The organism is Mesobacillus subterraneus, assembly GCF_000934845.1.
Taxonomy (GTDB): domain Bacteria; phylum Bacillota; class Bacilli; order Bacillales; family Cytobacillaceae; genus Mesobacillus; species Mesobacillus stamsii.
In genome coordinates this window covers 1-44,256 of the sequence record NZ_JXIQ01000192.1, presented here as the reverse complement: position 1 = coordinate 44,256, position 44,256 = coordinate 1, and the positions used below count along the sequence as shown (strand labels likewise).

38 protein-coding genes are annotated in these 44,256 nt (G+C 39.7%); 28 read left to right on the top strand and 10 right to left on the bottom strand.

The features are described 5' to 3' along the window. Positions 1–351: 351 nt before the first annotated feature. Positions 352–1,908, bottom strand: a complete 1,557-nt coding sequence (locus tag UB32_RS18155; protein ID WP_044396477.1) for an ABC-F family ATP-binding cassette domain-containing protein — start codon at positions 1,906–1,908, stop codon at positions 352–354. A gap of 212 nt (positions 1,909–2,120) precedes the next feature. On the opposite strand from UB32_RS18155, the gene UB32_RS18150 reads away from it, so the two are divergent. The 3 genes from UB32_RS18150 (at position 2,121) to UB32_RS18140 (ending at position 4,960) form a co-directional block, all read left to right on the top strand. Next, positions 2,121–2,402 carry an AbrB/MazE/SpoVT family DNA-binding domain-containing protein gene (locus UB32_RS18150; protein WP_044396475.1) on the top strand — a complete coding sequence of 94 codons (282 nt, stop codon included), beginning with the start codon at positions 2,121–2,123 and terminating at the stop codon, positions 2,400–2,402. A gap of 233 nt (positions 2,403–2,635) precedes the next feature. After that, positions 2,636–3,826, top strand: a complete 1,191-nt coding sequence (locus tag UB32_RS18145) for a glycine C-acetyltransferase (RefSeq protein WP_044396472.1) — start codon at positions 2,636–2,638, stop codon at positions 3,824–3,826. A 186-nt stretch (positions 3,827–4,012) separates the two neighbouring features. Beyond that, positions 4,013–4,960 carry an L-threonine 3-dehydrogenase gene (locus UB32_RS18140; RefSeq protein WP_044396470.1) on the top strand — a complete coding sequence of 316 codons (948 nt, stop codon included), beginning with the start codon at positions 4,013–4,015 and terminating at the stop codon, positions 4,958–4,960. Between the two features lie 55 nt (positions 4,961–5,015). Here the strand turns inward: UB32_RS18140 and UB32_RS18135 are convergent, their stop codons facing one another. Then, entirely contained in the window at positions 5,016–5,945 is a 930-nt protein-coding gene (locus UB32_RS18135) for an LCP family protein (RefSeq protein ID WP_044396467.1), read from the bottom strand. 164 nt (positions 5,946–6,109) lie between these two features. Further along, positions 6,110–7,210: a selenide, water dikinase SelD gene (gene selD, locus UB32_RS18130; RefSeq protein ID WP_431305985.1), complete on the bottom strand. Its 1,101-nt coding sequence runs from the start codon at positions 7,208–7,210 to the stop codon at positions 6,110–6,112. A gap of 158 nt (positions 7,211–7,368) precedes the next feature. Here selD and selA point away from each other — a divergent pair, with 158 nt between their 5' ends. Next, a complete protein-coding gene (gene selA, locus UB32_RS18120) occupies positions 7,369–8,775 on the top strand; it encodes an L-seryl-tRNA(Sec) selenium transferase (RefSeq protein WP_044396465.1) in 1,407 nt (468 codons plus the stop codon). Between the two features lie 76 nt (positions 8,776–8,851). Here the strand turns inward: selA and UB32_RS19685 are convergent, their stop codons facing one another. Continuing rightward, positions 8,852–8,995 carry a small acid-soluble spore protein P gene (locus UB32_RS19685; protein WP_084221906.1) on the bottom strand — a complete coding sequence of 48 codons (144 nt, stop codon included), beginning with the start codon at positions 8,993–8,995 and terminating at the stop codon, positions 8,852–8,854. Positions 8,996–9,109: 114 nt separating this feature from the next. Here UB32_RS19685 and UB32_RS18115 point away from each other — a divergent pair, with 114 nt between their 5' ends. The 8 genes from UB32_RS18115 to UB32_RS18080 all read left to right on the top strand — a co-directional run bounded on the left by UB32_RS18115 (position 9,110) and on the right by UB32_RS18080 (position 16,544). After that, positions 9,110–9,367: a hypothetical protein gene (locus tag UB32_RS18115; RefSeq protein WP_044396463.1), complete on the top strand. Its 258-nt coding sequence runs from the start codon at positions 9,110–9,112 to the stop codon at positions 9,365–9,367. A 357-nt stretch (positions 9,368–9,724) separates the two neighbouring features. After that, positions 9,725–12,433 (top strand): aconitate hydratase AcnA, encoded by a 2,709-nt coding sequence (acnA, locus tag UB32_RS18110; RefSeq protein ID WP_044396462.1) that lies wholly within the window; start codon positions 9,725–9,727, stop codon positions 12,431–12,433. A 181-nt stretch (positions 12,434–12,614) separates the two neighbouring features. Continuing rightward, positions 12,615–12,746, top strand: a complete 132-nt coding sequence (locus tag UB32_RS18105) for an FbpB family small basic protein (protein WP_044396461.1) — start codon at positions 12,615–12,617, stop codon at positions 12,744–12,746. A gap of 61 nt (positions 12,747–12,807) precedes the next feature. After that, the gene (locus tag UB32_RS18100; protein WP_044396460.1) at positions 12,808–12,951 is read left to right on the top strand and encodes an acid-soluble spore protein N; all 144 of its coding nucleotides are present in this window, start codon (positions 12,808–12,810) and stop codon (positions 12,949–12,951) included. A gap of 162 nt (positions 12,952–13,113) precedes the next feature. Further along, positions 13,114–13,335, top strand: a complete 222-nt coding sequence (tlp, locus tag UB32_RS18095) for a small acid-soluble spore protein Tlp (RefSeq protein ID WP_044396457.1) — start codon at positions 13,114–13,116, stop codon at positions 13,333–13,335. A gap of 109 nt (positions 13,336–13,444) precedes the next feature. Then, positions 13,445–15,763: an AAA family ATPase gene (locus tag UB32_RS18090; protein WP_044396456.1), complete on the top strand. Its 2,319-nt coding sequence runs from the start codon at positions 13,445–13,447 to the stop codon at positions 15,761–15,763. A 40-nt stretch (positions 15,764–15,803) separates the two neighbouring features. After that, the gene (locus UB32_RS18085; protein ID WP_044396455.1) at positions 15,804–16,241 is read left to right on the top strand and encodes an acyl-CoA thioesterase; all 438 of its coding nucleotides are present in this window, start codon (positions 15,804–15,806) and stop codon (positions 16,239–16,241) included. 6 nt (positions 16,242–16,247) lie between these two features. Beyond that, positions 16,248–16,544, top strand: a complete 297-nt coding sequence (locus UB32_RS18080; RefSeq protein WP_044396454.1) for a hypothetical protein — start codon at positions 16,248–16,250, stop codon at positions 16,542–16,544. 22 nt (positions 16,545–16,566) lie between these two features. On the opposite strand, the gene UB32_RS18075 is transcribed toward UB32_RS18080, so the two are convergent. Beyond that, positions 16,567–16,860, bottom strand: coding sequence for a HesB/YadR/YfhF family protein (locus UB32_RS18075; RefSeq protein ID WP_044396453.1), 294 nt, complete (start codon positions 16,858–16,860; stop codon positions 16,567–16,569). A gap of 96 nt (positions 16,861–16,956) precedes the next feature. Here UB32_RS18075 and UB32_RS19680 point away from each other — a divergent pair, with 96 nt between their 5' ends. The 7 genes from UB32_RS19680 to UB32_RS18040 all read left to right on the top strand — a co-directional run bounded on the left by UB32_RS19680 (position 16,957) and on the right by UB32_RS18040 (position 21,869). Next, the gene (locus UB32_RS19680) at positions 16,957–17,184 is read left to right on the top strand and encodes a recombinase family protein (protein ID WP_431305986.1); all 228 of its coding nucleotides are present in this window, start codon (positions 16,957–16,959) and stop codon (positions 17,182–17,184) included. A 35-nt stretch (positions 17,185–17,219) separates the two neighbouring features. Beyond that, complete coding sequence (locus tag UB32_RS18070) at positions 17,220–17,660, top strand: MarR family winged helix-turn-helix transcriptional regulator (RefSeq protein ID WP_044396452.1); 441 nt, start codon at positions 17,220–17,222, stop codon at positions 17,658–17,660. A gap of 48 nt (positions 17,661–17,708) precedes the next feature. Then, on the top strand, positions 17,709–18,767 hold the full coding sequence (locus UB32_RS18065; protein ID WP_044396451.1) for an LLM class flavin-dependent oxidoreductase: 1,059 nt from the start codon (positions 17,709–17,711) through the stop codon (positions 18,765–18,767). A 49-nt stretch (positions 18,768–18,816) separates the two neighbouring features. After that, positions 18,817–19,113: a HesB/YadR/YfhF family protein gene (locus tag UB32_RS18060; protein WP_044396450.1), complete on the top strand. Its 297-nt coding sequence runs from the start codon at positions 18,817–18,819 to the stop codon at positions 19,111–19,113. A gap of 139 nt (positions 19,114–19,252) precedes the next feature. After that, entirely contained in the window at positions 19,253–19,819 is a 567-nt protein-coding gene (locus UB32_RS18055; RefSeq protein WP_044396449.1) for an NADPH-dependent FMN reductase, read from the top strand. 890 nt (positions 19,820–20,709) lie between these two features. Next, positions 20,710–20,898 carry an Atu1372/SO_1960 family protein gene (locus tag UB32_RS18045; RefSeq protein ID WP_241768546.1) on the top strand — a complete coding sequence of 63 codons (189 nt, stop codon included), beginning with the start codon at positions 20,710–20,712 and terminating at the stop codon, positions 20,896–20,898. A gap of 11 nt (positions 20,899–20,909) precedes the next feature. Continuing rightward, on the top strand, positions 20,910–21,869 hold the full coding sequence (locus tag UB32_RS18040) for a threonine ammonia-lyase (RefSeq protein WP_044396448.1): 960 nt from the start codon (positions 20,910–20,912) through the stop codon (positions 21,867–21,869). Positions 21,870–22,085: 216 nt separating this feature from the next. Here the strand turns inward: UB32_RS18040 and UB32_RS18035 are convergent, their stop codons facing one another. Next, complete coding sequence (locus UB32_RS18035) at positions 22,086–22,436, bottom strand: DUF2200 domain-containing protein (RefSeq protein ID WP_044396447.1); 351 nt, start codon at positions 22,434–22,436, stop codon at positions 22,086–22,088. A 141-nt stretch (positions 22,437–22,577) separates the two neighbouring features. On the opposite strand from UB32_RS18035, the gene UB32_RS18030 reads away from it, so the two are divergent. Further along, positions 22,578–22,850, top strand: a complete 273-nt coding sequence (locus UB32_RS18030; protein WP_044396445.1) for a hypothetical protein — start codon at positions 22,578–22,580, stop codon at positions 22,848–22,850. A 281-nt stretch (positions 22,851–23,131) separates the two neighbouring features. Continuing rightward, a complete protein-coding gene (gene ggt / locus UB32_RS18025) occupies positions 23,132–24,901 on the top strand; it encodes a gamma-glutamyltransferase (protein WP_044396442.1) in 1,770 nt (589 codons plus the stop codon). Between the two features lie 317 nt (positions 24,902–25,218). On the opposite strand, the gene UB32_RS18020 is transcribed toward ggt, so the two are convergent. Next, positions 25,219–26,430 carry a Bcr/CflA family multidrug efflux MFS transporter gene (locus UB32_RS18020; RefSeq protein WP_044396440.1) on the bottom strand — a complete coding sequence of 404 codons (1,212 nt, stop codon included), beginning with the start codon at positions 26,428–26,430 and terminating at the stop codon, positions 25,219–25,221. 475 nt (positions 26,431–26,905) lie between these two features. On the opposite strand from UB32_RS18020, the gene UB32_RS18015 reads away from it, so the two are divergent. The 4 genes from UB32_RS18015 to UB32_RS18000 all read left to right on the top strand — a co-directional run bounded on the left by UB32_RS18015 (position 26,906) and on the right by UB32_RS18000 (position 36,973). Then, positions 26,906–31,015: a phosphodiester glycosidase family protein gene (locus tag UB32_RS18015; RefSeq protein WP_044396437.1), complete on the top strand. Its 4,110-nt coding sequence runs from the start codon at positions 26,906–26,908 to the stop codon at positions 31,013–31,015. Between the two features lie 278 nt (positions 31,016–31,293). Beyond that, entirely contained in the window at positions 31,294–31,620 is a 327-nt protein-coding gene (locus UB32_RS18010; RefSeq protein WP_044396435.1) for a nucleoside triphosphate pyrophosphohydrolase, read from the top strand. Next, on the top strand, positions 31,613–34,045 hold the full coding sequence (locus UB32_RS18005) for a DEAD/DEAH box helicase family protein (protein ID WP_044396432.1): 2,433 nt from the start codon (positions 31,613–31,615) through the stop codon (positions 34,043–34,045). The genes UB32_RS18010 and UB32_RS18005 overlap by 8 nt, the downstream gene beginning before the upstream one ends. Positions 34,046–34,159: 114 nt before the next feature. Beyond that, positions 34,160–36,973 carry a DEAD/DEAH box helicase gene (locus tag UB32_RS18000; protein WP_044396430.1) on the top strand — a complete coding sequence of 938 codons (2,814 nt, stop codon included), beginning with the start codon at positions 34,160–34,162 and terminating at the stop codon, positions 36,971–36,973. A gap of 5 nt (positions 36,974–36,978) precedes the next feature. Here UB32_RS18000 and UB32_RS17995 read toward each other — a convergent pair whose 3' ends face one another. The 3 genes from UB32_RS17995 to UB32_RS17990 form a co-directional block, all read right to left on the bottom strand. Then, on the bottom strand, positions 36,979–37,392 hold the full coding sequence (locus UB32_RS17995; RefSeq protein ID WP_044396427.1) for a (deoxy)nucleoside triphosphate pyrophosphohydrolase: 414 nt from the start codon (positions 37,390–37,392) through the stop codon (positions 36,979–36,981). A 92-nt stretch (positions 37,393–37,484) separates the two neighbouring features. Further along, positions 37,485–37,736: a hypothetical protein gene (locus UB32_RS20590; RefSeq protein WP_241768545.1), complete on the bottom strand. Its 252-nt coding sequence runs from the start codon at positions 37,734–37,736 to the stop codon at positions 37,485–37,487. 5 nt (positions 37,737–37,741) lie between these two features. Continuing rightward, positions 37,742–38,467 (bottom strand): hypothetical protein, encoded by a 726-nt coding sequence (locus UB32_RS17990; protein ID WP_241768544.1) that lies wholly within the window; start codon positions 38,465–38,467, stop codon positions 37,742–37,744. A gap of 165 nt (positions 38,468–38,632) precedes the next feature. Between UB32_RS17990 and UB32_RS19135 the strand changes: the two genes are divergently transcribed. The 3 genes from UB32_RS19135 to UB32_RS17975 are packed head-to-tail and all read left to right on the top strand — an operon-like array spanning position 38,633 to position 44,154. Continuing rightward, positions 38,633–40,861 carry an McrB family protein gene (locus UB32_RS19135; RefSeq protein WP_052807103.1) on the top strand — a complete coding sequence of 743 codons (2,229 nt, stop codon included), beginning with the start codon at positions 38,633–38,635 and terminating at the stop codon, positions 40,859–40,861. After that, complete coding sequence (locus UB32_RS17980; protein ID WP_044396425.1) at positions 40,836–42,308, top strand: DUF2357 domain-containing protein; 1,473 nt, start codon at positions 40,836–40,838, stop codon at positions 42,306–42,308. Before UB32_RS19135 ends, UB32_RS17980 begins: the two co-directional genes overlap by 26 nt. Positions 42,309–42,324: 16 nt before the next feature. Continuing rightward, a complete protein-coding gene (locus UB32_RS17975; RefSeq protein WP_044396423.1) occupies positions 42,325–44,154 on the top strand; it encodes a PD-(D/E)XK nuclease family protein in 1,830 nt (609 codons plus the stop codon). Positions 44,155–44,256 lie beyond the last annotated feature (102 nt).

The following is a 44,256-nucleotide window of genomic DNA, read 5'->3' as shown; positions in this document are numbered from 1 at the left end:
CGCCAGCCACAGGACGTGGCGCTCTAGGCGGGCGATGCACAGGACGTGCTAGACCCGCCAGCCACAGGACGTGACGCTCTAGGTGGGCGATGCCAGGACATGCTAGACCCGCCATGTTATTGGCAATCGACTTTCCTTTGCGTTTGCCTATGTACTGGTGCTGGACAAGAAACCGAGTTATTTATTTTGACAGGTTTGAGTGTGTAGAGCAGAAAGTTGTCAAGAAACCCTCGTTATTTTGACAGGTTTGGAGGTATAGAGCGGAAAGAGAGTGTCATACGTTCCAATCAACAGCGCTGAATATCAGCCAAACCAAAAAAGGACCGGGCTAGTTTACCCGGTTTTTCTTCCTTAGTTAGTTGTATTTTCAGCCCATTCTTCCACGTTCCAAACTTTCGTAACCCAATCTTCATAGAAATCAGGTTCATGGCTGACTAAAACGATGGTTCCTTTATAGGCTTTTAACGCCCGTTTTAATTCTTCTTTTGCGGTGATATCCAAGTGGTTTGTCGGCTCGTCAAATAACAGCCAGTTGCTTTCATTCATAAGCAGTTTGGTCAGGCGCACCTTGGCCTGTTCGCCACCGCTTAGTTGATTGAGGGGACGTGAAATATGTTCGTTCTTCAGCCCGCTTCTTGCCAACGCAGCCCTTACTTGATGCTGGTCCATTCCAGGGAATTCACTCCATAGATCATCAATGGGGGTGATGTTCCCCACTTTAACTTCCTGTTCAAAATAAGAAGGGAAGAGGAAGTCCCCTCGCTCGATTTTGCCGCTCAATGGCGGTATTTTTCCAAGCATGGTTTTAAGCAATGTTGATTTCCCGACTCCATTCATACCGACGAGCGCAATCTTTTCCCCACGTTCGATTGTCACAGACAGTTTTGGAAGCAGGGCGTGGGTGTAGCCAATTTCGAAATCAATGCCTTCGAATACATATCTGCTACTTGCTCGTGATTCCTTGAACTCAAATGAAGGCTTTAAAGCGGTCTCAGGTCTATCGATCCGTTCTATGCGATCCAATTGTTTTTGACGGCTTTTCGCACGGCCGGTTGTTGAATAGCGTGCTTTATTTTTTGCGATGAAATCTTCTTGTTTCTTAATGAATTCTTGTTGTTTCTCATATGCATTTAGATGCTGATTTTTATTGATTTCAGCTAATTCCAGAAACTTTTCATACGTAGCAGTGTATCGAGTTAGCTTTGAAAATTCCAACTGAAAAATGACATTGGAAACCTGGTTCATGAACTCAGTGTCATGCGAAATTAAAATGAAAGCGTAAGGATACTCTTTCAAATATCTGGTCAACCACTGAATATGCTCCACATCAAGATAATTTGTTGGCTCATCAAGCAGAAGCACCTTTGGTTTTTCGAGCAATAGTTTTGCTAGTAATACCTTCGTGCGCTGTCCGCCGCTTAAGGCAGATACATCGCGGTCTATGCCAATTGCATCAAGGCCAAGCCCCCTTGCTGACTCCTCCACTTCTATATCTAGAGAGTAAAAACCGCCAGCATCAAGCGCATCCTGGATTTCCGCCATTTCTTCGAGCAGTTTTTCAAGTTCTTCCGGTGTAGCTTCCGCCATTTTACTAGTGACTTCGTTAAGCATTTCTTCCTTTTTAAAGAGCGGAAGGAAGGCATCGCGTAATACATCGCGAATCGTTTTTCCAGGAGTTAAAACCGTATGTTGGTCCAAATATCCGTATTCCAATCCAGGAGTCCATTCTACTTTTCCAGAATCGTGGATCAGCTGCCCGGTAATGATGTTCATGATGGTAGACTTCCCGACACCGTTTGCGCCAACCAGGCCGACATGGTCTTCTGCTAGCAAGCGGAATGATACATCTTTAAAAAGTGTCCGACCCCCAAATGTATGGCTCAAGTTTTCTACATTTAATAAACTCATGTTAAAATCCTCGCTTTAAGCAATTTTAAGACAATAAATTAACAATCACATTCCCTAATCATACTAAAATCTATTGGTTTCCACCAGAGTTTTTTCTTTAAAAGAATTATTATACTATGTAAAATTATGCCTTGTTTTGCTATAATTGTATTGGGTAGAATTATTTCACAGTACAGTCATCCAAAATCCCACAAAGAAAGGGAGGATGCATTATGAAGGCTACGGGAATTGTAAGGAAGACAGATCAGCTGGGCAGGGTGGTCATTCCGATGGAGATTAGAAAGAAGATGAGCATTGGAGAAAATGATCCGCTGGAGATCTTTGTCGATGAAGATAAGATCATCCTAAAACAATATCAGCCGGACATGACATGCGTTGTAACGGGCATCATCAGCAATGACAATATGTTGCTTGCTGGCGGGAAGATTATCTTAAGTAAAGAAGGAGCCGAACAATTGGTGAAAGAATTGCAAGACTACCTTGCTACCTCCTAAAATTGTCTTGTAAAAGCAGTCCTAAAATCAAGGACTGCTTCCTTTTTCTCGGCTAAAAGAAATAGGGAGCTTTTTCTGTCCTTCATAGATGTACATCTAAAAGAAATGTGATAAAGTATATTGTATAAATACGGATATAATCTGGTATGATGGACCGAAATACTGTCCTCTCCAAAAATACAATTGTTTTCGTAATAATGACATGCTGACTGTTCAGCAGAAAGGAGATTTTGATGTCTAGCAAAACATTGGATCAATTTTTGAATGTGAATCTGGAGGAATTAAAGGGGAAGGGCCTATACAATATAATTGACCCGTTAGAAAGCGCTAATGGACCAGTTATCAAAATCAATGGAAAAGAATTGATCAATCTTTCTTCTAATAACTATTTAGGACTTGCTACAGATGACAGATTGAAAAAGGCTGCCGAAGAAGCAATTTCTCAATTTGGAGTGGGGGCAGGTGCTGTCAGGACCATTAATGGCACACTGAAACTTCATGTTGAACTGGAAGAAAAGTTAGCTGAGTTTAAGCAGACAGAAGCTGCAATTGCTTATCAATCGGGTTTCATGTGCAATATGGCAGCAATTTCAGCAGTCATGGATAACAAGGATGCTATTCTTTCTGACGAATTGAACCACGCTTCGATTATTGACGGCTGCCGTCTGTCTCGGGCAAAAATCATCCGTTTCAACCATTCGGACATGGAAGATCTGCGGGCAAAAGCTAAAAAAGCGAAGGAATCCGGACAATTCAATAAAATCATGGTTATTACGGATGGTGTATTCTCCATGGATGGGGATATTGCAAAATTGCCGGAAATCGTTAAAATTGCCGAAGAATTTGACTTATTTACTTATGTGGATGATGCTCACGGTTCTGGAGTTCTTGGGGGAGGTGCTGGCACTGTCAAGCATTTCGGACTTTCAGATAAAATCGATTTCCAAATCGGTACTTTATCGAAGGCTATTGGGGTTGTCGGAGGTTATGTCGCTGGAAAGCAAAACCTGATTGATTGGCTGAAAGTGAGAAGCCGTCCATTTCTGTTCTCAACATCCCTCCCTCCTGCTGACGTTGCTGCCAGCACAAAAGCGATTGAAATCCTGATGGATAGCACCGAATTGAATGAGCGACTGTGGGAAAATGCAAATTATCTGAAGGCTGGACTGGAAAGGCTTGGTTTTGACATTGGCCATTCTGAGACGCCGATTACTCCATGCATCATTGGAGATGAAGTGAAAACTCAGGAATTCAGCAAGCGTTTGTATGAAGAAGGGGTATACGCAAAATCAATCGTATTCCCAACAGTCCCACAGGGAACAGGACGGGTAAGGAATATGCCTTCTGCTGCGCATACGAAGGAAATGCTTGATCAGGCATTATCCATTTATGAAAAAGCCGGAAAAGAACTAGGGATTATTTAATGGTGGATGCCGGTTCCTTAGTGAGCCGGCTCACTTTTTAGAAAAGACTCACTTCGCATAAAATGTTGCTGTTTGAATCATTTATTTATTTGGTTTTTAAGATGCTATGGAATGAAAAACCAAAATGGGTTTAAATGGGGCAATTTTTACGAAAAGAGCATAGGATATCCAGGAGGAATACATAGGATGAAAAAAATGTTAATTACTGGTGCACTTGGCCAGATTGGTTCAGAATTGACAAATAAATTGCGAGACATTTATGGCAATGCCAATGTCATTGCAACGGACATCAGACAAACGAATACAGAGGTTGCGGTCAACGGCCCGTTCGAGATTCTTGATGTCGTGGATGCCCAAAGAATGTTCGAATTGGCCAAGAAATACAAGGTAGATACCATTATACATATGGCAGCTCTGCTTTCGGCAACAGCGGAGACGAAGCCGGTTTTTGCATGGAACTTGAATATGGGTGGTTTAATGAACGCGCTAGAAACGGCCAGGGAATTGAATTTGAAGTTTTTTACACCCAGCTCAATTGGTGCTTTTGGCCCTAACACTCCTAAAGTCAATACACCTCAGGATACTATTCAACGACCTACGACAATGTATGGTGTAAATAAAGTGGCTGGAGAATTGCTTGCGGATTATTATTTCCACCGTTTCGGAGTCGATACAAGAGGAGTAAGGTTCCCGGGATTGATTTCCTATGTCACCCCTCCTGGAGGCGGAACTACTGATTATGCAGTGGAAATTTATTATCAAGCCATCAAAAATAACAAATACAGTTCCTATATCCAAAAGGGAACGTTCATGGATATGATGTATATGCCGGACGCGCTTGAAGCGATTATTGATTTAATGGAAGCAGACCCCTCTAAGCTTATCCATCGAAATGCTTTCAACGTAACAGCGATGAGTTTTGACCCAGAACAGTTGGCAGCTGAAATCAGGAAGCACATTCCTAGTTTTGAACTATCATATGAAGTGGATCCTGTCAGACAAGCAATTGCAGATAGTTGGCCAAATTCAATAGATGCTTCTGCTGCCGCTGACGAATGGGGATTCAAGGCAAAGTATGACCTCGCCAGTATGACTTGCGATATGCTGGAAAAGGTAAAGGATAAGATGAAATAATTTTTAAGCACCCTAATTTATGAATTAGGGTGCTTTTTAAGAGGCGTGTGGAAATTTAGGACTTGAAACTGGTAATTAGCTCATGTACTTTTTGAACCTCATTTTCTGACACGATAAGGTACCAGATATCGCCGATAAAGCTTCCTTCTCCTTGTATTTGATACGTACTCGTATTATTTCTCGCCGTTCTATAATCAGTCATTAATGTTGCCATGTGGGCAAAATCCATATTGGTACTTACATTCTTTCCTAAGACATCGAGCACTTCACTGACTTTATTGACTCCGCTGAAACTGGCTCCCTTTTGGATAATCCCTTCAATGACTTGGCGCTGCCTTTCATTACGGCCAAGATCTCCTTGTGGATCCTCTTTTCTCATTCGAACAAAAGCCAGGGCTTCTCTTCCATCTAACTCCAATTTTCCTTGTGGGAAGTCAAAATTCCCACTTTTAAAAGCTAGGTTGTTCTCAACTGTCACCCCACCTACTGCATCAACAACCTGTTGGAATCCTTCCATATTAACTTTCACATAGTAATCCAATTCGATGTCTAAAAAATGTTCAATCGTATCAACTGCCATATTACTTCCACCAAAGGCATAGGCGTGGTTAATTTTATCAACTGTACCATGACCAACAATATCTGTACGCGTATCGCGGGGGATACTGACCATTTGCATTCTGTCATTATTGGGGTCAAGTGTCATGACGATCATCGTATCGGAACGACCATTATCATTTTCACGCTCATCGACACCTAGCAGAAGAATGTTTAGCGGTTTTTTATTATCGATTTTCTGTTTGGTTACATTGTTATCGATGGACGTTACCGTCTCATGAACATTTCCATTAATTGTGTTTTTGATATCTGCGTATATGGAATAAAAATATGCTCCTATTCCAATGATAAAAACCCCCATAATAACAAGGGCGTATTTTTTCCATTTGCTACTTCTTTTATGTTCCCTTTTAGCCATTCTCCCCATATTACCGCCTTCTGTTGTTGTGTATTTACTGCTCTGATTATATCATACCTGCCCTGTTTACTCCTAGCCTGGCTTACGCATGCTTTGTGCTACTTTCATCATTAATACCATCGGAAATTAGACTATCATAGAAAAATGAAAAAAAGGTGAAATCAAATTTGATTTCACCTTTTTACGTAAATCAGTTTATCCTGTTGTTCTGTTACTTTTCCGATGATCGCAGCATGATTCAATCCTTGATCCTTCAGTGCTTTTACATATGGAATCGCCTCATCCTCAGACAGGGAGACGAGAAGGCCGCCTGAGGTGATTGCATCGCACAGGACGATTTGTTCATCTGGGGAAATATCCCTATATAGAACATCGTTTTCCAGCCACTTATGGTTTGATCTTGAACCGCCAGGCACAACGCCTTTTGCTGCCAAATCAAATGTACCTTCAAGGACTGGCACCTTTGATAATTCAATTTCAAAGCTGACATTGCTTCCCCGTGCAATTTCACTGCCGTGACCGAGCAAGCCAAATCCAGTTACATCGGTTACAGCATGAGGAGTGAATTTTTTTAGCGCTTCTGCAGCGGATTTGTTCAATAATGCCATAGTTTCGGTCACAGCCTGTTCTTGTTCGGCCGTTACAACCCCGCGTTTAATTCCGGTCGTCAGAATCCCAACCCCGATTGGTTTCGAAATGACGAGCACGTCACCTGGTTTTGCGCCGACATTTTTCCAAATGGATTTAGGGTGTGCGAGACCTGTAACGGATAAGCCGAATTTTGGCTCCTGGTCATCAATTGAATGCCCGCCAATCAAAATAGCACCAGATTCCCTCACCTTGTCACTTGAACCTCTTAATATATCGGCCAAGATATCAGGACCAAGTTTTTTGATTGGATAGCCGACAATATTAAGGACTGTCTTTGGCTCTCCGCCCATTGCATACACATCGCTAAGTGCATTTGCTGCAGCAATCTGGCCGAACATATATGGATCATCGACAATCGGCGTGAAGTAATCAATCGTCTGAATCAGAGCGATATCATCTGTTAGTTTATATACTCCTGCATCATCGGATGTTTCATGTCCGACTAGCAATTCAGGAACGGGTTCCTGTTTGGGTAATAGACGCAGAACCTGCGTCAAGTCCTCAGGACTGATTTTACAGCCTCAACCAGCTTTTGTTGACAACGAAGTTAAACGGATTTTTTCATGTTCACTCAACCTTATCACCTCAAAAGCAAGTATACTCTTTCTTGTTTTTAAAATCATCCTTCAGCTACTGTTTTTTAGACTTTACACGCTGATGGAATTTATTATATATAGAATTAGTTTGAATTTTTTGCTTGATCAGGATTTGAAAAAATCGTCGGTTGGACATTAATGATATATAATAGAACAATGAGATTTGGTTATGGGGGCATGCAAGCATGAAAGATTTAGTAAGAGCCTTGCCTGCAGTTCATGAACTGCAAAAGGATATAAGGTTTATGGAATTGATAGAACAGGTTGATCTGAGTGAAAGCTTTCTGACTGATTCGTTGAAATTTGAAATAGATAGGATAAGGAAAGAGCTGCTTACTGGAAATTGGAAAGGGCACGAACCAGGAACGGAAGAATTTATGGATGAATTATTTATGTCTGTTGGTCGATTGGTAGCAAAAAAAAGGCAATATACACTCACAACAGTAATCAATGCTACCGGAACGATTTTGCATACGAATTTAGGGAGGGCTAGGTTGAGCGAAAATGCCATCAAGCATGTAGTTGAAACAGCGATGAATTATTCGAATCTTGAATATAAGCTGGATGAAGGCAAACGCGGTTCTCGTCACAGCCATGTGGAAGATCTTGTCAAAGAAATGACAGGAGCAGAAGCGGCGATGGTAGTCAACAATAATGCTGCTGCTGTCTATATCATCCTTAGTGCGCTTGCCAGAAGGAAAGATGTCATCGTTTCTCGCGGCCAACTTGTCGAAATTGGTGGTTCATTCCGAATTTCTTCGATAATGGAAGAAAGCGGTGCAAGGTTAGTGGAAGTAGGGACAACAAATAAAACCCATTTACTCGATTATGAAAATGCGATTTCAGCTGAAACATCGATGATCATGAAGGTACATACAAGTAATTTTAAAATATATGGTTTTTCAAAAACTGTAGAGACCAAAGAGTTAGTGCAACTGTCAAATAAGCACGATCAGATTATCTTTTACGAAGATCTTGGAAGTGGCGTTTTATATGACTTTCAAAAACATGGAATTGGAGAAGAGCCTGTTGTAAGTGAAGTACTTAAGCTGGGCACAGATATCGTATCGTTTAGCGGGGATAAATTGCTTGGCGGTCCTCAGGCAGGGATTATTGCTGGAAGAAAAGAGCTCATCGATCAATTGAAGAAGCATCAGCTCGCTAGAGTAGTTAGAGTTGATAAAATGACTTTGGCAGCACTGGAAGCAACCTTGATGGATTATCTTAAAGGGGAAAAGGGATTGGTACAAATTCCAACTCTTCGGGATTTACTAGTACCAATAAGTGAACTAAAGGAAAGAACGGAGAAATTCGTCCAATCTATCCGTTCTTTTGGCGGTAAATTAACTGTAAGAATCACGGAAGGAACTAGCAAGGTTGGCGGGGGAACAATGCCTGATGTCGATCTGCCTACTTACCTGGCTACTATCAGCCACCCCGAAGTGAGTGCCGAACATATTGCCAAAAAGCTTCGGACAGAATATTCACCTGCTATCATCGTAAGAATACAGAAAGAAGAGGTGCACATCGATCTTCGAACAGTAGCTGTGGAACAAGAACAGCAACTTTTAGAGGCACTCAAATTAATATAGGAAATAACTTGGCTGCCAAATGATTTGGCAGCCGTTTTTTTCAATGAGTCAAAGCGCGACTTCACCGCTGCTTTTCTTACATATCGTGACCAGAATTGTGCTTTTGGCGAGTATGGTTGCGGTTTTTAACCTTTTTTGAGCCGCTTAGTGGAGCAGGCTGGCTGGTTTGGTCACCCTTGGGAGCATTTTTGCGCATATCCTTGGAATCGTTTTTGTTCATTTGCTCATCCCTCCTGATTTTAGGATTTGATTTGCGCTTGAATTTATACTGAATAAATAACTTTTAAATGCGCAATTTAACGGTATAGATTTTACTACATCAGGAGGAAAACAAATGCCTTATAATAAAAACAAACAACAAGCGTTTCAGGCAGCACAGCAGGGGTTTGAAGATGCACAAGGACTATATACGGAAATCATTCGCGATTCAGAAAGCTATGGACACCAATTAAAGCATCTTAAAAACGAAGTGAATGAAGCCTTTCAACAAATTGAAAATGCTCTCGAAAACGCTTCTGAGCATCAAAGAGGACAGTTAGAAAAATTCCAACAAGATCTCAGGAGCATCGTAAATGAAGTAAATATGGAATAAGAAAAGCGCAAGACAATTCTCGAAGTGAATTTTATGCTTTCTTACTCTATAAGAAAAAAGCGGAAGGGCATTCTTCCGCTTTTTTCTTTTGTGAAATAGCTTTTGATTGATCTTGTTTCCTAATGAGATCATTTTTTACCTTGAGAATAGGAGCGATTCGCTTAATTTTAACATGTATACTGTTTTTAATATAAGTGAAACTTATCAATCGCAATAACATACTTGTTATTTACTTATATACAAGGTTATATTAATATGAAATTATGAGAAAAGTTATGTTGGAATACAAGATTCAAACTTTTCGACAATTTCTTTTATTTTGTTTATGATGTTTACGTAGAAGAAGGAGGTAAACATATGTCAAACCAAGATATTTTTAACGCCCGAAAATCATTTGAGGTGGACGGGAAACGCTATCATTATTATAGCCTGGCCGCTCTGGAAAAGGATGGAATCGGCAATATTTCTAAACTACCTTACTCTGTTAAGGTGTTGCTTGAATCCGTGCTTCGTCAGCATGATGGCTTTGTGATCACAAAAGAGCATGTGGAAAACTTAGCAAAATGGGGAACCAGCGAAGTGAAGGAAGTGGATGTTCCTTTTAAGCCATCACGCGTCATTCTTCAGGATTTCACTGGTGTACCGGCAGTGGTTGACCTTGCTTCCCTTAGGAAGGCAATGGCTGACATGGGGGGAGACCCACAGAAAATCAATCCAGAAAAGCCTGTTGATCTTGTCATTGACCACTCGGTCCAGGTTGATAAGTATGGAACACCTGACTCACTTAATGTCAATATGGAGCTTGAATTCGAACGTAATGCGGAACGTTACCAATTTTTGAGCTGGGCACAAAAGGCATTTGACAATTACCGCGCTGTTCCGCCGGCAACAGGTATCGTTCACCAGGTGAATCTGGAGTTTCTTGCAAGCGTTGTCCATGCTGTGGAAAATGAAGATGGTGAATTCGAAACATTCCCTGATTCATTGGTAGGTACCGACTCACATACTACAATGATCAACGGAATTGGCGTTCTTGGCTGGGGTGTCGGCGGGATCGAAGCAGAAGCAGGAATGCTTGGCCAGCCATCCTACTTCCCAGTACCAGAAGTAGTAGGCGTGAAATTAATAGGGGATATGCCGAACGGCGCTACTGCAACCGATCTTGCGCTTAAAGTAACACAGATACTTCGAAACAAAGGCGTTGTTGGAAAATTTGTCGAGTTCTTCGGACCAGGAGTTGTAACACTGCCACTTGCTGACCGTGCAACGGTTGCCAACATGGCACCAGAATACGGTGCTACATGCGGATTTTTTCCGGTAGATAATGAAGCTTTGAGCTACATGCGCTTAACTGGACGTTCAGAAGAACATATTAAAGTGGTGGAAGCATACTGCAAGGAAAACGGATTGTTCTTCGATCCTTCCTTAGAACCAGTTTATACTGATATTGTAGAAATTAACTTATCCGAAATCGAAGCGAATCTTTCTGGTCCTAAGCGTCCACAGGACTTGATCCCGCTTTCAGCTATGCAAAAGTCCTTTAAAGAAGCTCTTACTTCACCTGCAGGAAACCAGGGATTTGGGTTGGGCAAGAAGGAAATCGAAAAAGAAGCAGTTGTTGAATTTGCTAATGGAGACACAACAACTATGAAGACTGGTGCTATCGCCATTGCAGCGATCACTAGCTGTACGAATACATCGAACCCTTACGTAATGGTAGGAGCAGGGCTTGTTGCCAAGAAAGCAGTGGAACTCGGAATGGAAGTTCCTAAGTTTGTTAAAACTTCATTGGCTCCTGGATCTAAGGTTGTTACTGGTTACCTTCGTGATTCAGCATTGCTCCCTTACCTTGAAACGCTTGGCTTTAACCTTGTTGGGTATGGTTGTACAACTTGTATCGGGAACTCTGGTCCATTAAAACCGGAGATTGAAAAAGCTGTAGCTGAAAACGATCTGCTGGTGACTTCCGTTCTTTCCGGAAACCGTAATTTCGAGGGACGAATCCACCCGCTGGTAAAAGCAAACTACCTAGCTTCACCGCCGCTAGTAGTCGCTTACGCACTTGCTGGTACAGTGGACATCGATCTTCAAAATGATCCTATTGGAAAAGATAAAGATGGCAATAATATATACTTCAAGGATATCTGGCCATCAACAGCAGAGGTAAACGAAGTTGTTCACCGCGTTATAACACCAGAACTATTCCGCAGAGAATATGAGACTGTCTTCACCGATAACGAAAAGTGGAATGAAATTCAAACAAATAGCGATCCGCTATATACTTTTGATCAGGATTCAACTTATATTGCAAATCCTCCTTTCTTTGAAGGGTTGACTCCAGAAGCCGGAGAAGTTGTTCCATTGATCAGCCTTCGTGTTGTTGGCAAGTTCGGGGATTCAGTCACTACGGACCATATTTCTCCTGCAGGTGCAATTGGAAAAGATACACCAGCTGGAAAATACCTTCGCGAAAAGGGTGTGGAACCACGCGACTTCAACTCGTACGGTTCACGTCGTGGCAACCACGAAGTCATGATGCGCGGAACATTCGCAAACATCCGTATCCGCAACCAGGTCGCTCCTGGCACAGAAGGCGGCTTTACCACTTACTGGCCAACAAACGAAGTCATGTCCATCTTTGATGCTTGCATGAAGTACAAAGAGCAGGGCACTGGCCTAATGGTTATTGCAGGCAAGGATTATGGCATGGGTTCATCCCGTGACTGGGCTGCAAAGGGTACGAATCTATTAGGAATCAAGACTGTTATCGCAGAAAGCTTCGAGCGTATCCACCGTTCTAACCTTGTATTGATGGGCGTACTGCCACTTCAATTCAAAGCTGGTGAAAATGCTGAAACTCTTGGTTTGACAGGAAAAGAATCATTTGATGTCCAAATTGATGAAAAAGTCCGTCCGCGTGATATGATAACTGTCACAGCTACTGACGAAGACGGCAACAGGAAAACTTTTGAAGCTCTTGTACGCTTTGATTCTGAAGTTGAAATTGACTACTATCGTCACGGCGGCATTCTGCAAATGGTGCTTCGCGACAAATTGAAAGCATAATTAAAACAGAACCCCCCTGATCCATAAGTGGAATAGGGGGTTTTTCGTCTGCCATCCTGTCGACAAACACAAAAATTTCATGTCAGAATAAAATAAAAGTAAAATTTCGAAAAGTTGTAATAATTGCAACCGTTTTCGGGCATTCTAACTGTTAGAATGATAATAAAGGATGGTGAGTAGGATGAGGAAACCTAGAAAACGTTCCTTTCAAGAGCTTGTAATGGAAAATAAACGTCAACTTCTGAATGATCGTGAAGCGATTGAAAAAATCGAGGCAAAATTGGAGCAAAAACACTTAGGCAAAGCAGAGTAATACATTCCCCACTCATGATTTCCCGATGATTTGGTAAAACTAAACTAGAGGAGGGATGATCATGAGCAATCCAAAAAAGGACAGCAAACACTATGTTCCGAGCCATCTTGGAACCCAGCCGCGCGGTTTCAGCGGCAACAATGGTAAGAAGATGAACGATAAATCAGGAAAACATGCACAGGTAATCCAGACAAAAGGGGAATAAATGATAGAAGCATGCCCACCAATCCGATGGTGGGCTTTTCATTTTCCAATGGGCTGGAGGAGGGTTCTAAACACTTTTTAATGCCTTAAATGCATTCAGAACGCAATGAATATTGCTTTTGCTTTCCTCACATACTATTGGTAGTAAGGGAGGGACATATTAATGACAAACCATACACCAAAGCCTGACGATCGTAGTGATAATGTAGAAAAGCTGCAGTCCATGGTCCATCATACCATTGCCAATATGGAAGATGCGGAGGCTGCAATGAATAATTCGAGTCCTGAGGACCAGCAAAGGATCCAGGAAAAAAATGAACGCCGCCGCGAAAGTATTGATGCTTTCAGAGCAGAAATTAAGGATGAAGCGCATAAACAACATTAATGAAAAAGCTCCGTCGTAAAGGCGGCGCTTTTTTTCGTTTACAGGAAAATATGATATTATACGAAGTGTAAAGATATTCTGTTAAATTTTTTGATAAAGAAGTGAGCGGATGGAACAACACAAAAAACAAATAGCTTTAGAGGAACAACTGTTACTTTGGGAAGAGGAAATACAGTCTAAAGGATATATTGATGATGAAGCCGGTTTGATTATGGCCATTAAGGTACTAACTAAAGCGGGGGAACAAAAAAAATTGTCCCATGTTTTGACGCTGGCAGCTCAATCAAGAGCGAAAAGGAATGGCTTTGATACGCTTGTCCTTGAGTGGCTGAAATCAGCGGTTGAACAGGAGGCTACAAACAAACTAGCAAAATCCATGTTGGCGTCAAACGAGTGGAAAAGTAAAGGGAAACTTTTCGAGGATTTCGCCTACCCACGAATTAGGGAAACAGACAATCGGGCGCTGAAAAAGAAAACATTAGTACAATACATCGATATTTCCCAGCAATTTCTTGGACATGCCGAAGAAGTGTTGGATGAGCTAAACGGGCAGACGCCAATAGCTGATTCTGATTTAAGCGGAAAATTTGGCAGGCTGACAGAATTAGTCGAAAGCGCAATGGAAGAAACAGCTGCTTTGTTAAAAGCAACAAGGCTGTACGAGGAGTCAGTAAGCGGTGTTTTTCATACAGCAATCCATTTTGAAGAAATGAAAAAAAGACTGGATACCCTAGATAAAATCAAACTTCAATGGCAAGAAGAATTTGCCGGAGAGTCGGAGGTTCAAAACAAGACGGAAATCGATCCTTTGGCGGAACTTCAACAGATGGTGGGTCTTGAGTCTGTCAAAGCCAGAGTGAATGATTTTTATCGTTTCCTCAAATATCAGCAAAAACGCAAGGAGCTTGGACTGCAAACTAAGGATGATCAAAGCTTAAATATGGTGCTTACAGGGAATCCAGGCACTGGAAAAACGTCGTTGGCTAGATTGCTTGCAAAAATTTATCACCAGCTTGGTGTTTTGCCACGAGAAGAAATCATCGAAGCAGACCGCTCACAGTTAGTTGGTGCTTATGTGGGCCAGACAGAGGAAAACGTCCGCAAAATTGTGGAACAAGCTCTAGGCGGCGTCTTGTTCATCGATGAAGCTTATAGTCTTAAACGTGAAGGTCAGACAGGGAATGACTATGGCCAAACTGCAATTGATACACTTGTTTCTTTAATGACTGGAAATGAATATGGTGGCAAATTCGCGGTGATTTTGGCTGGATATCCAGAAGAAATGCGTTTATTTCTTGATGCAAATCCTGGATTAAGGTCTCGTTTCCCGCAATCGAATTTCATTCATCTGCCTGATTATACAGAAGATGAACTGTTGGAGATCGCCAAGCAGGCAGCACGGGATAATGATTATGCTATGACCGAACCTGCAAAGCAAGAGCTCAGAGAAAGAATCGAAAAAGAAAGAGTCGATGAAACATTTGGCAATGCGCGCACAGTGCGTAACCTTGTATTGGAAGCTATTTTTAAAAAAGGCTCAAGAAAGATGGAAGAGGATGATTTTTCAACATACACATTGTTGGAAAAAGCAGATTTCGAATCATCTATTAAGCCTTCAACAGAAAAGCCGCTAGACAGCCTCCAGGCATTAATTGGTTTGGATACCGTAAAATCGGAAGTCACCACGCTTATTTCTTTCGTTAGGATGCAGCAGTTTCGCAAGGAAAAAGGGCTGCCTGCTGTACCAATTCAGCTGCATTCGGTCTTCACGGGGAACCCCGGAACCGGAAAAACAACTGTCGCAAAGATTTATGCTGAACTGTTAAAGGAATGCGGAATGTTAAAGCGGGGACACCTGATCACCAGCAGCAGAGCGGATTTCGTTGCTGGTTTTGTGGGTCAGACAGCCATCAAGACAAAGAAAAAGATTCGTGAGGCACTAGGTGGGGTTCTCTTTATAGATGAGGCTTATTCCTTGCTTGGACAAAGCTCAGGTGACTTTGGCAAAGAAGTGATCGATACACTCGTGGATGAGATGACCAGGCATAATGAAAACCTTGTCGTTATCCTCGCGGGCTATCCTGCCGAGATGAATTTGCTGTTGGAAAGCAATCCTGGCATTCGTTCACGATTCAAAAAATTTTATCACTTCCCTGATTACAGTGTGGATGAATTATTGCTCATTATCAGGAATTATGCAGGTAAATATCAGTATAAAATCAACGATCAAACTTTAGAATTTTTATCCAAAAAGCTTTTGGGAATAGAGATTAAAGGGAATGGACGATTCGCGACAAATTTGGTGGACGAGGCCATACAGTTCCAAGCCTATCGCCTGATGAGCAGCGAATCAGTAGAGAATTTGGATCAGGATGTTCTATACTTAAACAAACAGGATTTTGAAGCGGCGTTGAAAAAAACACAGTGATCCTCGTTTTATTAATGAGAGTAGCAAAAGGGGTATGAGGATGCAAATTTCATCAAGAGAAATAGAGGTTAGATATGCAGAAACGGACCAGATGGGTGTTGTTTACCACGCTAATTATTTGGTTTGGATGGAGCTTGGCAGGACGCAATTAATCAAAGAGCTTGGTTTTAATTATGCGGAAATGGAGAAGGACGGAATTATCTCTCCAGTACTGGATATTCAGGCTTCTTATAAAAGGCCTTTGCGTTATGGGGATACTGCCATAATCAAAACATGGGTAGAAGAATATGATGGCATCCGTTCTGTCTATAAATATGAAATTTTTAATGGGGAAGGGGAGCTTGCACTTACTGGCAGCTCTAAACATGTCTGTGTGAAAAAGGATAGTTTCCGCCCCGTTTCTTTAAAAAGGAAGTATCCGGACTGGCATGAAGCTTATCTAAAGGCCATGAAAAAGCCTGAGGATGAAAGGGAGTAGGTCTGGATGGCTTTCGGGATCAAAAGACACGAGCTAGCAGAGTGGAAAGAAAATATCCGCAAAGGAGAGATTGCTTTTCTTACTCACTACTGGTTAGATGAACGTTTCCCTGGCTGTACAACAGTTACAAAAGTCGGTTGCAGAGATATAGAAAAGTTGGCAGAATGGGGAAATACTTATGGACTTAGCCCTGAATGGATGGACAACCGCAAACCTGAATACCCGCACTTTGACCTCTTTGGCCAGAAACAGCAGGAGGTTTTGGAGAAGGAAGGGATTAACAATTTTCTTGGCAAAAAATAAGGCAAGCGCCTAAGCGCTTGCCTTATTTTTTTTCGAATGTAAACTCTGGTTCGTGACCGACAGGATGAAGTTTGACAATCAGATCATGGCCGTCAAAATACCAAATGTCTTTTTCTTCGATATAATATGTGATACCGTTTTTTTCTGTTTTCACGCCGATATGGTCGGGTTCCTCTTTGGAAACGCCAAGGGAGAAACCTGTCTGAATCGAACTGAATCCTCCGTACCGTACAAAAAAGTGTAAATAGCTCCCGTTGGAAAGGTCCATTTCGGTTTCGTACCAAGCTGCCGCTTCTTCATTGATTGTAATATTCATATCATTCTCCTTCCATACCAATTGCTCCGATTATAACATAAGCAATTCCCGTCAGCATTTGCCAGGCATTAATAGGGGTGCCATGAGGAAACGTGGATTTACAACGTTAAGGAAAATTCCAATATTAAGATTGCAACTGGTGATACCTTAGTTGTGAGTCGAATGGATCATCTTGGCCGAAACACGGTTCAGTTGTTGGAGCTAGTTCAGCAGCTTGGTGTAAGAAACATACATTTTATTATCCTATTCTTGGGAATTGATACAAGAACACCTACTGGTAAATTCTTTTACTGTTATATCCTTGCATTTCTATCAATTGAGTAGTAAAGTGATGTAACGAAAGGGTGTGACACATCGTTATGCAAAAAAATACTCGCGGATCATTAATCTGGCTTCGCCTCACTCGTTTCACCCATCAAAGTAATTTACTTTCCAATGAATTTTTAAAGCAATTTGATTTAACGACCGCACAATTTGATGTATTAATGCAAATTTCAACCTATGAGCCATTAACACAATGTGATTTAGCTGAGAAAGTCACTGTAACACAAGGGGGAATTTCACGTATGCTTGCCCGTCTTGAGAAAGATGGACTTATTGAACGAAGGCAAGAATGGAAAACTAAAACCATTTCATTAACAAATAAGGGTCGTGAAAAACTAAATAATGCGTTTGATGCCCAACTTGCCTTTCAATCCTCATTTTTTGATGAAAGTTTATCTAAGGAAGAGCAAAAAATTTTGTATTCGCTCATGTCTCGTGTGCAAAAAAATAGTGACAAAAGATTAGTGAAAAGGTAATTTTTTACCACATCACTTGATTAGTCAAAGGAACTAGGAGAATTCATTATGGAAAAATACCGTATCGATCCATTAAAAGGTATAGAATTTGGGCTTTATTCTTTAGGAGATCATATGTCTAACCCAATTACAGGCGAACGTATTTCGGCCCAAGCAAGAATTAAGGAATTAATTGAAGCCAGTAAGCTAGCAGAACAAGCAGGAATTGATGTCTTTGGCGTTGGAGAAAGTCATCAAACTTATTTTACCACCCAAGCTCATACAGTAGTCTTGGGTGCCATTGCGCAAGCAACAAGTAAAATAAAAATCACGAGCTCAGCAACGGTACTAAGTGTTTCTGATCCTGTGCGTGTATATGAAGATTTTGCAACCATCGACTTAATTTCGGATGGCCGTGCGGAAATTGTAGCAGGACGCGGTTCCCGTGTAGGAGCCTATCACTTACTTGGGGTTAATTTACAGGACTATGAAGAAATTTTCGAAGAGAAATTAGAATTGCTTAAAAAGATAAATGAAGAAGATCAGGTGACGTGGCAAGGTGAATACCGGACTCCATTAGAAAATGCGCATATTCTGCCGCAGCCAAAAAACGGTTCTCTTCCTATTTGGCGTGCGGTTGGTGGACCACCAACAAGTGCTATTAAGGCAGGATATATGGGGATCCCAATGATGCTTACTACTTTAGGTGGACCAGCCATCAACTTTAAGCCTTCTGTCGATGCCTATCGTGAAGCAGCTGAGCGCAGTGGCTTTGATCCTAAAGCACTTCCAATTGCAACAACAAGTTTATTCTATGTTGCAGATACAACAAAAGAAGCTTTACAAGAGATGTACCCACATTTAAATGGTGGTTTCCAAGCCATTCGCGGTGGCGGTTATCCAAAACAGCAATTTGCCCAAGCACCTGATACACGAGATGCATTAATGGTTGGCAGCAAAGAGCAAATTATTGAAAAGATGCTTTACCAATACGAACTATACGGCATGCAGCGCTTTATGGCACAAATTGACTTTGGTGGTGTACCCTTTGAGAAAATTATGAAAAACATCGAAATTATTGGGAATGATATTATTCCAGCCATCAAAAAATATACTGCTGTGAAATAATAGCAAGTGGATTGAACGAAAAATACAATAAATGAAGAGCGGTGTGAAGATGAAATTTGCAGTAAGCAAGCAAGCAGCTAATTGGTATAAAAAAGAAATGGATTTAGACAATGGGGATTATGTTCAATATTACTTGCAAATCTACGGTGGGATTCCCACATCACATCCTAATTATTCGTTAGGTATGTCCATAGGGAAAACCGAAAACATTGGTGTGAAAGACGAGGTCGAGGGAATTACTTTTTATTTTAATGATGACAATTCTTGGTTATTTAACGAATATGATTTGAGTGTTGTTGTGAAGAATGGAGAGTTAGAGTTTATTTTTACGAACAATGAAGATTGATATGGACGGAAGAGAATACCCTTTAAATGTTAGGGAAATCGAAATCCCTTAATGAAATAGCTATATTAGCTATTTTTTCATCAACAGGATCAATGTCAGTCTGCATAAACATACAGCGTAAGCAAAAGGGGAGAATATCATGAAAATTGTGGCATTAGCCGGATCGATCGTCGGCTCAAAAACAAAAACAGCTATCCTTAAAACAGTAGAAATTTTGTCGCAAAAATACCCTGAGAATGAAATCACACTATTAGATTTAGCCGAATATACAGTGCAATTTAGCGATGGACGTAATTATCTCGAATATGAAGGGGATACGAAATACATTACAGAGACAATCATGGCAGCGGATGCCATTATTATTGGCACACCAACATTCCAAGCATCCATTCCGGCAACGTTGAAAAACATCTTTGACTTGTTGCCAGTTAACGCTTTCCGTGACAAAGTCGTCAGCAGTGTTGTAACAGCGGGCACAGCGAAGCATTATTTAATGGTAGAGCAACAATTAAAACCAATCCTAGCATATATGAAAGCCCACATCGTTCCAACATATGTTTTTATGGAAGAAAAAGACTTTCATCGGAAAGAAATTATAAATGATGATATCCTTTTCCGTCTTGAACGACTAGTCGAGGATACAGTCTTAACCGTTGAAGCTTTGAAGATCATTCGTATAAAAAAAGACGAAGAATATGGTTTTTAAAGCTTTGTTTTTTCCCCATTGAAAAATGCCACAATTCAATTTATCGGCAAAAATAATTTATTAGATTTCAGTTTGAGTTTCTTAACTTCATTTCTCATCAGTTGATTCTTACGGATAGCGCAAAAAGGATAATGGATATTATTCGAACTAAATGTATAGCGAATTAAGTAGATAAGCTTGCTTAGATCTCGGTTTTTCTTTAGAGCAACTTCATGGATGTAATATATCTAGTAATATTTAAGCAAATCGCACAAAAAAAGATGAACATACGTTCCTCCGGTATGGTTAACTTTGCACATCAAATGCAGGGTGCCGCTGATGGTTACGTACAAAGCAATGAACATTTTTGGAAGTGAAAACCCTGATTTTTCTACGCTAAGGAGATAAATCAGGAATATGGTAATTCTGATTTTATAGGGTTAAGCAGAAGGGGAGCTCGTACTCCGAATCTCTCGTCACAGTATTAAGGGGACCAATACCTTTAATACTTTGCAGCAATCTTTACAAAAAATAGAAGGTAGATTGGCTATTGAGTTTCCGGTTGCCCCCGGAAGCTCTTTTTTTTACGGTCTGTAAAGTTATATTATAAACATTCTAGGATATATGTTCATTTATCAATATTTTAGAGAGTGGAAATCTTTTATTATCGCCAATGTGATCCTAGCAGCTATTTTTGCTTTTATTGCTGAGCCAATTACCGTTCGGATAGGTATTTATAAATTAGAAAATTGGCAATATATCTATTCATTTCCAATCTATATACTTAAAACAGCTCTAATAAAATGGATAGTCGATGTCCACTTAGAGAAACCTTCCATTATTCATAAATAATGATTATAAAAAAGGAATCAAAGATCCGAAAGCGTATTTATAATATTAAGCGCAGTATTATGAAAGGTGACAGGGTATATTCAAACTGCACCAGGTTTTTTGAACCTTTCAAAGTTCTTGATGCCGCTTCAGAGTTATTCGAGAATATTTTCGGTGAAAAAGGGCGCCATGTCCGGACAGCTATTGGTGCTGTAAAGCTGCCAGGCAATACCCTGATTGAAATTGATTTTATTTTTGCAGTTAGATAGGAGGGAAAGACATGATTTCTTTAAAAGATGTTCAGGATGCCAGAGAACGAATTGGTAAAATAGCGCATGTAACGCCGGTTCTACGATCAACGCAACTTACTAATATATGCGGAAATCAGATATTCTTAAAATCGGAGCATTTACAAAAAACAGGTTCGTTTAAAATAAGAGGAGCAAGCAATAAAGTCATACACTCCATTGAAAAGGGTGCAAAGTTTGTAACAACAGCATCATCCGGTAATCATGGCCAAGCGGTTTCCTATATTGCCAATAAGTACGGGGTGCCAGCAACCATTGTTGTTCCGGAGAATGTTAGTAAGTGTAAGGTCAACGCAATCCAAGCTTACAACGGAAAGGTAGAAATATGCGGTACTACCTCTTCAGAGCGATTACCTAGAGCGCAGGAAATCGCAGAACAAGAAAAAGGCGTTTATATTCCTCCCTATGACGACCCATTTGTTATGGCAGGGCAAGGAACGTTGGGACTGGAAATCCTAGAACAGCTGGAAAATGTGGACGTAATCATTGTTCCCATTGGCGGTGGGGGACTTATATCCGGAATCCTGACTGCTGTAAAAGAAACGAATCCAAAAATAAAAGTGATCGGTGTAGAGCCTGAGCTTGCCAATGATACATTTCTATCCTTACAAAATAAAAAAATTACTGCAATTCCTGCCACTAAAACGATTGCCGATGGATTAAGAACCAGCCAGCCAGGTGACCTGACCTTCCCTGTACTTATGAGGTACCTAGACGACATTGTTCTCGTGAGCGAAGATGAAATTCGCCAAGCCTTCCGTTTCATTATGGAACGTACGAAGCAGCTAATCGAACCGTCAAGTGCAACAACGATAGCAGCAGCGATGTTCAATAAATTGAACATCCAAGGAAAAAATATCGTAAGTGTTATATCGGGCGGAAATGTGGACATTCACGAAGTTCAGCAACTTATTGTGAATACTGTGGAATGATTTTTTACAACTAAACTCTGAAACTTCCACTTCACCGGCAGAAGAAAAAATCGCTTTTCCCGGTGGAGTCTCCAGTTTTTGCACTTGTTGGCAGTCGGCTGTACTTTTCCCAATGAGATCAAAGAACGACGTCACCGGTCGGCCATCCAAGGGACAGGTCTTGCTATACCCGCCAGCTACAGGACGTGGCGTTAGCAGCGCTTGCGGCTTTTCTTGTTATTTTCGTAAAATCTTCTCCATCTTTTTTCCCTTTGCCAGCTCATCGATCAACTTGTCCAAATAGCGAATTTCCCTCATTGTTGGTTCTTCGATGTTTTCAACTCGAACACCGCAGACTACGCCTTTGATCAAGTCCCTCGAAGGATTCATTTGGGGAGCTTCTGCAAAGAAGGTCTCAAAGTTTGTCTGTTTTTCCAGTATTGCTTCTAACTCTTCCTGGCTGTATCCTGTCAGCCAGGTGATTATTTCATCAACTTCTATTTTCGTACGCCCTTTTCTTTCTGCCTTATTTACATAATTCGGATAGACACTTGCAAAACTCATTGTATAGATTTTATGTTTGCTCAAGATACAAACTCCCTTAGAATCGTTTTCTTCATTATAATCCTAGAAAATGGCATGTTCAAATTTGTTTTTAGGAAAGAAATCAAAGGAAATTGACTTGTAAAGAAAGAATATAAAAAGAATATGTACTTGGGGGTGTGATTGATGGCTAAGACAGTGCTTTCCAACAAGGGAAGGAAAACAGCTAGAACCTTTTTCAAAGAAAGTTCTCTCTTACGTATGCTACGCTTTGCCTTCTTATTGTTTCTTTCCTTCTTATTGGTGTATATCTACTATCTGCATCTTACCGGCAATCTTCAAAAAACCATTCAGCATATTTGGTCGAATCATCAGCAAGTCATCATTGCCACATCAATTTTCATTACTTATACAGTGATTATTTTTCAGTTGGGTGTTTGGAGAGGGAGAAGCAGGTAGCAAAAAAATAATATGGAATAATGGAAGTAAGGTTTTGCTTTTTTTTTCGGAGTATCTACGAGGGGTGGGGTATGAAAGGAAGCCGATAAATTCTTGGTGAGTCAATCCCTCCTGTAGAAAACTATCTTATGTACTATCTTTATACATGCCTAATTTACCACTTTAGTCAAAACCACTAGGATTATAGTTTTAAAATTTTAAAAATTCGGTTAAATATTTGCTATACTCTTTATTTTCCTCTACCATTATATTGAAATGAAATGGAACAGGAGGGAATCAATATGAAAAACATCTTACGTACAGGGTTTATTGCACTGCTTAGTATTCTGTTGTTGGCTGGGACGATGCCTGTAGCTGGGCTAGCTAAAACGCCGCAATTCAGCTACGACCAGTACAGTCAGGTGGGTGTTGGTGAAGATGGAATGGTTGCTACCGCACACCCGCTAGCATCAGAGATTGGTGCTGAGGTTCTTCAGAAGGGTGGGAACGCAATTGATGCTTCTGTTGCCATCCAGTTTGCGCTGAATGTAGTAGAACCGATGATGTCCGGAATCGGCGGCGGTGGTTTCATGATGGTTTATGACGGAAAAACAAAGGAAACCACAATCGTGAACAGCCGTGAGCGTGCTCCTGATGGCGCGACGCCAGACATGTTCCTGGATGAAAACGGAAAGCCGATTCCTTTTTCAGAACGTTCAACCGGCGGTACGGCAGTAGGTGTGCCTGGAACGTTAAAAGGTCTTGAGACAGCACTTGAAATGTGGGGAACACGACCACTTCAGCAGCTGATCGGGCCATCTATTAAGCTAGCGGACAAGGGATTCCCAATTGATTCAGTCCTGGCAGAATCGATTGCCGATAATCAGGACAAGTTATCAAGATCAGCAGCAAGTGAGGTTTTCTTACCAGATGGGAATCCGCTTCAAGAGGGAGATATCCTTGTTCAGGACGACCTGGCTAAAACCTTCAAACTGATCCGTTCACATGGTGCTGATGCACTCTATGAAGGAAAAATTGCAGAAGCAGTTGCCGATGTTGTCCAAGATTTCGGTGGATCAATGACTCCTGAGGATTTGGCAAAGTATGAGGTAACCGTTAATGAGCCGGTTTGGGGAGACTATCAGGGCTACGAGATTGCCAGCATGCCTCCACCGAGCTCAGGCGGCGTATTCCTGCTGCAAATGCTAAAAATACTGGACGGTTTCAACCTGTCCCAATATGATGTCAATTCGGCAGAAAAATATCATCTTTTGGCTGAAGCCATGCATCTTGCCTATGCTGACCGTGCCGCATACGCTGGAGATCCTGAGTTTGTTAATGTCCCTGTGAATGGTTTGCTCCACCCTGATTACATCAAGGAGCGCCAGGAGCTGATCGGCATGGATTCTGTCAATCAGACTCCAACAGCTGGTGACCCTTGGAAATATGAAAATTCAGAGGCGAACTTTAAACCAACAAGCCAGCCAAATGACAGGAAGTATGGAGAAACAACCCACTTTACTGTTGCTGACAAATGGGGAAATGTTGTTTCCTATACGACAACAATTGAACAGGTTTTCGGAACGGGCATCATGGTGCCTGGTTACGGGTTCATGCTGAACAATGAATTGACTGACTTTGATGCAGTACCTGGCGGCGCGAATGAAGTTCAGCCGAACAAACGCCCGTTGAGCAGCATGACTCCGACCATTGTATTTGAAAATGGAGAACCAGTCCTCACAGTTGGTTCTCCTGGGGGCCCGACCATCATTACCTCCGTGGTGCAAACCATTCTCCATGCCATCGAGTACGATATGGAGCTTAAGCAAGCAGTCGAGCAACCTAGAATATACACCAATAATCTGAATTCCTATCTTTATGAAGACGGCATCAGTTCTCACACTCTAAACGAACTGAATACGATGGGACATAAATTTGGTGCTAGCCCAACGACCATCGGAAATGTCCAAAGCATCCAAATCGACCGTGAAAACGGTACTTTTAAGGGAGTCGCCGACTCAAGCAGAAATGGTGCAGCTATTGGAGTAGATCTAAAAGGCAACAGAAAATAGATAGGAAGAAAGGGAGTGGAATAATTCCGCTCCTTTCTTTTTTATTCCTTCTTTTTGCTTCAAACCTTTTCAGTTATTAAAGCCACAAGCGTTCTACTAATGTTCTTATTTTATAGAATCAACAGAAATATTGTCATAAGGTAGATACAAATAGGGAGGAAATCGAAAACTAGACAATTTTGTCATTGTTGTATACAGAAGCTACAGTACGACAAAAACACCTCTATTTCTTATAGTGGAATCTATACGAAATAGAGGTGTTTATTCATAGTTATTAATATTTGGTTCTTTGTGATTCATTCTTCCTGAATCAAATACTATTTTTCCATCTGTACATGTAGTGTTGTTCTCCGAACTAGCATAAAATAGGAGAGGAGAGCAAGCAAGCTTGCTGATAGAATCACAACAGCCATCGGAATCGCTGAATACTCACCTGCCAACCCAACCAATGGTGATGTAAGTGAACCAAGAACAAATGGCATCAAGCCTAATAGTGCTGAGGCGCTTCCGGCAATATGGCCCTGAGTCTCAATTGCTAATGCAAAGGAGGAGGTTGAGATAATCCCGATGGAAGACACTAAAAAGAAAATTGGGATTGCCACTGCTAGAAGTGGTGCTTTTAGCAGAAGTGCTACTAATAAAAAAGTGCCTGCGGTAGTAGAAAGAAATAAACCGAATTTCAAGAACGTTTTTTCAGGAATAATATCTGTTAAACGGCCAACCAACTGAGTTCCGATAATTAAAGCCAGACCATTTACTCCAAAAAGCAAACTAAATACTTGAGGAGATACGCCATAAATATTCTGGTACACAAAAGGAATGCCTGAAACGTATGCAAAAATCCCAGCAATAATAAACCCTTGTGTAAGTGCATAGCCAAGGAATACTCGGTCTTTGAATAAGGATCCAAAATTACTTACTATTTGAGTTAGGTTACTTGGAACACGCTTTTCCACCGGTAATGATTCTTCTAGTTTGAGGGAAACCGTAAGAACCAATACAAGACCGACAAGTGCTAAAACAAAGAATACTCCATTCCAATTCGTAACTGCAAGAACTCCACCGCCGACAATCGGTGCCACAATAGGGCCAAGGTTGCCAACTAACATTAATAAAGCAAAAAACTTGGTCAATTCCCTTCCATTATAAATATCCCGGACAATCGCTCTGGAAATAACGAGACCTCCCGCTGCTGCAAATCCTTGTAGGAATCGAGCTGCAATGAAAAGATAAATAGATGGGGCGAGGGCACAGGCAATAGAAGCAATCAAATAGAAGGTAAGGAAAAAAAGCAAGGGCTTTCGACGACCTTGTACGTCACTCATGGGACCGATAATCAATTGTCCCAAACCTAGTCCTAAAAGACATGTTGTTAAACTAATTTGAACTAAAGATGCGGTAGTTCCATAGTCATTAACAATCGTTGGAAATGATGGTAGATACATATCAATCGTGAAGGGTCCAAGGAGCCCAAGAGATCCTAAAAGTAATGCAAGTTGTAAACGCTTAGTTCCGACCGGTTTATTCAAGTTGTTCTCACCTTTCTGCACATCAATAGAACAAGGAAACTGTTCCTAAGTATCATACCTAAAATCCCCGCTTTACTCCAACAAAGTGCTTCGGGAGCCTAAATTTGTAGTTCAGAAAAATAAACGAATAGTCTCCCAAATTCCAGCGAGGAGCATGTGTATTTAATGAATTCCACACGGATCCTTTATTACCGCAATTGTGATAATAGAAGCTTTTGTTCCTTTTATCACTGAGCCAATGGTTTGGCATTTATAAATTTTGGTCCCGCAGACAAAACATAGATAATTTCTCTAATGAAGCAAAAAACTTGGCTATTCATTCTTTCCCAATTCTCATTAGGTCTTTCCTCCCATTTCCAATTATGTTAATAACTTAATATTTAATTAATACTAGATTAATAGATGAAAAATATGATGGAGAAGGAAAGAGAGGCCTTACATAGCGGTTAAATCATCTTTCACGAGGAGGAGAACGATGAAGAAAAAATGGGGAAAGGGATTCAAAGCCACTGTAGTTTATGCACTTATGGCTAGCACGTTGATTTCTCCAGCATCAACGTTTGCACTTGGAAATTTCGATTTGAACTCGCAGGTTATTCAGACGCCGATCAATCAGTACAACGCCAACCTGGCCTCTGGAGTCACGGAAAAGCATTATAGCTTTGAAAACAAGGAAGGACAAAAGCTTGAGAGTTTTGTTGTTGAGGTGGACAAGCAGGATCCAACTATTGCAATTGAGGCAGGGACACCTAATAATGGCACGGCTTTCGGTTTACAGCCGGTCAGAAAGCAGGCGGAAGCGGCAACCGGGGAAAATCATACTGTGGTCGCTGCAGTGAATGCTGACTTTTACAATATGGCAACTGGAGAACCATCAGGCTATGTCTATAAGGATGGACAACCCGTTAAGGACAAGTCACTGTCATCACAGGAATTCTTTGCGATTAAAAAATCAGGCGAGGCTGTGATTGGAACTCCAGGCGAATTTGAAGGAATGAAGGACCAAATCAAAGAGGCTTTAGGCGGGAATGCAATCCTAGTAAAAAACGGACAAGTATATCAGACTCCGCAAACGGGTGCGGATAAAGAGCCACGGACAGCCGTCGGAATCAAACAGGATGGAGATGTGTTTTTTGTAGTTGTAGACGGAAGGCAGGAACCTTATTCAGCGGGGATTTCCATGCCGGACCTGGCTCAAATGATGATTGACCTTGGAGCGGTGAGTGCACTGAACCTGGATGGCGGCGGGTCATCAACTTTCACAACCCGTGAGTTGGGGGGAGATCGGCTTGAAGTTGACAATAAACCATCAGATCGGGCAGAAAGAAGCGTCGCCAACTCGTGGCTGATTGTTTCCAATACTCCTTCTGATCATGTTATTGAAACAGCTTATGTCCAGCCATATGACCAGTCGTTCACGCCTGGATCAACCATAGCCTTCTCCGCAAAAGGCAGGGACCAGTCAATGGCTTCAGCTCCGCTACCTGAAGAAGGACTAACATGGGAGCTGTCCGATCCCTCATTCGGTACGATCCTTGAGAATGGAACGTTTGTTTCTAATGGAAAATCAGGTCAGTTTCATATTGTTTTAAAGCATGATGGAAAAGAAGTGGGCACAAGTATTATCGAAATTGCCCAGCCTGATGAAATGTCTTTTTCAGCTGCTGAACTGACGGCAGCTAGAAACAGCGAAGTGAATTTGGGGCTCATCACTAAATTTCAAAAACGCGAAATTGACTGGAACTTAAATGATATTGAATTTGAAATACCAGAAGGGATGGGAACCATTGATGAAGCGGGCGTACTGCATACGGGAGAGCAGAATGTAATCGGGACGATCAAAGCCCATCTCAAGGGTACGAATCTCTCTGCTGAAATGAAGGTTTCAGTTGGGAAGCTTCCTGAAGTGGTGTTCGATTTCGAAAAAGACCTTGGAAGCTGGAGGACGGCCACCGCAAACCGCGGTGAAAAAGGGGTAGTAAGCCTTTCGAAGTATCCTTCCCCAGTAAGGTTCGGCAATCAGTCATTGAAGCTGGATTTTGATTTTACCAATTCACCGATTGGGACGACACTTGGAGTTTATGCTGGTCCCGGTGCGAATACAACGATTAGTGATAATCCTACAGGAATCGGAATGTGGGTTTATGGGACGCCTGAAGCTCAAGGCTACTGGCTTCGCATGCTTATCGTTGACGGAAATAACAAAAGCCAGGCCCTCAATTTTACTGGTGAGAAGCCAGGCATCGACTGGACGGGCTGGAAATATGTTGAGGCTGAAATCCCTGATTCTTTTACTGGTCCATTCAAACTTTCAGGCACACAGACAATCCGCTTGATGTCGACAAAATCAGGGATTACGGGCCCGATGACGAAGGGTTCCATCTATGTTGATAACATCCGTGCCGTTTACGGTGAAAAAATGGATGATCTGTATCCACCGGAGATTCAGTCCATTAACGTGGAAGGCAAGAATTTTACGACCAGTGAAGTGAACCTGAAAGCAGAAGTCAATGAGTATGAAGATGATCCATTTAAAACGGGAATTGACTGGGAAAAAATCAATGTTTTTGTAGACGGCAAAAATTATGCCGGCGCCGAAGGCCATTTCTCCTTTGATATGGACGGAAGCATATCTTTAAGCGGACTGAACTGGGCAGACGGAACGCATAAAGTAACGCTGATGGTACCTGACCAGTTTGGCAACCAGGCAATCAAGACGGTCTATTTTATCGTTAATACTGGTTCAGCAAAAATCGATTTGATGAAGAAGCAAGAAAAAGCGCTTCTCGGAGATGTGTTTGAGCTTGCGGTCAAGGTGACAAATCCGAATGAGATAACCGGGTCTGCAATTAAGCTTCAAGTAGACAAGCATTTTCCGGTAGAGGACGTACAATTTATTGAAGCATTCAAGACGAGTACATTCAGTTATGAAGAAGAGACAGGATTACTGACGATGAACATCATCAAGAGCGGTGAAGCAGCTGCCGATGCAGAAGCAGCATCCATTAAAATCAGGGTTCCTGCTTCAGTGAAGGAAGGCAGCAAATTAGCTTATGAAATTTTGGAAGCTGACTTTAACTACCAGACTCCAAAGGGTGAAAGCTTTGTTTCTACCTACTCAATGGAACCTGTAAGCGTAAATGTGGAAGGGGCTTATACCATTGAAGGAGAACCAATCCTAATTGGAAAGCCATTCAGCGTGACTGTGAAAAATGAGCAAAACCAAGTTGAAAAAGACATCGAAATATATGCTCTTGTCGATGGTGCAAAGGAGCCTGAACTGTTAGGAAAGACAGACCACGAAGGAAAGCTTGTAGTTGAATCGCTGACAAACGAAATAAAGAAAGTAGCCCTTTATGCCGTCAAGGATGGCAAGTATTCGTTCAAGTGGAATACTCAAACCTTTCCTGCACTTGCAGCAATCGACGAAATGAAGAACATTCTATCCACTCCAACAGGCGATCCCTATAAAGAAAAGGCGTTCACCTGGATGTCCAGCCCATTGACAGAAGGGAAAAGTTTGATCCAATTTGCCAGAAAACAAGACTATGACAGAAAGGGTGTAACGGCTCTTGAAACGGTAAATGGATCGTCCAGCACCCAGGTTTTCTCAGGCGAGCAGGATATCAAGAATAACGGAATAGTCAGAGTGAATGAAGTAAAACTGGAAAAACTGCAGCAGGAAACTGCCTACATCTACCGAGTTGGTGATGGGAAGAATTGGTCAGATTTTGATGATTTCACGACATTGAAAAGAAAGCAAAGCTTCGAGTTTGCTGTCCTAGGAGATACTCAGTCTCCTTCCGACCTGACTGATTTTAATAAAATCCTTGGAGATCTGAATGAAAAAGACTTATCATTCATGATTCATGTTGGAGACCTGATCGATGAATCAAGCAAGTTCGGGCAGTGGGATAGCGCATTGAACTCACTGAACCAATACGATAAAATCCGTACAACCGATTTTGTCGGGACCTTAGGCAACCATGAATACATGGGTGATGCAGATGGAAGTCTTGCCAAAGAGATTTTCAACTCACCAGAAAACGGACCTGAAATCGATCGAGGCGGCACCTACTCAGTTGATTACAATAACATGCACATCAGCGTGTTAGGGTACACGAGCGAAAGAGAATTGCTGGAACAGCAGCTTGAGTGGCTGAAACAGGATGTGAAAAATTCAGACAAGCCATGGAAAATCCTTGTGACTCACAAGCCACCATACTTTACGAATCCTTTTGGCGGAAATGACATCATGAAGGAACAACTGCCTCCAGTCGTTGATGAGCTGGGAATCGACATCGTCTTTTCTGGCCACGACCATTCATACGGCAGGACGAAAAAATTAAAGGCCGACAAGGAGGATTCAAATGGTACGGTTTATGTAGTAGCCGGAACAACCGGCAAGAAACACTACGACGCTGTTGCTGATGAGAAATTTGAGTATGTAAACATGGAGAACATAGCTGTATCCATGCAGGCAAAGGTTGATAAAGACAAAATCACCTTTACGACAGTTACATCAGACGGAGAAGTCATTGATGAATTTACGGTTGTGAATGAAGATTATTTTCTGGAAGAATAAATGCCATGGATAAGGTCAGCCCTTGGGTCAAGGGGCTGGCCTTAATTAATGATTCAGCTTTGTATCAGATTAAATGAAGAAATAAGTTGATAGGTTACCGAGTAAGTGAACTGTAAAGAAATCAAGTGCAATCTAAATTAGGTTGACTCCACATCCTTTTCACCAAATCCCTGTTTTTAGTTGATTTAAAACATAGTTTGCTATTAAAATCTTCTCTGTAAAGTTATAATTATAAGGGAATGATTATGTTACTTTTAAAGTACATTGGAGGAGATAAAATGCCGACATATAATAAACTAGTACGTGATCGTATACCAGACATAATTGAACTTGCAGGAAAGAAATTCTCAACAAGGATTTTAAAGGAATCTGAATACATAGAACAACTTCAGAAAAAAGCTTATGAAGAACTAGATGAATATGTTAATACTGTTAACAAGAAAGATGCTGTTGAAGAACTTGCAGATTTGTTAGAGATTATACACGCTCTTTCTGAATACCATGGTTCTTCTATTGTAGAAGTGGAAGAAGTTAGAAAGCAGAAGGCTGAAAAGCGCGGTGGATTTAAGGAGAAGGTTTTTTTAATTGAGGTTGAAGATGAGTAGGATTGAATTAATTACAAATGACTTGGGTAGTCATTTATTGAGTCAGATTGAGAATGCGTCGACAATATGTATTCTGACTTCTTTTGTTATGAAATCTGGTGTTGTTTTTTTAAAAGACACTTTGATAAATGCTGCTAAAGCCGGTGCGGATATTAAATTATGTACGGGGGATTATCTATATATTACTCAGCCTGATGGTCTTGCAGAATTATTTGCGACTGATGAGAACATTGAAATTCGTCTTTGGAAAAGTAATGGAATTTCTTTTCATCCGAAGGCTTATTTGTTTAAGTCAGATTCTGAGGATTGCTTATTTATAGGATCTTCGAATCTATCAAAATCAGCTCTAAACAATGGAATTGAATGGAACCTATCAGTAAGCAATGAGAAGACAGTCTTCACCGATGCGCTAGATGAATTTCTAAAGATATTTTATGCTGACCAAACTGTTAAATTAAATGATGAAACATTAAAAGACTATACTGCAGTTTATCACCAATACCATAAAGATAACCCAAATTTAGCGAAGGTTTGGTCAAATACAGAAGAACTGAATTTGATGTTACCTACTCCAAAAGATTTGCCTGTCCAACCATTAATTATCCATGATCCACCAATAAGTACAACATATGGAGATATAAAGCCCCGGTTTGCTCAACTGGAGGCGCTTGAGGAACTTGAAAAGACCAGGGAAGAAGAATATCAGAAGGCCTTGGTAGTAATGGCTACAGGGTTAGGAAAAACTTATCTTGCTGGTTTTTTTGCGAAGGATTATAAAAATGTATTATTTATTGCCCATAGAGAAGAAATTCTTTTCCAGGCAAGGCAATCTTTCGAAAATATTATGCCCGACAAAAAGTATGGAATATATAATGGAAAGAACAAGGATAGCGATGCAGATGCTATTTTTGCTTCCATTTATACTTTAAGTATGAAGGCTCATATTGAGAAATTTAGTCCAGATGAGTTTGACTTGATTATAGTGGATGAATTTCATCATGCTGCAGCTGGATCTTATCAGAGGGTATTGGACTATTTTAAACCTGAATTCTTACTTGGAATCACGGCTACTCCAGATCGTAATGATAATAAAGATGTTTACGCTATTTGTGAAGGGAACGTAGCATACCGTCTTGATTTCCTTGATGCGATTAATCGTAATTGGCTAGCTCCATTTAAGTACTATGGAGTATACGACGAAACAGATTATAGCCAAATTACCTGGTTGGGAACACGATATGATGAGGAGGAACTTCTTCACATACAGTTAAAAGAAGTGATGGCTTCGAAAATATTGGAAGCCTGGAAAGATAAAAAACAGACAAGAACTATTGGTTTTTGTTCTTCCATTAGACAGGCAAACTTTCTTTCTAGCTTTTTTAACAACCAGGGGTATAAAACAGTCAGCCTTCATTCACAACAAAAAGAAGTAGGTCGTGCGCATGCGATAAAAATGCTTGAAGCAGGAGAACTGGATATCATATTTACTGTCGATCTATTCAATGAGGGTGTTGATATTCCAGCAGTAGATACCCTTCTATTTGTAAGGCCTACAGAATCATTAACTGTATTTACCCAACAAATCGGTCGTGGTCTCCGATTAGCTCCAGATAAAGACTATTGTGTGATCATCGACTTAATTGGAAATTATCGAAATGCGGATGTAAAGTTAAGTTTATTTGATACCAAAAGTAGTGAAAGCAAGTCTAAGCAGATTGAACCTAGAATTCCTTCAAATTGTGAGCTGAATCTCGATGTTCAGGTGGTCAACCTACTCAAAGAAATGGCTAAGAAAAGATCTCCACGTAAAGAAAAGCTGCTTGATGACTACTTTGACCTTAAATATCTTCTTGGCAGACGGCCTACATACCTTGAATTGCATCTAAAGGGGCACTCTGATTCCTCTCAATATAGGCAAGAGTTTAACTCTTATTTAGGTTTCTTAAATTGGGCAAAGGAGTTAAGTGAACAAGAACAAGAAGTATTTGAGCGGTACGAGAATTGGCTAGTAGAAGTTGAAAAGACCAGCATGTCGAAAAGCTATAAAATGGTTTTGCTGCTGGCTATGCTCAATCGAGGTAGCACTAAATGGTTTAAACCAATTACTTCAAAAGAAGTAGCACCATTTTTCCATCATTACTTGACTGAAACAGAATATAGAAAAAGGATCGACTTCTCGGATAAGTCATCGAAAAAAATATGGGAATACGATGAAAAAGCTGTCAGTAAGCTCATTGAAACGATGCCAATGACAATGTGGAATCGTGGAGCAGTTGGATTAACCAGTTTTTCAGAGGGAGAATTCAGTATAAACTTTGATGTTTTAGAAGAAGACCAAGAAATTCTTTATCACTGGACAAGAGAAATTACTGAATACCGTTTGCATGTACATTTTGAAAGAAGAGCAATGAATAGCACTCATTAATTAGTAGTGCTGTTTTATATTGACCAAGTTAATACCAAAAATTCCTTATTAAATTTATCCATTTATAGTATGATTTTACATATAAGTAATTATGAAAAAGATTAAGGTGATAGCGTGGATCTAGGAGAGAAGGAATTAATCGTAAACTCCGAAGCTGGTAATCTATTAACGGAGTTAGTAGAATCCATACAGGAATGTGAACGGTTTTATTTTAGTGTTGCATTTATTAATTTCAGTGGACTGCAGCTTTTGTTGGATCCTATTAAAGAAGCAGAGAAGAAGGGTACAAAAGGAAAGATTATTACGTCAACCTATCTTAATTTTACGGATGCCAAAGCATTAGAAAAATTAAAAGAGTTTTCTAATGTTGAATTAAAAGTTTTTGTGACTGATAAGGAAATTGGTTTTCATACAAAAGCATACATTTTTGACTATAAAGATCATTTTAAGGTTATAATCGGGTCCTCCAATATTACGCAGAGCGCTTTAAAAAGCAATATTGAGTGGAATGTCAAAATAATATCTAAAGAGGAAGCCCATTTTATCAAGGATGTCATAAAAGAGTACAATAATCTATGGGAGATGAGTGTCGAAGCTGATCATGATTTTATTAAACGCTATGAAGAATTTCTTGAGCGATTTAAGAAATCAAATCATGCTCAAAATATTATATATGAAGACAGAAAATATGTTGTTCCAAACCGGATGCAGAGACGAGCAACTGAGAATCTGGAACGGTTACGAAGTTATGGAGAAAATAAAGCACTAGTCATTGCAGCAACAGGTACTGGGAAAACCTATATGTCTGCATTTGATGTGAAAAGTTTCAATCCTCGTAAACTTTTATTTGTTGTGCATCGAGAAGAAATTTTGAAAAAAGCCAAGGAGACTTTTGAGTTACTTCTACCTAATGAAGGCTATTCATTTGGTCTATTAACAGGCAACCATAAACAAAAACATGTAGACTATGTTTTTACGACTATCCAAACGATTTCTAAGTATTTTCATGAGTTCGAGAAAGATGAATTTGATTATATGATAATTGATGAAGCACATCATGCTGCTAGTCCAACTTATCAAACCATTTTAAATTATTTTGAGCCGAAGTTTACTTTAGGTATGACGGCCACACCTGAACGAAGCGATAGCCGGAATATCTTTGATATTTTTGATAATAATGTAGCTTTAGAAGTCAGGTTACATGACGCTCTTGAGGATGAACTGGTCATCCCATTTCATTATTTTGGGATCACCGATATTGAGAGTGTTGATTTGAGTGATGTTGATATCGATGATATTGCTGAAATCACAAAAAGGTTGAAAGTGAATGAACGAGTCGATTTTATTGTGGAGAAGATGGACTTCTATGGTCATGATGGTGATAAGAGAAAAGGTCTTGGGTTTTGTGCAAGTATCGACCATGCTCAATATATGGCTAGTGAATTTAACCAACGAGGTTATAAAAGTGTTATTTTACATGGCGGCGATTCTTCTGAAAAGCGGCAGCTCTATATAAACAAATTAGAAGATGACCATGATGAATTAGAATTTATTTTCAGCGTGGATATTTTTAATGAAGGTGTGGACATTCCATCTGTTAATACAGTGTTAATGTTAAGGCCTACTAACTCGCCAATTGTGTTTATTCAGCAACTTGGTAGAGGACTAAGGAAGTTTCGAAATAAAATTTTTTTGACTGTGCTAGATTTTATCGGAAATCACAACAAGACTTTTCTTATAGCTTTAGCTCTGAATGGGAGTCGATATTATGATAAAGAGAGCTTGAAGGTTGCGATCACCACTGGTTTTGCTAATATACCTGGTGCTACACATATTCAGATGGATAAAATATCTCAAGAGAGAATTTTAGAGCAAATTGATCGGGAAAACTTTAATTCAATGAGGTATTTAAAAGAAGAGTACAATGAATTTAAAAAGCTTAATTCAGGGCGAATTCCATATTTATTAGTGGATTTTTTGAAATATGACGGTGCTCCGGACGCGGTTAAGTTTATAGATAAAGAGAAAACATATTTGCAGTTTGTTGCAAAAGTAGAAAAAGATGATTCCCTTAAAAAGCTTCTTCTTAACGATGCATTCGAAGGAGCATTAAAAGAGTTATCTTGTAAGCTGCCACTTAAACGAATTCATGAGTTTGTTATCATTCGATATTTGTTAGACCATGACTCGATCGATGTAGAGATTGCGAAGCAACAGATTTTGAAATTGGTTAAGAATGTTGATCCTGATACCATACTCCATGCATTTGAATGTCTTAATCAGAACTATTATGATTCTGGCCAATTGAAGACTAAACCGAAGTTGTTCAATTTTAGCGATGGGAAACTAGTGAAGACAAAAACATTCTCAGTGTTATTGGAGCATGCAGACTATCGTAAATATATTGTTGATGTGATCTCATACGGTATTTTCAGGTATGAAAAGGAATTCAGAAGCGATTACTATGGAATGCCGCATTTCAAACTGTATGAACAATATCAAATGATCGATGCTGCATTACTTTCTAACTATCGCAAAATCCACAGCTCATTTCGAGGATCTGGTCTCTTGGTAAATGGCAACGAATTCTTTTTGTTTGTGGATTTACATAAAGAAGCAGATGTTAAAGAGAGCATTAATTATCAAGACAAATTCATTAGTAGAAGTGAATTCCAATGGCAATCTGTCAATAGCACAACTCAACAATCTGAAAGAGGTAAGAATATTATTTATAACAAACAACGAGGGGTTAACCTTCACTTGTTTATAAGAAAGTATAGAGAAATCGACGGTAAGACAGAGCCTTATATTTATATTGGCAAGGGAAATTCTGTTCAGTTTGAAGGGGACAAGCCAATTACAGTAAGAATGGAATTAGAGAATGAAGTTCCTTCATCTTTATATACAGAGTTCACTAAAAAAGTATAGTCTTCTCAATTTGAGAAGACTATTTTTTCGTGGATTAATTGTTCTACAGCTGGAATGTCAGCTGGAGCCCATTTGAGAGAGGCTAAGTTCTCTCTTTTTAGCCAGATTAGCTTAGAGTGCTCACTTGGAATTGGTGTTCCAGAAATTATTTTACATTTGATTGATAGCAAGTTGATGATAAATGTATCGTATTCATGGGTTGTATCGTTAAAGATATCATCACTAGTTTCAATCATGCATTTCAATTCTTCGTCTATCTCTCTTTGAAGGGCCGAATATAAATCCTCACCCGTTTCAACTTTTCCACCTGGGAATTCCCACATGTTTGGAATTGCCATTTCGGGTGATCTTAGCGCGCATAAAATTTCGTTTTTGTCGTTTTCGATTATTGCTGCAACTACTTTAACTAGCTTTTTCATTTGAGCCTCCAAGAAAATTATACTAATGTGCTAATAATAACATCTAGAAGGATGTTTTTCTAATTACTAATACGATAGGGTCAAGCCGAAGGTTAAATGTTACCTGCATCCATACTCTCCATATACTCATGGCGTATCTGCGAGAGGCTTTTCCCAGATTCTTTATGAATCGCAAATACATACGTTTGGATACTAGACCATCCATATAATCCTTTTAACCACTTTTGCATGGATTGTTCTGTGTCATTCACAAGGATATTACCGTTTGCTAAAAGAACCCCTTCATCAGGAAAGTCTTTGGCTTTTATTACTTCTCCAGCTTTTACAACGCCCCATTCCAGCATTGAGTCTATCTTAGGTAAGGCTCGCCTTGAGATATTTTTAATTTTAGATTGGATAACGGAGATGACTTTTCTAAGAAATTCACAAAATAATCATCGTATTCGTTCAGTGGCAGTACTTTTTCAACATTTAAATATACTTCCTCGGCAATTATATATGGTGTTAGTTTAATGCAACTCATATCTACATTATTACTGTTTAACCAGGCAACAGCTGAAAGAGTTTGTTCGTCAAAGTCTGAAGCTACCAGGATTATCCGTTGTTTTTGATTAAAACTGTTTATGGCATTGTGTTCTTGAAGGAACGCTGATAATTTTCTGCTGCCTAATTCGAAGCTAGTTAGAGATTCGATATCGAAATCACGACGGTGTTTATCAATATAGGGAGCGTAGATTTTTGTTACCAAGTCTTCTGGATCTTTAATAGTTGCATAGCTTGCAGCGTATCGTATAGCCTGGAATTCAAAAGATTCTTTTCGGTTTTCTATATCTTTGCGATCTCTCTTGATTTCAATCAGAACGATGTCTCCGTTGTTATCAAATGCTATCAAATCACTGCGTCCATAATGTACATTTCGTACCTGTTGACCCACAATGAGCATTGATTTTTCCTCATCAGCAATCATTTCAATATTGTTCCTTAACAATTCCTCTATATCACTTTCTTGCATCCCTAAATCTGAGAATGTCACTGGCTCAATACTCTCCGCTTTATATTTCGAGATTTTATACATTAGCAACCTTCGCTTTAAATATTAACTCTATTATATTTAGTCTACCACTTATTGAGATTTAATTAGTATTCATTGACTTATGATAATTATTCACAGACTTTTATTTCCATACTATCTTTAGTAGTATTAAATTAATAGTTATTAATAAACAAAGAAGGTGCTTCTATGCTTGATCTCAATCATTTTCGATCTGTTTTAACCATGGATAATACAGAATTCCGATGCAGAAAGGCATTAGATGAAATTTCTCCGGTTATTAAACCATTGTTTGAACGTTTTGTAGAAAAGTTAGATATTCAATTAAATGAAGATGTTTATATACGTAGATACGATACTACATTGTCCACAACTTATCACGATGCCAGAAATCCCACTTATGCTGAGAAGAAAAAAGTATCAGATATTGGCCGCAAATACTTTGTCGGGTTGTATACCAAAGTGAACGATAAGGAATATAACTTAATCACTTTGGAACTTAAGGGATTCAGCCAAGTACTCCTTATCCACCATGAGATTAACTTTATTCCGTTTTGGGTCTGGTATAAAAATGAGAAGATAGATAGTGTACTAAACTCGATTCCCTTGGAATTCGATATTTTGACTGGTTGGAAAGAAAAAGAGAAGATCCCCAGAGAGGACTTTGTAAAGTATATTAAAGATTGTATTAAACCAAGAAGACGACCGTGGTTTCAAATTGGAATGAGTCTCCCTTTAGAAGGGAACCTAGAGGAACAGTTCTTAATTGATAACTTACTGAAAACGTGGGATCAGTTGGAGCAATATAGAACTTATTTTCATCAAGAAATTGATATTTCGCATAAAACTTATAATGCATTAACGGCACTGGCTTCAACTAGAAATATAAAGGAAACTGAACTGCTAGGGAGTACATATTCAGTTGATATCTCTTCTGTGGAAGGATACAAAACAAATGCTAAGCGACAATCGTTTCATATCTATGAAAGCGATCAGATGGTTACAAAGGGTTTTCTATATTATTTTGAGTTTCATGAGAAGTTCTCTCCTTTTCAAACCATCATGGTACAGATAGAAGGGCATAATCATATATTTACAAATGCTCGTGAAATTTTAGGTAACGGTATTAAGGAATGGCGGATTTCAAAATCATTTACCACACAAAGCTTGGATAACCATCAGGTAATGGCAGAGGCAATGAAATTATTGAACGAACATGGAATTGAAGCAGGAAGCAATGTTTATAAAGTTGGTAGTTTTAATAATGAGACTCAAACTTTTGTTGAAGGTAATGAACAAGTTAAGAAAAACTTCATAGACGCTGCTTTATTATTTGCGCATGCAAGCCAAAAACTTGAATTGCCTACTGATGAACAGGACGAAGAAGTGGATTTAGTGGATGCACCTACTGAGAATACTGATTTACTTGAACCGAATTTTCAGTTTGAGGAAATCTATCAGACTATAACAAATAGTAGTTTCACTTTTTCAAAAGAAATTATCCGGGACCTGCATCTAAATTTAACTGCCCTTGATGATAAGCATTTTGTTCTTTTAAGCGGCATTTCAGGAACCGGAAAAACACAATTATGCCGATTGTATACTAATGCTGTCTATGGTCTAGAGTATGAGGATGAAAATCCGTACTTCACGATTATTCCGGTAAGACCTGATTGGACTGATGCCAGTGCTCTATTTGGATACTATAGTTCATTTGAGAAGCGCTATGTAAGAACAGAGTTTCTTAGTGTGATCCTAAATGCTTTGAAGGAACGGGAGAAACCTCATTTTATTTTACTTGATGAAATGAATCTTGCTCGAGTTGAATACTATTTAAGTGATTATCTTAGCGCGGTTGAATCAAGAAAAGAAATACCATTGCATCAAGATGACCATATAGATGAAATCCCTAAAAAGCTATTAATTCCGCCAAATGTCTATCTACTAGGCACGATTAATGTCGATGAAACCACTCATTCAATTTCTGATAAAGTACTTGATCGTGCATTTGTCATGACTTTGTCTGATGTTGACTTTAATTCATACTGGGATCGTGCAGACAAGGATATCAAGGAAATACTTGGCAGAGAGTTTGCCATGCTAAAGGAATTGCATCAGATGTTATTAACGTACGAACTTCATTTTGGTTACCGGACGATGGGGGAAATGTTGCGCAAGCTGTTTGTTAATAATCAGTTGCCTGAGGAACATCAAATGGAGTCTTTAAAAGCTTTGGATCGGGTTATTTCTGAAAAGGTGTTAACGAAGGTTCGTGGTGATGAAAGGATTGCTGAAATGTTAAGAAAGATGGAAGTTTGGCTTAAGGAAAACCTTGAGGCTGATTCCATCTCGCTAAAACATGTCAAAAGGATGCAAGAGGAGTTGGAGTATTATGGAGCCACTCAATTCTGGAGATAACTACCTTGAAATATTGGATGTTAACCAAGGATGGATCCATATTACCGATGTGTATTTAACAGAAGCCGCTGAGTATAAACTCCGTTATAGAGGAGATAGCATCGATGTCACTATCCAAGATGTACCTTTGCCATTTTACAGACAAGAGCATGTTCTCAATGCAACTATGTTTACTCCGTTTCAAAGTGGTAGCTTAAGAATCTCAATTAATGGACAGGAGTTTGAGTCTTATGTTTATCCTGATCAACGTAAGCTAACTGAAGAGCAATATACTTTAATGATTGAAGACATATTGGCGGAGGCCAATATTTGTTTTCAGTTATCTGGTTTGGAAATACAGGTTAACACTTACGGGAAGAGTCGAGAGCTATCTTGGACGCAATGGAGTTATATTGAGCGAAATTTTCAGCAGCTTCGACAAATATTTTCGAAGATAGAAAGCAAGCCAATCAGAAAATTAAAGAAACAGACTACCATCATAAAAAGAGAAAAAGTTCAGAGAGCTGAACAGACGACTTTATCTTGGTTGGACAGAAAAGGGCACGGTCGAGATATTCCCACGCATGTTGAAACGTCTAAAACATACGAAACGATAAACCTTTATGAGAATCAGGTTTTAAAGCAGCAAGTAATAGATTTATTCAGGCTGCTAAGGAACTATGAAGAGGCAGAAATTGAATCTGTATCAATGAAAGCCAAAAGATATATATCGATTCTTCGATACTGGATGAATAGCCCGTTTTTAACAGGAATTGTCGAGAATAAAGGTCCATACAACATAACACAAACATTTAGGAAGCATCCTGTTTATCGATTATGGTATGAATGGTTTGGTAAGCTCTACAAGCATAGAAGGGAAGGAATTGGATTTTCTTACCCAATCGCTTTGAAGGACACCTTTTTCTTGTATGAAATGTGGTGTTACATGTATGTGGTTAAAATATTAAGAGAGTCCAATTTAATTAAAGACACCAGCAATCTTTTTAAGACAACAAAAGATGGATTGTTCTTGAACTTAGCTGAAAACAAACAGAGTTCTTTACAATTGCTAAACGGCATGACTCTATACTTTCAGCGATCCTATCAATATAACTCTAAGACCTTCCATACATATACGCAGAGAATGATTCCGGATATTGTATTAGAAGGAAATGACGGCATTATTGTGTTTGATCCGAAGTACAGGATACCTGGAAACATTGGAACCGCACTAGGGGAAATGCACAAATATCGAGATGGAATCATACATCGGGAATCTGGCGAAAAGGCAGTAAAGGAAGTTTACATTTTAACTCCTACATCAGATGATCAAGTGGATTCGCTGAGGTATTTTGATGTGGAGTTTCGAGAGAATTTTGGAATGGGTGCTATACAGATAGTGCCAGGTAGTCTTAATAGTGAATTAAAACAAATAGTATTAACAAGCATGGACTACCTTACGAGTTAGGAAGGAAGGATTTTATATGTCTTTTTCGATAGAAAGCATTGCACAATTGGATCACTCAAAGGAGTTTGCACAGCTCCACCAAAAGTTTCATCAGTTTAATCCATTAAAAGTTTTACGTGTCGATCAATTTGAAATTAGGCACTCAAATGTTCTTGCTTGGTTATTAGACCCGAGCGAGAATCATCAGTTAGGAAACTTTTTTATTAAGAAAGTAGTCTCTCGTTTGGTGACTAGGCAGGAAAATGAAGATAAATTAGCTGAAATCGACTTTCTGACATATATGCATGCTTCTTTCTCAGATATTGAAGTTTATCGCGAGGTAAAGACACATGCCAATCGATATATTGATATTGTTGTTGTAGTTCCCTCTCAAAAGATGGTTCTGGTTATTGAAAATAAATTTCATGCTTCAGAATCTATGGGACAGCTTAATGATTATTTAGAATATGCAAAAAGGGTTTATAAGGATTTTAAGGTTATTCCGATTTTCCTAACCCTTAGGAGCGATGCACCGACTCACCCTGAATACTGGGTGCTCGACTATAATGACCTAATGGATATCATTCTTTTACATATTGAGTTAAATCGTGAAATTATGTCAGAAAGTATTTTCGATTTCTTAATGCATTATACTGCAATACTGAAAGAAGAACTTGTACAAGATGAGGAAGCGATTCAACTTGCCCAAGATGTATATCAAACAAATAAGGCTGCTGTGGATTTTCTATATCTAAGTCAACATGATGAGTTCCGTAAACAACCAAGATATCGTGATATTTATAATTGGATTGACGGGTTGTTAATAGTACAACAAAATGCCTTAAAGAGAATCTATGCTAAAAAAAAGCAAACGATAGACTACATCTTTAAAATTGGAAGTAGTGTCCTTCATGAAGCATTTTTATCATTTGTTCAGCTCGAGGACCTCCCTATAGAAGTTTATAAAGCACATGCTCAGGTTCCAAATTTTATTTTGCCTGAATGGCTAGATTATACCGAGACCATAGGAGAACCGGAACAGGGTTACTGGAGAGGGCATGGGTTGATCATATGGTTCGAAAGGACATGGAATGAAAGATTGAAAATTTCCATCGAGGTAGGACCTGTCCCGTATGAGAACCGTTTAAAGTTGCTTCATGCACTGGAATTTCAAGGTATTTCTATTCGTCCTACAGCCAAATTAGAGGGCAAAAAATACACAAAAATATATACTGAGACTTTGAGTATAATTGATTGGGCAAACAAGCAAGAAGTTGTTACTGGCATGGAAACTTTATATCATGATGAGGATCTTAAGGGTACTCTTAGGAAAATTGCCAAAGCCGTTGAGAAGATTGAAAACAAGCTGGAACAAGAGGTACTAGAAGAGCGGAAGATTAGCGAGAGAACATCTGAACAATTCCCTCCAAATCCTTTCGCGAAATTTGCTGAAATTCAGGGAATTGATCCGTCACTTTATCGAATCAGCAACAAGAATGCCTCTTTTTTGATGAGTGAGTTCCGAGAATTAGAGAAAAAATTTGGGGTTACTCGAGAAAAATGGTGGTGGCATGACAGTACTTTCACTTACTGGTTTGAGCGATTAAGAGATGATCGATTAAAATTGACTTTGGAATTAGGGCCATTGCAAGCTGATCAAAGAATTAAGTTGATTAACCAGTTGGAAGAAATGGGAATTGCTTTTGCTGCTCAATCAAAATTGCCAACATCTAGATATACTCGATTGTTTTCAAAACCTGTGTTTATAGAGGATTGGAACGATGAGGAAGAGTTGTATCGAGAGATGGTAAGATTGTTTGGAGAAGATAAAAACCAGGAACTCTTAGAAATAATTAAATCTATGTAAAAACCTTTATTAGCAGCAATGTACAAAAGCGCAGGGAAATACTCTGCGCTTCTTGTGTTCTCTACCAATCGTCATTAGAGTGATTACGGCCACTGAAATGTA

Excerpts from the sequence above, each read along its gene's own strand:
- UB32_RS18155 (WP_044396477.1), bottom strand. The coding sequence starts at position 1,908 with ATGAGTTTATTAAATGTAGAAAACTTGAGCCATACATTTGGGGGTCGG.
- UB32_RS18150 (WP_044396475.1), top strand. The coding sequence starts at position 2,121 with ATGAAGGCTACGGGAATTGTAAGGAAGACAGATCAGCTGGGCAGGGTG.
- UB32_RS18145 (WP_044396472.1), top strand. The coding sequence starts at position 2,636 with ATGTCTAGCAAAACATTGGATCAATTTTTGAATGTGAATCTGGAGGAA.
- UB32_RS18140 (WP_044396470.1), top strand. The coding sequence starts at position 4,013 with ATGAAAAAAATGTTAATTACTGGTGCACTTGGCCAGATTGGTTCAGAA.
- UB32_RS18135 (WP_044396467.1), bottom strand. The coding sequence starts at position 5,945 with ATGGGGAGAATGGCTAAAAGGGAACATAAAAGAAGTAGCAAATGGAAA.
- selA (WP_044396465.1), top strand. The coding sequence starts at position 7,369 with ATGAAAGATTTAGTAAGAGCCTTGCCTGCAGTTCATGAACTGCAAAAG.
- UB32_RS19685 (WP_084221906.1), bottom strand. The coding sequence starts at position 8,995 with ATGAACAAAAACGATTCCAAGGATATGCGCAAAAATGCTCCCAAGGGT.
- UB32_RS18115 (WP_044396463.1), top strand. The coding sequence starts at position 9,110 with ATGCCTTATAATAAAAACAAACAACAAGCGTTTCAGGCAGCACAGCAG.
- acnA (WP_044396462.1), top strand. The coding sequence starts at position 9,725 with ATGTCAAACCAAGATATTTTTAACGCCCGAAAATCATTTGAGGTGGAC.
- UB32_RS18105 (WP_044396461.1), top strand. The coding sequence starts at position 12,615 with ATGAGGAAACCTAGAAAACGTTCCTTTCAAGAGCTTGTAATGGAAAAT.
- UB32_RS18100 (WP_044396460.1), top strand. The coding sequence starts at position 12,808 with ATGAGCAATCCAAAAAAGGACAGCAAACACTATGTTCCGAGCCATCTT.
- tlp (WP_044396457.1), top strand. The coding sequence starts at position 13,114 with ATGACAAACCATACACCAAAGCCTGACGATCGTAGTGATAATGTAGAA.
- UB32_RS18090 (WP_044396456.1), top strand. The coding sequence starts at position 13,445 with ATGGAACAACACAAAAAACAAATAGCTTTAGAGGAACAACTGTTACTT.
- UB32_RS18085 (WP_044396455.1), top strand. The coding sequence starts at position 15,804 with ATGCAAATTTCATCAAGAGAAATAGAGGTTAGATATGCAGAAACGGAC.
- UB32_RS18080 (WP_044396454.1), top strand. The coding sequence starts at position 16,248 with ATGGCTTTCGGGATCAAAAGACACGAGCTAGCAGAGTGGAAAGAAAAT.
- UB32_RS18075 (WP_044396453.1), bottom strand. The coding sequence starts at position 16,860 with ATGAATATTACAATCAATGAAGAAGCGGCAGCTTGGTACGAAACCGAA.
- UB32_RS18070 (WP_044396452.1), top strand. The coding sequence starts at position 17,220 with ATGCAAAAAAATACTCGCGGATCATTAATCTGGCTTCGCCTCACTCGT.
- UB32_RS18065 (WP_044396451.1), top strand. The coding sequence starts at position 17,709 with ATGGAAAAATACCGTATCGATCCATTAAAAGGTATAGAATTTGGGCTT.
- UB32_RS18060 (WP_044396450.1), top strand. The coding sequence starts at position 18,817 with ATGAAATTTGCAGTAAGCAAGCAAGCAGCTAATTGGTATAAAAAAGAA.
- UB32_RS18055 (WP_044396449.1), top strand. The coding sequence starts at position 19,253 with ATGAAAATTGTGGCATTAGCCGGATCGATCGTCGGCTCAAAAACAAAA.
- UB32_RS18045 (WP_241768546.1), top strand. The coding sequence starts at position 20,710 with ATGAAAGGTGACAGGGTATATTCAAACTGCACCAGGTTTTTTGAACCT.
- UB32_RS18040 (WP_044396448.1), top strand. The coding sequence starts at position 20,910 with ATGATTTCTTTAAAAGATGTTCAGGATGCCAGAGAACGAATTGGTAAA.
- UB32_RS18030 (WP_044396445.1), top strand. The coding sequence starts at position 22,578 with ATGGCTAAGACAGTGCTTTCCAACAAGGGAAGGAAAACAGCTAGAACC.
- ggt (WP_044396442.1), top strand. The coding sequence starts at position 23,132 with ATGAAAAACATCTTACGTACAGGGTTTATTGCACTGCTTAGTATTCTG.
- UB32_RS18015 (WP_044396437.1), top strand. The coding sequence starts at position 26,906 with ATGAAGAAAAAATGGGGAAAGGGATTCAAAGCCACTGTAGTTTATGCA.
- UB32_RS18010 (WP_044396435.1), top strand. The coding sequence starts at position 31,294 with ATGCCGACATATAATAAACTAGTACGTGATCGTATACCAGACATAATT.
- UB32_RS18005 (WP_044396432.1), top strand. The coding sequence starts at position 31,613 with ATGAGTAGGATTGAATTAATTACAAATGACTTGGGTAGTCATTTATTG.
- UB32_RS17995 (WP_044396427.1), bottom strand. The coding sequence starts at position 37,392 with ATGAAAAAGCTAGTTAAAGTAGTTGCAGCAATAATCGAAAACGACAAA.
- UB32_RS20590 (WP_241768545.1), bottom strand. The coding sequence starts at position 37,736 with ATGCTGGAATGGGGCGTTGTAAAAGCTGGAGAAGTAATAAAAGCCAAA.
- UB32_RS17990 (WP_241768544.1), bottom strand. The coding sequence starts at position 38,467 with ATGTATAAAATCTCGAAATATAAAGCGGAGAGTATTGAGCCAGTGACA.
- UB32_RS19135 (WP_052807103.1), top strand. The coding sequence starts at position 38,633 with ATGCTTGATCTCAATCATTTTCGATCTGTTTTAACCATGGATAATACA.
- UB32_RS17980 (WP_044396425.1), top strand. The coding sequence starts at position 40,836 with ATGGAGCCACTCAATTCTGGAGATAACTACCTTGAAATATTGGATGTT.
- UB32_RS17975 (WP_044396423.1), top strand. The coding sequence starts at position 42,325 with ATGTCTTTTTCGATAGAAAGCATTGCACAATTGGATCACTCAAAGGAG.